At 57.3% G+C, this 56,246-nt stretch carries 51 protein-coding genes, 4 tRNA genes and 2 rRNA genes (2 of these 57 running past the window's edge); 24 read left to right on the forward strand and 33 right to left on the reverse strand.

Annotated elements, in window-relative coordinates:
• From MWU39_RS11540 to MWU39_RS11555, 4 genes are all read right to left on the reverse strand, one after another.
• Positions 1-739: ribosomal RNA gene (locus MWU39_RS11540) — 23S ribosomal RNA — on the reverse strand; it reaches 2,052 nt to the left of the window's first position.
• Positions 740-1,021: 282 nt separating this feature from the next.
• Positions 1,022-1,097: transfer RNA gene (locus tag MWU39_RS11545), tRNA-Ala, on the reverse strand.
• A gap of 18 nt (positions 1,098-1,115) precedes the next feature.
• A tRNA-Ile gene (locus MWU39_RS11550) sits at positions 1,116-1,192 on the reverse strand.
• A gap of 188 nt (positions 1,193-1,380) precedes the next feature.
• A 16S ribosomal RNA gene (locus MWU39_RS11555) occupies positions 1,381-2,866 on the reverse strand.
• Together the 16S and 23S rRNA genes with 2 tRNA genes alongside form the textbook arrangement of a ribosomal RNA operon.
• Positions 2,867-3,563: 697 nt before the next feature.
• On the opposite strand from MWU39_RS11555, the gene MWU39_RS11560 reads away from it, so the two are divergent.
• The 3 genes from MWU39_RS11560 to MWU39_RS11570 all read left to right on the forward strand — a co-directional run bounded on the left by MWU39_RS11560 (position 3,564) and on the right by MWU39_RS11570 (position 8,066).
• Complete coding sequence (locus tag MWU39_RS11560) at positions 3,564-5,075, forward strand: lipopolysaccharide biosynthesis protein (protein WP_247160187.1); 1,512 nt, start codon at positions 3,564-3,566, stop codon at positions 5,073-5,075.
• Positions 5,076-5,160: 85 nt separating this feature from the next.
• Positions 5,161-6,171 carry an aspartyl protease family protein gene (locus tag MWU39_RS11565; protein ID WP_247160188.1) on the forward strand — a complete coding sequence of 337 codons (1,011 nt, stop codon included), beginning with the start codon at positions 5,161-5,163 and terminating at the stop codon, positions 6,169-6,171.
• 68 nt (positions 6,172-6,239) lie between these two features.
• Positions 6,240-8,066 (forward strand): ABC transporter ATP-binding protein/permease, encoded by a 1,827-nt coding sequence (locus tag MWU39_RS11570; protein ID WP_247160189.1) that lies wholly within the window; start codon positions 6,240-6,242, stop codon positions 8,064-8,066.
• A 21-nt stretch (positions 8,067-8,087) separates the two neighbouring features.
• Here the strand turns inward: MWU39_RS11570 and MWU39_RS11575 are convergent, their stop codons facing one another.
• The 5 genes from MWU39_RS11575 to bamE form a co-directional block, all read right to left on the reverse strand.
• The gene (locus tag MWU39_RS11575) at positions 8,088-10,952 is read right to left on the reverse strand and encodes a pitrilysin family protein (RefSeq protein WP_247160190.1); all 2,865 of its coding nucleotides are present in this window, start codon (positions 10,950-10,952) and stop codon (positions 8,088-8,090) included.
• A gap of 98 nt (positions 10,953-11,050) precedes the next feature.
• Positions 11,051-11,449 carry an ACT domain-containing protein gene (locus MWU39_RS11580; protein WP_247160191.1) on the reverse strand — a complete coding sequence of 133 codons (399 nt, stop codon included), beginning with the start codon at positions 11,447-11,449 and terminating at the stop codon, positions 11,051-11,053.
• Positions 11,449-12,750: an ATP-dependent protease ATPase subunit HslU gene (gene hslU, locus MWU39_RS11585; RefSeq protein ID WP_247160192.1), complete on the reverse strand. Its 1,302-nt coding sequence runs from the start codon at positions 12,748-12,750 to the stop codon at positions 11,449-11,451. Before hslU ends, MWU39_RS11580 begins: the two co-directional genes overlap by 1 nt.
• Before the next feature lie 39 nt (positions 12,751-12,789).
• On the reverse strand, positions 12,790-13,350 hold the full coding sequence (gene hslV, locus MWU39_RS11590; protein ID WP_247160193.1) for an ATP-dependent protease subunit HslV: 561 nt from the start codon (positions 13,348-13,350) through the stop codon (positions 12,790-12,792).
• Between the two features lie 64 nt (positions 13,351-13,414).
• Entirely contained in the window at positions 13,415-13,894 is a 480-nt protein-coding gene (gene bamE, locus MWU39_RS11595) for an outer membrane protein assembly factor BamE (protein WP_247160194.1), read from the reverse strand.
• A 225-nt stretch (positions 13,895-14,119) separates the two neighbouring features.
• On the opposite strand from bamE, the gene MWU39_RS11600 reads away from it, so the two are divergent.
• Positions 14,120-14,641: a ubiquinol-cytochrome C chaperone family protein gene (locus MWU39_RS11600; protein ID WP_247160195.1), complete on the forward strand. Its 522-nt coding sequence runs from the start codon at positions 14,120-14,122 to the stop codon at positions 14,639-14,641.
• Complete coding sequence (locus MWU39_RS11605; RefSeq protein WP_247160196.1) at positions 14,638-15,159, forward strand: DUF177 domain-containing protein; 522 nt, start codon at positions 14,638-14,640, stop codon at positions 15,157-15,159. The genes MWU39_RS11600 and MWU39_RS11605 overlap by 4 nt, the downstream gene beginning before the upstream one ends.
• A gap of 4 nt (positions 15,160-15,163) precedes the next feature.
• Here MWU39_RS11605 and MWU39_RS11610 read toward each other — a convergent pair whose 3' ends face one another.
• The 4 genes from MWU39_RS11610 to MWU39_RS11625 form a co-directional block, all read right to left on the reverse strand.
• On the reverse strand, positions 15,164-15,886 hold the full coding sequence (locus MWU39_RS11610; protein WP_247160197.1) for a hypothetical protein: 723 nt from the start codon (positions 15,884-15,886) through the stop codon (positions 15,164-15,166).
• A 24-nt stretch (positions 15,887-15,910) separates the two neighbouring features.
• Positions 15,911-16,441 (reverse strand): single-stranded DNA-binding protein, encoded by a 531-nt coding sequence (gene ssb / locus MWU39_RS11615; RefSeq protein ID WP_247160198.1) that lies wholly within the window; start codon positions 16,439-16,441, stop codon positions 15,911-15,913.
• Positions 16,442-16,564: 123 nt separating this feature from the next.
• Positions 16,565-17,236 (reverse strand): COQ9 family protein, encoded by a 672-nt coding sequence (locus tag MWU39_RS11620; protein ID WP_247160199.1) that lies wholly within the window; start codon positions 17,234-17,236, stop codon positions 16,565-16,567.
• 1 nt (position 17,237) lies between these two features.
• Complete coding sequence (locus MWU39_RS11625) at positions 17,238-17,831, reverse strand: ankyrin repeat domain-containing protein (protein WP_247160200.1); 594 nt, start codon at positions 17,829-17,831, stop codon at positions 17,238-17,240.
• A gap of 220 nt (positions 17,832-18,051) precedes the next feature.
• On the opposite strand from MWU39_RS11625, the gene MWU39_RS11630 reads away from it, so the two are divergent.
• From MWU39_RS11630 to MWU39_RS11655, 6 genes are read left to right on the forward strand one after another with little or no spacing between them, the layout of a single operon-like run.
• Positions 18,052-18,612, forward strand: a complete 561-nt coding sequence (locus MWU39_RS11630; RefSeq protein WP_348646388.1) for an SCO family protein — start codon at positions 18,052-18,054, stop codon at positions 18,610-18,612.
• A complete protein-coding gene (locus MWU39_RS11635) occupies positions 18,600-19,055 on the forward strand; it encodes a YcgN family cysteine cluster protein (RefSeq protein WP_247160202.1) in 456 nt (151 codons plus the stop codon). The genes MWU39_RS11630 and MWU39_RS11635 overlap by 13 nt, the downstream gene beginning before the upstream one ends.
• Positions 19,052-19,774: a SprT family zinc-dependent metalloprotease gene (locus tag MWU39_RS11640; protein ID WP_247160203.1), complete on the forward strand. Its 723-nt coding sequence runs from the start codon at positions 19,052-19,054 to the stop codon at positions 19,772-19,774. The genes MWU39_RS11635 and MWU39_RS11640 overlap by 4 nt, the downstream gene beginning before the upstream one ends.
• Positions 19,775-19,825: 51 nt before the next feature.
• A complete protein-coding gene (locus tag MWU39_RS11645) occupies positions 19,826-20,314 on the forward strand; it encodes a hypothetical protein (protein WP_247160204.1) in 489 nt (162 codons plus the stop codon).
• The gene (gene ribD / locus MWU39_RS11650; RefSeq protein ID WP_348646396.1) at positions 20,311-21,291 is read left to right on the forward strand and encodes a bifunctional diaminohydroxyphosphoribosylaminopyrimidine deaminase/5-amino-6-(5-phosphoribosylamino)uracil reductase RibD; all 981 of its coding nucleotides are present in this window, start codon (positions 20,311-20,313) and stop codon (positions 21,289-21,291) included. Before MWU39_RS11645 ends, ribD begins: the two co-directional genes overlap by 4 nt.
• Positions 21,292-21,306: 15 nt before the next feature.
• Complete coding sequence (locus MWU39_RS11655; protein ID WP_247160206.1) at positions 21,307-21,930, forward strand: riboflavin synthase; 624 nt, start codon at positions 21,307-21,309, stop codon at positions 21,928-21,930.
• Between the two features lie 148 nt (positions 21,931-22,078).
• Here MWU39_RS11655 and MWU39_RS11660 read toward each other — a convergent pair whose 3' ends face one another.
• Entirely contained in the window at positions 22,079-22,585 is a 507-nt protein-coding gene (locus tag MWU39_RS11660; protein WP_247160207.1) for a hypothetical protein, read from the reverse strand.
• A 79-nt stretch (positions 22,586-22,664) separates the two neighbouring features.
• On the opposite strand from MWU39_RS11660, the gene MWU39_RS11665 reads away from it, so the two are divergent.
• Positions 22,665-23,561, forward strand: coding sequence for a hypothetical protein (locus tag MWU39_RS11665; protein WP_247160208.1), 897 nt, complete (start codon positions 22,665-22,667; stop codon positions 23,559-23,561).
• Positions 23,562-23,831: 270 nt separating this feature from the next.
• Here the strand turns inward: MWU39_RS11665 and MWU39_RS11670 are convergent, their stop codons facing one another.
• From MWU39_RS11670 to MWU39_RS11680, 3 genes are all read right to left on the reverse strand, one after another.
• The gene (locus MWU39_RS11670; RefSeq protein WP_247160209.1) at positions 23,832-24,374 is read right to left on the reverse strand and encodes a GNAT family N-acetyltransferase; all 543 of its coding nucleotides are present in this window, start codon (positions 24,372-24,374) and stop codon (positions 23,832-23,834) included.
• On the reverse strand, positions 24,371-25,564 hold the full coding sequence (locus MWU39_RS11675) for an aromatic amino acid transaminase (RefSeq protein WP_247160370.1): 1,194 nt from the start codon (positions 25,562-25,564) through the stop codon (positions 24,371-24,373). The genes MWU39_RS11670 and MWU39_RS11675 overlap by 4 nt, the downstream gene beginning before the upstream one ends.
• Before the next feature lie 95 nt (positions 25,565-25,659).
• Complete coding sequence (locus MWU39_RS11680) at positions 25,660-26,523, reverse strand: DUF1134 domain-containing protein (RefSeq protein ID WP_247160371.1); 864 nt, start codon at positions 26,521-26,523, stop codon at positions 25,660-25,662.
• A gap of 348 nt (positions 26,524-26,871) precedes the next feature.
• On the opposite strand from MWU39_RS11680, the gene MWU39_RS11685 reads away from it, so the two are divergent.
• A tRNA-Ser gene (locus MWU39_RS11685) sits at positions 26,872-26,962 on the forward strand.
• 61 nt (positions 26,963-27,023) lie between these two features.
• Here the strand turns inward: MWU39_RS11685 and MWU39_RS11690 are convergent.
• From MWU39_RS11690 to MWU39_RS11705, 4 genes are all read right to left on the reverse strand, one after another.
• Positions 27,024-27,581 (reverse strand): VOC family protein, encoded by a 558-nt coding sequence (locus MWU39_RS11690; RefSeq protein ID WP_247160210.1) that lies wholly within the window; start codon positions 27,579-27,581, stop codon positions 27,024-27,026.
• The gene (gene hppD, locus MWU39_RS11695) at positions 27,581-28,699 is read right to left on the reverse strand and encodes a 4-hydroxyphenylpyruvate dioxygenase (RefSeq protein ID WP_247160211.1); all 1,119 of its coding nucleotides are present in this window, start codon (positions 28,697-28,699) and stop codon (positions 27,581-27,583) included. Before hppD ends, MWU39_RS11690 begins: the two co-directional genes overlap by 1 nt.
• A 117-nt stretch (positions 28,700-28,816) precedes the next feature.
• Entirely contained in the window at positions 28,817-30,340 is a 1,524-nt protein-coding gene (locus MWU39_RS11700) for an acetyl-CoA acetyltransferase (RefSeq protein ID WP_247160212.1), read from the reverse strand.
• 11 nt (positions 30,341-30,351) lie between these two features.
• Positions 30,352-31,620 (reverse strand): acetyl-CoA C-acetyltransferase, encoded by a 1,269-nt coding sequence (locus MWU39_RS11705; RefSeq protein ID WP_247160213.1) that lies wholly within the window; start codon positions 31,618-31,620, stop codon positions 30,352-30,354.
• Positions 31,621-31,736: 116 nt separating this feature from the next.
• Here MWU39_RS11705 and MWU39_RS11710 point away from each other — a divergent pair, with 116 nt between their 5' ends.
• Together MWU39_RS11710 and MWU39_RS11715 are read left to right on the forward strand one after the other, a co-directional pair.
• On the forward strand, positions 31,737-32,504 hold the full coding sequence (locus MWU39_RS11710; protein WP_247160214.1) for a crotonase/enoyl-CoA hydratase family protein: 768 nt from the start codon (positions 31,737-31,739) through the stop codon (positions 32,502-32,504).
• A 2-nt stretch (positions 32,505-32,506) separates the two neighbouring features.
• Positions 32,507-33,670 (forward strand): acyl-CoA dehydrogenase family protein, encoded by a 1,164-nt coding sequence (locus MWU39_RS11715; RefSeq protein ID WP_247160215.1) that lies wholly within the window; start codon positions 32,507-32,509, stop codon positions 33,668-33,670.
• A gap of 75 nt (positions 33,671-33,745) precedes the next feature.
• Here the strand turns inward: MWU39_RS11715 and MWU39_RS11720 are convergent, their stop codons facing one another.
• Both MWU39_RS11720 and MWU39_RS11725 read right to left on the reverse strand, forming a co-directional pair.
• Positions 33,746-36,280: a TonB-dependent receptor gene (locus MWU39_RS11720; protein ID WP_247160216.1), complete on the reverse strand. Its 2,535-nt coding sequence runs from the start codon at positions 36,278-36,280 to the stop codon at positions 33,746-33,748.
• Between the two features lie 220 nt (positions 36,281-36,500).
• Positions 36,501-38,525: a TonB-dependent receptor gene (locus tag MWU39_RS11725; protein ID WP_247160217.1), complete on the reverse strand. Its 2,025-nt coding sequence runs from the start codon at positions 38,523-38,525 to the stop codon at positions 36,501-36,503.
• A 115-nt stretch (positions 38,526-38,640) separates the two neighbouring features.
• Here MWU39_RS11725 and MWU39_RS11730 point away from each other — a divergent pair, with 115 nt between their 5' ends.
• The 3 genes from MWU39_RS11730 (at position 38,641) to MWU39_RS11740 (ending at position 43,997) form a co-directional block, all read left to right on the forward strand.
• Complete coding sequence (locus MWU39_RS11730; protein ID WP_247160372.1) at positions 38,641-40,149, forward strand: NAD(P)/FAD-dependent oxidoreductase; 1,509 nt, start codon at positions 38,641-38,643, stop codon at positions 40,147-40,149.
• 52 nt (positions 40,150-40,201) lie between these two features.
• Entirely contained in the window at positions 40,202-40,963 is a 762-nt protein-coding gene (locus MWU39_RS11735) for a molybdopterin-binding protein (protein ID WP_247160218.1), read from the forward strand.
• A 79-nt stretch (positions 40,964-41,042) separates the two neighbouring features.
• On the forward strand, positions 41,043-43,997 hold the full coding sequence (locus MWU39_RS11740) for a DUF2339 domain-containing protein (protein ID WP_247160219.1): 2,955 nt from the start codon (positions 41,043-41,045) through the stop codon (positions 43,995-43,997).
• Between the two features lie 195 nt (positions 43,998-44,192).
• On the opposite strand, the gene rplA is transcribed toward MWU39_RS11740, so the two are convergent.
• Positions 44,193-44,885 carry a 50S ribosomal protein L1 gene (gene rplA / locus MWU39_RS11745; RefSeq protein ID WP_247160220.1) on the reverse strand — a complete coding sequence of 231 codons (693 nt, stop codon included), beginning with the start codon at positions 44,883-44,885 and terminating at the stop codon, positions 44,193-44,195.
• 4 nt (positions 44,886-44,889) lie between these two features.
• Entirely contained in the window at positions 44,890-45,318 is a 429-nt protein-coding gene (rplK, locus tag MWU39_RS11750; RefSeq protein ID WP_247160221.1) for a 50S ribosomal protein L11, read from the reverse strand.
• A gap of 682 nt (positions 45,319-46,000) precedes the next feature.
• Between rplK and MWU39_RS11755 the strand changes: the two genes are divergently transcribed.
• The 3 genes from MWU39_RS11755 to MWU39_RS11765 all read left to right on the forward strand — a co-directional run bounded on the left by MWU39_RS11755 (position 46,001) and on the right by MWU39_RS11765 (position 48,053).
• The gene (locus MWU39_RS11755) at positions 46,001-46,675 is read left to right on the forward strand and encodes a PspA/IM30 family protein (protein ID WP_247160222.1); all 675 of its coding nucleotides are present in this window, start codon (positions 46,001-46,003) and stop codon (positions 46,673-46,675) included.
• 77 nt (positions 46,676-46,752) lie between these two features.
• On the forward strand, positions 46,753-47,226 hold the full coding sequence (locus MWU39_RS11760) for an ABA4-like family protein (RefSeq protein ID WP_247160223.1): 474 nt from the start codon (positions 46,753-46,755) through the stop codon (positions 47,224-47,226).
• Positions 47,223-48,053, forward strand: coding sequence for a hypothetical protein (locus tag MWU39_RS11765; protein WP_247160224.1), 831 nt, complete (start codon positions 47,223-47,225; stop codon positions 48,051-48,053). Before MWU39_RS11760 ends, MWU39_RS11765 begins: the two co-directional genes overlap by 4 nt.
• Here MWU39_RS11765 and MWU39_RS11770 read toward each other — a convergent pair.
• Genes MWU39_RS11770 through secE form a run of 3 tightly spaced genes read right to left on the reverse strand, consistent with a single transcriptional unit; the run spans position 48,032 to position 49,059 of the window.
• Positions 48,032-48,247 carry a hypothetical protein gene (locus tag MWU39_RS11770; RefSeq protein WP_247160225.1) on the reverse strand — a complete coding sequence of 72 codons (216 nt, stop codon included), beginning with the start codon at positions 48,245-48,247 and terminating at the stop codon, positions 48,032-48,034. The genes MWU39_RS11765 and MWU39_RS11770 overlap by 22 nt on opposite strands.
• Before the next feature lie 23 nt (positions 48,248-48,270).
• Positions 48,271-48,807, reverse strand: a complete 537-nt coding sequence (nusG, locus tag MWU39_RS11775) for a transcription termination/antitermination protein NusG (RefSeq protein ID WP_247160226.1) — start codon at positions 48,805-48,807, stop codon at positions 48,271-48,273.
• Positions 48,808-48,849: 42 nt separating this feature from the next.
• Positions 48,850-49,059: a preprotein translocase subunit SecE gene (gene secE, locus MWU39_RS11780; RefSeq protein ID WP_218404284.1), complete on the reverse strand. Its 210-nt coding sequence runs from the start codon at positions 49,057-49,059 to the stop codon at positions 48,850-48,852.
• 541 nt (positions 49,060-49,600) lie between these two features.
• Between secE and MWU39_RS11785 the strand changes: the two genes are divergently transcribed.
• Complete coding sequence (locus MWU39_RS11785) at positions 49,601-51,139, forward strand: alanine/glycine:cation symporter family protein (RefSeq protein WP_247160227.1); 1,539 nt, start codon at positions 49,601-49,603, stop codon at positions 51,137-51,139.
• Positions 51,140-51,319: 180 nt separating this feature from the next.
• Here the strand turns inward: MWU39_RS11785 and MWU39_RS11790 are convergent.
• Positions 51,320-51,395: transfer RNA gene (locus MWU39_RS11790), tRNA-Trp, on the reverse strand.
• 151 nt (positions 51,396-51,546) lie between these two features.
• Here MWU39_RS11790 and aat point away from each other — a divergent pair.
• Positions 51,547-52,260, forward strand: a complete 714-nt coding sequence (aat, locus tag MWU39_RS11795; protein WP_247160228.1) for a leucyl/phenylalanyl-tRNA--protein transferase — start codon at positions 51,547-51,549, stop codon at positions 52,258-52,260.
• Here aat and MWU39_RS11800 read toward each other — a convergent pair.
• The 4 genes from MWU39_RS11800 to MWU39_RS11815 are packed head-to-tail and all read right to left on the reverse strand — an operon-like array spanning position 52,212 to position 54,394.
• Entirely contained in the window at positions 52,212-52,724 is a 513-nt protein-coding gene (locus tag MWU39_RS11800) for a DUF2155 domain-containing protein (RefSeq protein WP_247160229.1), read from the reverse strand. The two genes, aat and MWU39_RS11800, sit on opposite strands and share 49 nt — an antisense overlap.
• Positions 52,706-53,125, reverse strand: a complete 420-nt coding sequence (locus MWU39_RS11805; RefSeq protein WP_247160230.1) for an NADH:ubiquinone oxidoreductase subunit NDUFA12 — start codon at positions 53,123-53,125, stop codon at positions 52,706-52,708. The genes MWU39_RS11800 and MWU39_RS11805 overlap by 19 nt, the downstream gene beginning before the upstream one ends.
• 38 nt (positions 53,126-53,163) lie before the next feature.
• Positions 53,164-53,712, reverse strand: coding sequence for a DUF192 domain-containing protein (locus tag MWU39_RS11810; protein ID WP_247160231.1), 549 nt, complete (start codon positions 53,710-53,712; stop codon positions 53,164-53,166).
• Positions 53,699-54,394 carry a RecX family transcriptional regulator gene (locus MWU39_RS11815; protein ID WP_247160232.1) on the reverse strand — a complete coding sequence of 232 codons (696 nt, stop codon included), beginning with the start codon at positions 54,392-54,394 and terminating at the stop codon, positions 53,699-53,701. The genes MWU39_RS11810 and MWU39_RS11815 overlap by 14 nt, the downstream gene beginning before the upstream one ends.
• Before the next feature lie 140 nt (positions 54,395-54,534).
• Here MWU39_RS11815 and MWU39_RS11820 point away from each other — a divergent pair, with 140 nt between their 5' ends.
• Positions 54,535-56,246, forward strand: the 5' portion of a protein-coding gene (locus MWU39_RS11820; protein WP_247160233.1) for a fatty acyl-AMP ligase. It continues 40 nt past the right edge of the window; only the first 1,712 of its 1,752 coding nucleotides appear in the window; it begins with the start codon at positions 54,535-54,537; the stop codon falls past the right edge of the window.

Genomic DNA, 56,246 nt, shown 5'->3' on the forward strand with positions numbered 1-56,246 from the left:
CACCTTCAACCTGCTCATGCCTAGATCGCCGGGGTTCGGGTCTAATCCAACATACTCAGTCGCCCTATTCAGACTCGCTTTCGCTTCGCCTACACCTAACGGCTTAAGCTTGCATGCTAGATTAAGTCACTGACCCATTATGCAAGAGGTACGCTGTCACCCCCTATGGGGCTCCAACTGCTTGTAAGCATCCGGTTTCAGGTACTGTTTCACTCCCCTAATCGGGGTGCTTTTCACCTTTCCCTCACGGTACTGTGTTCGCTATCGGTCATGTACGAGTATTTAGGCTTGGAGGGTGGTCCCCCCATGTTCAGACAGAATTTCACGTGTTCCGCCCTACTCAAGTCCTTTTCTAGTCTTTTCGCATACGGGACTATCACCCACTATGGTCTCACTTTCCAGAGAGTTTTGCTAATAATAGAAAAGGCACTGGCCTGGTCCGCGTTCGCTCGCCACTACTAACGGAATCTCGGTTGATGTCTTTTCCTCCGGGTACTGAGATGTTTCAGTTCCCCGGGTTTGCTTCACCAAAGCTATATATTCACTAAGGTGATACCTTATCCACCTCTCTCGTTACCCCCGAAGGAATAATGAAAGAAATGGTGAAGGTGGGTTTCCCCATTCGGAAATCGCCGGATCAAAGATTGCTCACATCTCCCCGACGCTTATCGCAGCGTGCCACGTCCTTCTTCGCCTGTACATGCCAAGGCATCCACCAAATGCTCTTACCTCACGCTTGAGAATCCACACCATCAACGACAGGTCTGCATAAAGTCCTGCGCGTCTTAACGATGATGAGGAGAAATTATCTCAGCTAGATAATTTATTTGATTGATTTTGTAGTGATATCAGTCGCGTACGGATCTCTAACCCTAAGGTCAGAACCCTGCGACGATACCGCCACGGCATCGATTTAAAAACCCATTCACAATGTCAAACGTTCGGCGACCAATGCCGCCTACTCGGCCCAAGTAAACTCGGGCGAGATCTCTTTCTTTTCATCCTGGAGTATCAAGTTGTCTGGTGGAGCCTATCGGGATCGAACCGATGACCCCCTGCTTGCAAAGCAGGTGCTCTCCCAGCTGAGCTAAGGCCCCTAAAGACCAGACAATAACTGGTAGGTCCGAGTGGATTTGAACCACCGACCTCACCCTTATCAGGGGTGCGCTCTAACCAACTGAGCTACGGACCTACACTCCTCGAGCGGCCGTTAGACCGCGAGGGGCGTGAGCCAGCTCAGGTGTTTACCGCACGCACAGCTTTACAGCTGCCCGTGGGCAATCTCCAGTGATGAAAGGACATGAGGACGACGGCAATGTTCTTTGGAACTTGCGAAGCACTTCCGAACGCTAGGTTCGGCGCTTTCGCTTGTATCCTTAGAAAGGAGGTGATCCAGCCGCAGGTTCCCCTACGGCTACCTTGTTACGACTTCACCCCAGTCGCTGATCCCACCGTGGCTAGCTGCCTCCTAAAAGGTTAGCGCACTATCTTCGGGTGAAACCAACTCCCATGGTGTGACGGGCGGTGTGTACAAGGCCTGGGAACGTATTCACCGCGGCATGCTGATCCGCGATTACTAGCGATTCCGCCTTCATGCTCTCGAGTTGCAGAGAACAATCCGAACTGAGATATCTTTTGGAGATTAGCTAACCCTCGCGGGATCGCTGCTCACTGTAGATACCATTGTAGCACGTGTGTAGCCCAGCCTGTAAGGGCCATGAGGACTTGACGTCATCCCCACCTTCCTCCGGCTTATCACCGGCAGTTTCCTTAAAGTGCCCAACTAAATGATGGCAACTAAGGATGAGGGTTGCGCTCGTTGCGGGACTTAACCCAACATCTCACGACACGAGCTGACGACAGCCATGCAGCACCTGTCACTAGGTCCCCGAAGGGAAGGAATCTGTCTCCAGAAACCGTCCTAGGATGTCAAAGGCTGGTAAGGTTCTGCGCGTTGCTTCGAATTAAACCACATGCTCCACCGCTTGTGCAGGCCCCCGTCAATTCCTTTGAGTTTTAATCTTGCGACCGTACTCCCCAGGCGGATAACTTAATGCGTTAGCTGCGCCACCCAAGCTCTATGAGCCCGGACAGCTAGTTATCATCGTTTACGGCGTGGACTACCAGGGTATCTAATCCTGTTTGCTCCCCACGCTTTCGCACCTCAGCGTCAATAATTGTCCAGTGAGTCGCCTTCGCCACTGGTGTTCTTCCGAATATCTACGAATTTCACCTCTACACTCGGAATTCCACTCACCTCTCCAATATTCTAGCTATCTAGTTTCAAAGGCAGTTCCGGGGTTGAGCCCCGGGATTTCACCTCTGACTTGAATAGCCGCCTACGCGCGCTTTACGCCCAGTAATTCCGAACAACGCTAGCTCCCTCCGTATTACCGCGGCTGCTGGCACGGAGTTAGCCGGAGCTTATTCTCTAGGTACTGTCATTATCATCCCTAGTAAAAGAGCTTTACAACCCTAAGGCCTTCATCACTCACGCGGCATTGCTGGATCACGGTTTCCCGCATTGTCCAATATTCCCCACTGCTGCCTCCCGTAGGAGTCTGGGCCGTGTCTCAGTCCCAGTGTGGCTGATCATCCTCTCAGACCAGCTATAGATCGTCGACTTGGTAGGCCATTACCCCACCAACTATCTAATCTAACGCGGGCCCATCTAAAGGCGATAAATCTTTGGTCCGAAGACATTATCCGGTATTAGCTCAAATTTCTCTGAGTTATTCCGAACCTAAAGGCAGGTTCCCACGCGTTACGCACCCGTGCGCCACTAACCCCGAAGGGTTCGTTCGACTTGCATGTGTTAGGCATGCCGCCAGCGTTCGTTCTGAGCCAGGATCAAACTCTCAAGTTTGTGTCACATACTAAACAAGCACGGGGAAAACCCCGCTGACCTGCTTGGCATGAGCTTCAAGGAGCCGATAACCTGCTGTCAAACGTAATGGATACGAATGAACATGCATCATCAAAGCCAGGCGTGGTGCCCGACTAGGATGTGGCAATCGGCATAAGTTAACCGGTATCCGAGGCCTTAAAACCCTCGGACCGGGCGCCGTCGCCCACATGTCCCTTCATCAAAAACTAACAATGTCAAAGAGCCAACCAACATAAAGAAGCGGACAGCAATAGTTTCCCCGATTTACACCGGGGGACCGGCTATCCGAATATATTGGCGACCAACTCAGTGAAGCGGTTAGAAACCGTCTGCGCCGCGTTGGTGGAGCTCATCTAGGCGGGGTCGGAGATTCGGTCAACGCCTTTTTGAACTTTTATTTCAAAGAAACGCATTTTTCGCAGAATTCCGCGGTTTCCCGCCCTTCAGAACACGTTGGAAATGGGGTTTAAGGCCCACATTACAAGGGGTCATTAACGATTGAGGCCCGCTTTCACCGCTGATTCCAGCATGAATCGATGATTCAAACCGACCAAATATTCACCTTTTCCGTCTAACCCGCCCATTAATGAGTGCGCAGACGCCTGATTCTGATTCTTTCGCCCCTTTAAAGGCCGGTGAAAGCGCCACCTCCCGTGATTCGGGAGAGGCTGAGGCTATGCGCCCAGACAGCGACAATGGATTCGCATCTCGTGTGCGCTCAGCCGTCGCGTGGCGGTGGGGTACACAGGTCGCCGCGCAGATCATTACGTGGACTTCGACGATTCTTGTCGTCCGCTTGCTCGACCCAACCGATTATGGCCTGTTCGCCATGAGCCAGGTTGTGATCACAGCCCTCGCCTTTTTGAACGGTCAAAGTTTTGCGACATCTATTGTCCAGACAGACCGTATTGATGAGCGTCGCGTGGCGCAGGTGTTTGGCATGCTTCTTATTGCCAATGGTACGCTGGCGATCATCCAGTTCCTTTCCGCTCCCTATGCGGCCGCCTATTTCGGTGAACCCATGGTCGCGAACCTACTGCGCGTTCAGGCGGTCATCTTTCTGACGATCCCCTTCATCGCCCTCCCCACAGAATGGCTCGCGCGGCAATTGCAGTTCCGCAAACAGGGTCAGGTCAACATCACCTCCGCGATTGTCGGCGCGGTGCTGGCGCTTGTATTGGCGTGGCTTGGATACGGAGTGTGGGCGCTGGTCTATGCGCCGATCGCTATGTTCGTGACGAAGGCGATCGGGCTGACCATCGCCTCTGGCCTGCGCATCAAACCAATCTTCAACCCTAGCGGCGCGTGGGACATGGTGACGTTTGGCGGCACTCTTACCCTGTGTCAGCTGTTCTGGATCATCCAGAGCCAGAGCGACATCGTGATCGCGGGCCGATTGCTCTCGACCTATGATCTTGGCCTCTATTCAGAGGCGCTCTTCCTGACGTTGATCGTGACTGGCCGGTTTATCCCGCCAATCAACGAAGTCGCGCTGGCCGCCTATTCAGAGCTTCACCGCGCGAAGAAGCCTCTCGGACCTTACTTCCTAAAGACCGCCCGTATGGTGATGACGGTGAGCGCGCCGATATATGTCGGCCTCGCGCTTACAAGCGAACCTGCAATCCTGACCTTGTTCGGTGAAAAGTGGGCGGGCATGATTCCGATCGTCGGCGGCCTCGCATTGGTGATGCCGGCATTTGCGATGCAGTTGATCTGTTCGCCCGTAACAAACGCGATGGGCCGACCGCGCGTTTACCTGTTCACCTCTATCTGCGGCGCGATCATCATGCCGACTGCATATATATGGGGCGTCAATGGCGGCTTCTTTGACGGGGAAACCGGCGCTTTGGGCCTCGTCCACGCATGGTGGGTGGCAGCACCAGCGCTTCTTATAGTGACGCTAACAATGACTTTACCCCGCATTGGCGTCTCCCCATGGGCATTACTACGCGAACTCGCACCGATTGCCTTGGCATGCGGAGCGATGGCTGCCGCTGTCCTGACGGTACAGCGTTTTGCGCCGATAGAGATGCCGATTCTCGACCTCGCAGTTAGTGGCGCCGTTGGCGCGTCTGTATACGCAGCAACATTCTGGTTCGGCTTCCGTCCATTGGTGCGTGAAACATGGGCTATGTTGCGTCAGCGCGAAACAGTTGCCAGCGCACCCGCAATCCATAGCCCGACATAGGGCTTTTGCAGAAAATGCGCCCTCGCAATTTGGGCGTTGTTCTTTCCTCTGTTACTCTCTGGGTCCACCGGAGAGGAAATACGATATGCGCAACACCCTGGCTTTCGCGGCAGCACCGCTGGTTTTGCTCGCCACAGCGGCAAGCGCCAATTCGAGCGCAAGCGCGGTCGAGCCTCCCGCTACCATCAAAGCAGTGACGCAAGGCCCGATTGGTCCTGACCTCGCCAATCCCAACACCGAAATTCTGGATCTCGAGGAGGAGCGCAATCGCCGTCTAACGATCCCGGTCACTATAGAAGGCGCCGGTCCATTCAACTTCCTGATCGACACGGGCAGTCAGGCAACCGCCGTCACGCACAGGATCAATGACAGTCTTTCGCTAACGCCGCTCGGCACAGCGACTCTTGTCGGAATGGCCAGCCGCCGCCCTGTCGATGTGGTCGAAGTAAACAATCTCGTTGTCGGCACGCACACCATTCATAATCTCACAGCGCCCGTATTGAACAGCAATCATGTAGGTGCAGACGGTATTATCGGTCTCGACAGTCTACAGGATTTTCGTGTCCTGATCGATTTCCGCGAAGAGACCATTGCGCTTCAGGATATGACCAAGAAGCAATCACGATCAGGTTTTGAGATTATCGTGAAGGCACGCCAGAAACTCGGGCAGCTATTGATCACCGATGCAGTGGTTGAAGGTGTGCGAGCAACCGTGATCATCGATACCGGCGCGCAATCTAGCCTAGCGAACAACGCGTTGCGTGACCGCATCAGAGCGCGGCGGTCACAGGAAGTGACAACGATGGATGTGAACGGCGTCACCATGATCGGCGATGTCGCCAATATCCGCTCGCTGAAGATACAGGGCCTAGCACTGACCAATGTCCCGCTCGCCTTTGCCGACGCCCCTGCATTTGAAGCGCTGGGCCTTAAGGATAAGCCGGTCCTTTCGCTCGGCATGCAACATCTGAAAATTTTTGACCGGGTCGCAATCGATTTTGCAAATAAGCGGATCATGTTCGATGTGCCGCGCGACATTGCCCGCGCACTTAGAAAGAGCAAACGCGAGGGCGCCCTTCGCCCGTTCAATCAGTAGAGCTTTTGGCGGCGATAGAAGTGCGCGCCTTGCCTAATTGACAAGCCGCGCCCACATGCAGCGGCGCAATGCCGCCTGATACCGCCAGTTCCGATAGACCGACCGCGCCAGATGCCGAAGGTTGGGCAACGCTTAAGCGCTTCCTTCCCTATCTCTGGCCTGCCGGAAACTGGTCGCTGCGCCGCCGCATCATCTTTGCGATGGTGTTTGTGTTGGGGGCCAAGGGAGTCACGCTTGCCCTGCCTTTCGCTTATAAAGGAGCAGCCGATGCGATGGCGGGACCGGTTGGCGACGGGCTGACAGTCGCGCTCGCACTGGTCACGGCTTACGGGCTGGGCCGCTTCACATCTTTGCTGTTCGACAATTTGCGCAACATCGCTTTTGAGCGGGTTGGCCAGGCAGCCACATTGGCTCTGGCCCAGGACGTGTTCCATCGGCTGCACCGGCTGAGCCTGCGCTTCCATCTCAACCGGCGCACGGGAGAGGTCACCAAGATTATCGAACGCGGCACGAAGAGCATCGATTCGATGCTCTACTTCCTGCTGTTCAACATCGCGCCGACCTTTATCGAGCTGATCGCGGTCGGCGTTATCTTCTATATCAATTTCGGGTGGGAGCTGGTCGCGGCGACCGGCCTGACCGTGGTGGCTTATATTGCGGTCACGCGCTGGATCACCGAATGGCGCACCAAGCTGCGGCGCGAAATGAACGATCTCGACGGTCAGGCACTTCACCGCGCAGTGGATTCGCTGCTCAACTTTGAAACGGTGAAGTACTTCAACGCAGAAAGCCGCGAGGAAGAGCGCTATTCTGGCGCGGCGAAGGCCTATGCCGAGGCGGCGATTAAATCCGAAAACTCGCTTGGCCTGCTAAACATTACCCAATCGCTGATCACCAATGCCCTGATGGCGGGTGCGATGGCCTACACCGTCTGGGGTTGGAGCAAGGGCGATCTGACAGTTGGCGATCTGGTGTTCGTGAACACTTACCTGATGCAGCTGTTCCGCCCGCTTGATCTGCTCGGCTGGGTGTATCGGACCATCCGTCAGGGGCTGGTCGACATGGCCGAGATGTTCAAGCTGATGGATACCGATGTCGAAGTGCGTGATGCGCCGGATGCCAAGCCGCTCACAGTAGAAGAACCGCATGTCGCATTCGACAATGTAACGTTCGAATACGAAGATGGCCGCACGATCCTGAATGGCCTCAGTTTTGAAGTGCCCGCTGGTTCCTCGCTGGCAATTGTTGGCCCATCAGGCGCGGGCAAGAGCACCATCGGACGGCTGCTGTTTCGCTTTTACGATCCACAAGGCGGGCGCATTCTGATCGATGGTCAGGATATCGCGAGCGTGCAGCAAGACAGCGTTCGCGCCGCAATTGGCATAGTTCCGCAGGACAGCGTGTTGTTCAATGACACGCTGCGGTACAACATTGCCTATGGCGCAGAAGATGCAGACGAAAGCGACGTCGTAACCGCAGCCAAAGATGCTGCATTGATGCCTTTGATCGAACGGCTGCCCGATGGCTTTGATACCACTGTCGGCGAGCGCGGGCTCAAGCTGTCCGGCGGAGAGAAGCAGCGTGTCGCGATCGCGCGGACGCTGGTGAAGAATCCGCCAATCCTCTTACTCGATGAGGCCACAAGCGCGCTGGACACGCGAACCGAGCGCGAAATCCTCGGCACGCTCAAGCGGCTTGAAGAAGGTCGCACGACTATCGCGATTGCACATAGGCTTTCGACCGTGGCCGATGCCGACCGTATTCTGGTGCTTGATGGCGGAAAACTTGCAGAAAGCGGCACGCATGGCGAGCTGCTCACAAAGAATGGACTCTACGCCGAAATGTGGGCGCAGCAGGCCGCCGAACAGAATGAAGAAGGCGAGACGGCAGAGTAACCGCCCCGCCCTGCATCATTTTTATGGCGCGGGGTCGGACGCCGCTTCCGCCTTCATCAAGTCTGCGCTTTCAAGGTAGAGAGAGTCTGCGGGTATCACTTCGACATTGTCGCGCAGCGCCCGCAGGTCATCGATAAATTGCTTTGCATCGCCAACGATCACTAGAGTCGCTTTGGCCGGGTCAACATATGTGCGCGCCGCCGCGCTTGCGGCATCGGCATCGACGCTTTCCAACCGCTCCGCGAACTTCACCGCTTCCGAAGGCTCTAACCCTTGCTGAAGCAGCGTGGAAACGGTTCCGTTGAAGCCGCCGCTGGTTTCCAAGCGGCGGGCATTGGCACCCGACATGAAAAGTCGCCGTTTGGCGAGCAGATCATCGGAAAGCGGTTCGCTCCCAAGGCGGGCAAATTCATCAAGGAATATCTTCGCCACTTCGTCAGCGGTTTCATTCTTTGTCTGGGCGCTCGCCTGAAGGATCGATTCGTCGATGCGATCGGCAAAGCCCGAATAGGCGCCATAGCTCAGCGAGCGTTTGGTGCGGACTTCCTCAAACAAGCGCCCGCTTGATCCGCCACCCATCACGCTGTTCGCAAGTTCGAGCGCGTAGAAATCCTCGCCGGTGCGCGACGGCGCACGGACAGCTGCGATCACGGCGGCTTGCCCGGCATCGGGCATGTCGACAACGATGGTGCGAACTGGCTGCGGATCGCCAGCGGCCTCTGCTGGCACATCAGCTGCAGGCGTATCGACAGCCCAGTCGCCAAACATCGCCTCGGCAGTTTCCATCGCCAATTCAGGAGAAATCCCGCCGCTGACAACGATCTGCATCGCGTCCGGATGAAAATAGGCTTCGCGGTGCGCGACCAAATCATCGCGCGTGATCGCCGCCAAACTTTCCGAAGTTCCGCCCGGTTGAGTGCCATAGGGCGCATCGCCATACATCACGACGCGCGTGATAAAGCGTGAAAGACCGCCCGGTTCTTTCATCGATACACGCAGCCCATTGACGGCGCGATCACGCTCGCGGTTAAATTCTTCCTGCGGGTAGGTCGCATAGCGCACAATGCGCGCGGCCATGTCTCCCGCTTCCCCCAAATTGGCAACCGGCGCGGTCAAGCTGAAACTGGTCCCATCGCTGCCTGCACCGCCGCCGAATGACGCACCCAAGCTTTCAAACTTGGCAGCGATGCTTTGCGCATCAGCCCCAAGCACGCCTTTATCGGCCAGCCCTGCGGCCATTTGAGCGATGCCAGCTTTGGCGCGCTGATCGGTTTTGCTTCCGCCGGGGAACAACATGGAGATGGTCGCGATAGGCACTTCGCCGGTTTGGACAGCAACAACTTTGATGCCGTTGGACAATGTGCCCTCAACGATTTCAGGCGCGGCCACATCTGGGGTTGCCCCCGGTCCGGGAGGAGCCATGCGCTCGCCTTCTGGTTTGACCTCGCGGATTTCGCCTGTTGCAGGCGGCAGGGTGCGGAACTCCGGCATCGGAGTGGGATTGGCATAGGAGAACGCGTCATCCTCACCCGAAGTGTAAGTGATGGCCACACGTTTTTGCGGATCAAGATATTTCGCGGCGACACGCATAACGTCTTCTGCAGTCACCGAAGTAATTTCGCCAAGGCGTTTGTCAGCAAATTCAGGGTCACCGGAAGACACCAATGCCTCGCCCAGCTCAAATGCCCGGCCTCGCGCCGTTTCGCGGCGACGCAGAGTGCTGGCAACGATTTCGCTTTTCGCTTCAGCGAGCTCGGCAGCGGTCACAGCCTCGGAGCGGATACGCTCGATTTCGCTATCGAGCGTTGAGGTTGCCTGCTCCATTTTGTCTTCGCCAGATACCACCGCGTATGTAGCGATTTGACCGGCCTCGCGGAACATAAGAACGCTTGCGGCGGCTTGAACCGCCTGTCCGCTGCGCACCAGTGCATTGTCGAGGCGGCTGTTTTCGCCGCGTACCAGAATGGCCTCCATCACTTCCAGAGCAGCAGCATCGGGATCGGTCACTGGCGGTGCTTTCCACACCGCGCCCACAACGGGCAACGGCACATTGGGAGCCGTCGCATTCACTTCGCGCGGCTGGGTGATTTCCGGCTCGCGCTCGGCAATCGCAAGATCAACAGGATTGGAGCGCGGCGCGATGTCAGCGAAATATTCGTCAACGAGGCCGCGCAGATTGCCCATCTCGAAATTGCCTGCGACGATCAATGTCGCGGTGTCAGGGCCGTAATACGCTTCGTAAAATGCGCGCGCATCATCCAATGTCGCGCTGTCGAGATCTTCGATTGAACCGATACCGGGGCGGCGATGCGGCATCGTGTCGTAAACGTTTTCAGGGATCACAAAGCGTTGAAGCCGACCATAGGGAGGCGCGAGCACACGCTGGCGCAGCTCCTCTTTCACCACGCCGCGTTCGGTTTCGAACACTTCAGTATCGACAACAACATTCGCCATCCGCTCACGATGCGTCCACAGCATCGTTTCGAGATAGGCGGCGGGCACTTGTTCGAAGTAATTCGTGCGGTCGACCCAGTTAGAGGCATTGCGCGTGCCGCCAATATCCGCGGTCAGACCGTAAATCATATTGTAAGGCATATTCTCGGTCTTGCGGCTGAGAATATGTTCGAACAGATGGGCAAAGCCGCTGCGCCCCTCGGGGTCCAGCTTTGATCCGATATCGTACCAGAGCGAAGTTGTGACCGTGCTGGTCGTATCGTCTGGGATCGCGATGACGCGCAATCCATTATCCAGCGTCCACATCGTGTATTCGATCTTTGGCGCTGTCAGCTCGGTCGTATCCCCGCTCGCATGGTCATCTGCCAATGCAGGTGTGCTTGCGATCAAGGCAGTGGCGGCCGCGCCCGCCAGCATCCAAGTCGTTTTCATGATGTCAGTCCCCGTTGGTATTTTGCAGGCTCGGTTAAAGCCTGTGCGCACGCCTCACTCAAGAGGGAACGGGGATTCCGACTGCAAAGCGCCGAATCTTATCGACGCGCGTCTTGGGAAAGCTGTTTCAGGATCGTCATCGCTTCCTCGCGCCGATCCCATGGAACGAAGAGATGATCGTGGTGAAACGCTGCAATGACATTACAGGCGATGCCCGCTTTTGCGAGCCCGTTTGCCACCGCTGCGGTGAGGCCTACACCTTCGAGGTCAGAATGCACCTGAAGCGTGATACCCGCAAAGTGCGGTGCGGGGTGATCCTCTTTCGCGCGTATCACGAGGGTCGCGCCTTCTTCCTCACGGATAAAGGCAAACATTGTCCCGATCAGATCAATAAAGTCGTTTTCGGGCCCATGCTGGACAAACCGGTAAGGCCGTTCGTGAAGCTGCGGCTCCATGCCCGCCAGCATTCCTTCAAGATCGCTGACCGGCTTGCTCATTACAGGATGTATTTCGAAAGATCGGTGTTGCCCGCGAGGCCTTCCAAGCGCTCACGCACATAGGCAGCGTCGATCGTGATCGTCTCGCCGACATGATCTTCGGCTTCAAAACTGATCTCTTCCAGGAGCTTTTCCATCACCGTCTGCAAACGCCGGGCGCCGATATTCTCGACGTTTTCGTTCACAGTCGCCGCAATCTTGGCGACTTCCTGCACAGCGTCATCACGAAAATCGAGCTCGACTTTTTCCGTACCGATCAGCGCCTTGTATTGCACAACCAGATTGGCGCGGGTTTCGGAAAGAATGCGAACGAAGTCCTCTTCGGTGAGCGCGCGCAGCTCGACACGGATCGGCAATCGGCCCTGCAATTCCGGTAGCATGTCCGATGGCTTGGCGAGGTGAAACGCACCGCTGGCGATGAACAGCACATGGTCCGTTTTCATCGGACCATATTTGGTGCTGACCGTGGTGCCTTCGATCAGCGGCAACAGATCGCGCTGCACACCTTCCCGGCTGACCGATCCTCCACGCACATCGCTGACTGCGATCTTGTCGATCTCATCGAGGAAAACGATGCCGTTGGTCTCTGCATTTTCCAGAGCGACACGGGCGACATCATCCTGATCCATCCGCTTTTCGGCTTCTTCCTCGACCAGCTTGTCCCACGCATCGGGTACGCGCAGCTTACGCTTTTTGGTCGGGGCTTTGCCCATCGCCTTGCCCAGCATATCGGACAGGTCGATCATGCCCATATTGCCACCAGCACCGCCCATATCGAACGGCATTAATGGCGCTTCAGTCACGTCGATTTCAACCTCGGTTTCATTCATCGAATTGTCGACGATCCGTTGACGGAAACTTTCGCGGGTGGCTTCGCTGGCATTTTGACCGACGAGAGCATCCAGCAAACGCTCCATTGCGGCTTCGCTGGCGGCCTCGCGCACAGCATCACGGCGGCGATCTTTTTCCAGCCGGATCGCTTCTTCGACCAAATCGCGCGCAATCTGTTCTACGTCGCGGCCAACATAGCCGACTTCGGTAAACTTGGTCGCTTCGATCTTCACAAACGGCGCTTCGGCCAGCTTGGCCAGACGGCGGCTGATTTCGGTTTTACCGCAGCCCGTCGGGCCGATCATCAGGATGTTCTTGGGCGTGACTTCATCGCGCAGATCACTGCCTAGCCGCTGGCGACGCCAACGATTGCGCAGCGCCACGGCGACAGCACGCTTGGCATCTTTCTGGCCGATAATGTGATCATCGAGAGCGGCCACAATGGCCTTTGGAGTGAGGTTGTCTGTCATTGGTCCTGAATATCCGGTGCGCGAGCGTAAGGGGCCGCGTTAAACTGTTTCGAGTGTCACATTGCCATTGGTGAAGACGCAGATATCGGCGGCAACCGCCATCGCTTTGCGCGCAATCTGTTCGGCATCGTCTTCGTATTCGGCGAGCGCGCGGGCTGCGGCGAGCGCATAATTGCCGCCAGATCCGATCGCAGCGATGCCGCCTTCGGGCTCCAGCACATCGCCATTGCCGGTGAGCACCAGCAGGCTTTCATCGTCCGCAACGATCATCAATGCTTCGAGATTGCGGAGGTATTTGTCCGTCCGCCAATCCTTGGCGAGTTCAACAGCGGCGCGCATCAGCTGGCCGGAATATTGCTCCAGCTTCGCCTCTAACCGTTCAAACAGAGTGAAAGCGTCTGCCGTTGCGCCTGCGAAACCGGCGACGACTTTGCCGCCCTCGCCGATCCGGCGAACTTTGCGCGCGTTCGGCTTCATAACGGTGTTGCCCATGGACACTTGCCCGTCGCCCGCAATCACGGTTTTGTCCCCGCGCTTAATGCCGACAATGGTGGTCCCATGCCACTGGATCAGGCCGTGGCTCGCGTTTTCGTTGCTCATGGCCTGCGATATGGGATGTGAATATGCCGGATCAAGCAGGCACTATGCTGGCAGGGTGCTTCGCTTACGCGCCCGGCCCACCGGGACCGCCGCCCTGACCAACCTGACCGATATTGCCAAACAGGTCTTCGAGGAAGCCACGTTCCCGGCCGAGAGTTGGCGTCTTGTCGCCATCCGGCTGGAGATAGACGACATTTTCAACGCCGCTGCGATTGACCGAAGCGACATTGCCAGCCTCGTCAAACTTCACTTCAAGCACGGAGTGTGTGCGAATGCGCGGGCGTACAAACGGCTTACGGCCCGTTACGCTGGAAATGTAATACCAGGTCGGCTCACCATACTGGCTGGTAAAAGTCGGGCGTCCCAAAGTGCCTTCGACAGACCGCTGGTTATCAATGCCCGGCTGGATCGACTGGGTCAGGACCCGATCCACCACATAGCCGCGCGATTCGCGGATCGAGGAACACGCCCCGAGCGCAAGCAGTGCGCCTGCCATAAGTGCCGCTTTGCCAGCGATACCGAAAACTCGTGTTGGTTGGCTCATGGTGCCCGTCTATTCCCGTCTGATCTTTCGTTGCCGCTTTAAGGCGGCATACTATATGTGTTTGATACGGCCTTAAGGCGAAGCCAGCGGCCTTGCAATGTCGCTGCGCCCACGAATTGGGGTGAACCGGTTGAATTGCGCATGAATGCGGCGCATTTGAGCCGGAACGCCAGAGGTGATTGCGGGTTATACCGGGCAAGACCTGTCAGAAAGAACGAAACACGCATGTCATTCCTTTCCAAGCTTTTGGGCACTGCTCCCGATCCACGCGAAGGCGTACGCCCGCTGTGGCACCGCGTGATCGAGTTGGCGCGTGAACCATCATTCTATTCGGAATGCGGTGTCGCGGATTCGGTGAATGGCCGGTTCGATCTGATTACCGCGATCCTGTGTACCGTAATGGTGCGGATTGAAGCGACCGATATGCGCAGCGAAAGTGCGTTGCTGGCCGAATTGTTTGTCGAGGATATGGACGCGCAACTGCGCGAATTTGGCATCAATGATGTTGTCGTTGGCAAACATGTCGGGAAACTGATGAGCGTGCTCGGCGGCAGGCTTGGTGCCTATCGCAGCGCTTTGACCGAAAAAGACCGTGCAAAGCTGACAGCCGCAATCACCCGCAATGTGAATTTCGCAGATGAGGAAAACCCGAATGCGGGCTGCGTTGCGGACAAGCTGCTAGCACTCGCTGAGCGACTGGCCGGTTACAGCGATGAAGACATGTTGGATGCGAGCGGCGTCCGGTGACCGAAGTCGAGCTTAGCCGCCCTACCAAAACGCGCCCCATCCCCGGCGGCACAATCACCGTAGAAGCCGACGAGACAGAACGCCGCCGCCTCGCCGGACGGTTTGGCCTGACATCCATCGAGCTTCTTCGCGCAGAGATTGAGTTGGAAGACAAAGGCAAAGCCATCCGCGCCACCGGCACCGTCGAGGCGCGATTCATTCAACGATGCGCGGTCTCGTTTGAAGATTTCCCCGTCACCTTGTCAGAGCCGCTCGATTTGCGTTTCGTACCCGAAGGGACGCTGGCGGAAAGCCATGACGAGGAAATCGAACTCGAAGCAGACGATTGCGACGAGATCGAATATTCGGGCGACACATTCGACCTGGGCGAAGCGGTCGCGCAGACGCTCGGCCTCGCGATTGATCCCTACGCCGAGGGGCCCAATGCCGATGAAGCCCGCAAGACCGCCGGCATCGTCGAAGAAGGCGAGCAAGGCGGAGCATTGGCCGACGCGCTGGCTGCGCTCAAGAAGGGTTGAACGCCTATGCCTTGGGTGGACGCGGGTCGCGAAACCCTTTCCACTTCGCATCATAGAACCAGTCGCATTCAAGACCGGGCAAGGCACGTTCTAACGCTTTGAACTGCGATCTGGGCGCGTTAAGAGCCGTGTTGAGCAGCCTTAGGCTCACCATAGAATGCAGCGGTGCCAGGTCCTGATCCTCGATCCGGGTGGATCGCAGCAATAAAGCCTCAAGTTGGAAGCCTCTCAAAGGTTCAAGGCTTTGAATCCTTTGATCGGTGTGCCTACTGCCTTCGATTCCAAAAACCCTAAGACGCGGCGCAAGCGGTTTGAGCCAGTCGAGTGTGGTCATAGCCTTGGCGTTTTCGATCAAGAGCGCCTCCAACTTGGGAAGCTCCAACAGAGGTGTGAAGTCATCAATATTGCGCGGGCTGTCGATCCTGAGGAACCGCAGTTCGCGCAGCTTTTTGAGAGGAGACAGATCCTTCGCTGTCGTGGGCCAGTCCAGATCGAGATATTGCAGACCTGCGAGTTCGCACAGCTCGTCAAGGTAAGCCTGATCGGTGCCTTCAGCGAGCAACGCCTTTAGGGCCGTCTTACCACCTATGCCGCAGTGGGATTTCTTCTCGCGCTTGAGCTGAGCCGCCGCAGCCCCATCAGGAACCGCGGAAGCGTCCAAGTAGCGGCCCGCATCGGGCCAATGCCGCGTTATATGTGCGGCGTACAAGGCACGCGTATCTGTCATGAACAGCTTGGCTTGGGTCCGGGCCTAGAACGGGATGTCATCATCCAGATCATCGTAACCGCCGCCCGATGCGCCACCTGAGCCGCCACCGCTTCCGCCGCCGCCTTGGTTCCAGCCGCCACCAGAGCCTCCGCCCTGATCGCCGCCGCCTTGGCCTCCGCCGTAACCGCCGCCGGAGCGAGCGCCGCCACCGCCGCCGCCTTGAGCGCCGTCGAGCATGGTGAGCGAGCCGTTGAGTCCGCGGATTACAACTTCGGTTGAGTAGCGATCATTGCCGCTTTGATCTTGCCATTTGCGGGTTTGCAGCTGGCCTTCGATGTAGACCTTTGAGCCTTTTTTCAGGAAGCGTTCGACCACGCCGACCAGCCCTTCGGAGAAGATCGCGACCGTGTGCCATTCGGTGCGTTCCTGACGCTCTCCGGTGTTGCGGTCTTTCCACGTTTCGCTGGTCGCGATGCGCAGGTTGGCGACCTTGCCGCCGTTTTGGAAGCTGCGGATTTCGGGATCAGCCCCGAGATTGCCGATCAGCATGACCTTGTTAAGCGAACCCGCCATCGAGATACCCCTTCAAATGCAATTACGTGTGCGACTCCAATGGTCGCGATTCTCGACGACCATAGGCAAGCATCTCTCGCGGCGCGAGACGTGCACCGGCTTTTCCACCTGAAATGGAGGTTTTTATCGGCTGGGGTAGCGCAGACGACCAAGGAAGCGCGTTAGACTGGGCATTTCGCGGTCCGAATTCAGGAACTGCGCCTTCGCCTTTTCAAACTTCATAACGCCATCAATCCGGCGGTCGAGAAATTCGTAGGTCTTGGCTTTGCCTTCGCTGTCATCATTGACGAACACCGCCAGCGTCGCCGTGTAAATCCCGCCAAGGATAGTGCGCTTTGTATAATGATTGTAATCGGTCGCGGTATCTCCGGCGAGCCGCCACATAATATCCGCCGAACGCCAGCCAAGCTTGAGCGAGCGGCGCGCATTTTGCGGCATTGCCATAATCGCCATCGCGCGCCGGACAGCTTCATCGATGTCGGCCACAGCTTCCAGTCGAAAGGCAACCAGAGTGCGAATACGCTCACGGATTTTCAATTCGGCAAGGCGTTCCTGCGGCCATTCGGCTTCCATCGCCTGATCGACGCTGGTCACCCATGCCTCAATCATTTCCATCGCCCCGCCTTTAAAAGCCAGCTTGGCGATATCGACATCCGCGCCCGCCATTTCTGCCGCCGCGACCAACGCCGTTTCGTTCCAACCATCAAAGATAGCGGAAGCCGCAATATCGGGAGCCAGCGCAACGCGCAGCTCGTCCAAAGTCATGTCGGCGAAATCGGGCGTTGATTGGTTCATATCAGAAAGAAGGCCCGTATTGCTCTTGGGTTCCCTTTTCGCCGCGTTCTTTATCGGCTTTTTCAAACTCAAGCTTGAGCAGCGTGTTCTGGCTCATCAGTTCCATATAATCGCGCGCAGAGCGGCCGGAATTGTCGTTCCGATCTGGATTTGCACCCTGCACAAGCAGCCTGCGGACCAGTTGCGGATTGCGTTGATGCACAGCCGAGATCAGCGGAGTTTCGCCCTGACTATCGGCAACATCCACCTGGGCACCGCCCTTGATAAGCTGCTCGACGCCTTCGAGCATGCCCAATCGGGTGGCGATCTGGATTGGCGCCACGCCTTTTTTGTTGCGGATATTCGGATCGGCTCCGCGTTGGATCAGAAATTTGATCCAAAGTGTATCGCGGCGGTTCGTTGCAATGTGGAGGCCCGTATCACCGGTGGTGATATCGCGCGTGTTGACCAAAGTCTTTCCGACGCCGGGTTCGTTCAGCATGGCGGTCACCGTATCACCGTCCCGTTCATCCACCGCTTCTAGGAATTTGTATCCCGGCGAATAAAGCTGCGCTGCGACCGGCGCGAACGCCGTGATCGCAAGAATGCTTGCCATAATCGCACTGGCAATTGCCCGAGTGCGTCCTAATTTGCGCAAAACGTAAACCAACCCGCTTTGATCCTTTTGTATTGTCTGCCAAATGCATGACAGACATTATGTCTGGAGAGCCCCATTTCAATCGCCCTCTTGGGTGAAGCACAGTTAGCAGAGCATGAACCACCACGCCAAGCCTTCTCGAAATCGTATTTTTGCAAGCCTCGCTGCAGCAGGCGCATTGACCCTGTCAGCATGCGGCGGACCAGCCCCGGATGTGCCGGCAGAGGAGCCTCCGCTAGCAGGAGCCACTATTGGCGGCGAATTCGAGCTCACCGATAGCAAGGGCGAAACGGTGCGATGGGGCGATTTCGAAGGCAAATACCGGATCGTCTATTTCGGTTTTGCATATTGCCCGGATATCTGCCCGAACGACATGAGCCAGCTGGCGCGCGGTTTGAAAACTCTTGAGGCAAGCAACGCAGACAAAGTCGCGATGATCCAGCCGATGTTTATCACTGTCGATCCGGAACGTGACACGCCGGAAGTTGTCGGCGAATTTGTCTCGGCATTCTCGGACAAGTTTATCGGGCTGACCGGGTCGCAAGAACAGGTGAAGGCTGCCGCCGATACATTCCGGGTCTATTACGAACGCGGCGAGGATCTGGATAACGGCCAATACCTCATGAACCACTCGAATATCGCCTATCTCTTTGGCCCTTCGGGTGAGCCACTTGCGACATTGCCCACCGATCTGGGCGCCGATGCTGTCGCGGCAGAAATCGACAAATGGGTGAATTGAGGGATCAGTTTTGGGAACTTCCGCTGACCGATCTCAATCGGGCGGAATGGGAGGCACTCTGCGATGGCTGCGGCAGGTGCTGCCTGCACAAGATCGAAGACGCTGACACCAGCGAGATCGTCGATACCAATATCGCCTGCAAACTGCTCGATACGGGCACCGCGCAGTGCAGCGATTACCGCAACCGCAAAGCCTTCGTGCCCGATTGCCTGCGGCTGACATTGGCAATCGTGGAAGATGTGCCGTGGCTGCCCAAAACCTGCGCCTATCGGTTGCGCGCAGCGGATCGCCCGCTTCACAGCTGGCATTATCTGATCAGCGGCGACCGTGAAGCTGTGAAACACGCGGGCGTTTCTGTTGCCGGGCGCGTTATCAGTGAGACCGATGCCGGCCCGCTTGAACATCATATTGTTGATTGGGATGCGAGCGAGGAGCCCGCATGATCGATTGGCTCAAACGCACATCGAGCGAGCCGGAGATTGAGATTGGCGAGGCGACCTTGCCGATTGTCCTCAAACGGCACCGTACGGCAAAGCGATTGACCATGCGGCTTGCGCCCGATGGCAGCGAGGTTCGCATCACCTTGCCGCGCTGGGCCGACGCCAGCGAAGCCATCGCCTTTGCCCGCGGTCGAAAAGAGTGGCTGACCACACAGCTTGCGAAAGTCCCCGCCAGAACCGCGATTGAACCCGGCAGCGAACTGACTATTCGAGGCAATACCGTCACAGTCCAGTGGGATGCAGCCGCAGCCCGTCGCCCGAAACTGATCGGCGCTGAATTGCATGTTGGCGGACCGCTGGAAGGCCTCGAAACCCGCGTGCGCCGCTGGTTGGAACGTGAGGCGCTGAACCTGTTTGAGGAGGAAACACGGCACTATTGCAATGCCGCGAACCTCGCACCCGTGCCCGTCGGCCTATCCCGCGCGCAAAAAAGGTGGGGCTCATGCTCGGAGAAAAGCCGCATCCGGCTCAATTGGCGGTTGATCCAGGCTCCGGATTTCGTGCGCCGATCTGTTGTCGCGCATGAAGTGACGCATCTCGTCCATTTCGATCACAGCCCCGCTTTTCACGCGCTGCTTGGCAATCTTTACGAAGGCGATATTGGCAAAGCCGACCGATGGCTCAAAACCAACGGACGCAGCCTCTATTCCAGCTTCGGTTAAGCCACCCGCTAATATCTGGCGCGATCCACCTTCAGTCTCTATATTGCGCCCATGTCCTTCGTTTCACGATTCAATCCCAAGACCGGCATTGTCGATTTCTGGCATGAATTCCGTAAGCCCAATCCGCTGCGGGTGCCGATCCTGATCGCCTCGACTATGCCGCTGGTGCTGATGTATTACTGGGTAACGTCGGAAACCGTATATAAAACGCCTGACCGTCCGCAGGTCACCTATATCACCACCTACGATCCCGACCGCAGCGATGCAGAGATTATCGCCAGCAACGAGGAAAATCAGGAAGTGAAGGAACTGCGCGAGGCAAGGGAAGAAGAGATCGCACAGCGCAAGCGTGATCTTTACAAAGCTCTAGGTGCGGCAGCCGGTATGGATGTCGAGCAGATCGAAGCCGAAGCGGACGCGCGCCGCGCTGCCGAAGAGGCTGCAGAGGCAGAGCGCCGCGCGGAATTGTTTGGTCGCGGCGAGGATGATGGAGCCCCTTCAGATGATGCGGGCGCCCCGGCCGAGGATACAGGCTCATAAAGGCCGCGCCGACCACTGATCGCGACTGGATGGAGGCCGCCGCGCGGCTCGCCATGCGCGCTCGCCCTGTCAGCCGCCCCAATCCTGGTGTCGCCGCTCTGCTCGTCCGTGATGACCGCGTGATCGCGCGCGGTTGGACACAGGCCGGAGGCCGACCTCACGCCGAAGCCGATCTGTTGGACCGATTGGAAGGCAATGCCAAGGGCGCGACGCTCTATGTCACATTGGAACCGTGTGCTCACGAATCCGACCGAGGCCCCGCCTGCGCTGATGTCATCGCCGAAGCTCGACCTGCACGGGTTGTGATCGGTCAAGCGGACCCGGACCCTCGCACCGCCGGCAAAGGCATTGCGCGCCTAAAGCGCGCTGGCATCAAAACAGACCTGCTCAATGATCCCGCATCTGCCACATGCCTCTCAGGCTATCTGGCCAAGCAGCGGCTTGGGCGTCCTTATGTCACTCTCAAGCTGGCTGTGTCGCTCGATGGCTGCATCGCGCTGGCAGACGGCACAAGCCAGTGGATCACAGGGGAGACGTCTCGGTCGCACGTCCATGCACAGCGCGCGCGCAATGATGCAATTCTTGTCGGCGGCGGCACATGGCGGGCTGACAAACCGCGCCTCGATGTGCGCCTGCCTGGCCTTGAAGATCGCAGCCCGAAGCGGGTTCTGCTGACACGCGGTGTCTCGCCAGACGATGTTTCGGTTATCAACCGGCCCGAGCAAATCGCCGGCCTTGATGGCGTGCAATATCTCTATGTCGAAGGCGGCGGCGAAACCGCAGCGAGCTTCTTGCGCGAAGATCTGATCGACGAACTTCATATCTACCGCGCACCAATCGTAATCGGAAACGGCCTGCGCGGTATTGGCGATATTGGCCTTACCGATCTGGGCGGCGCCCATGATCGCTGGCAATGCACCCAGCGCCGCCAGCTTGGCAGTGATGAATTCACAGCCTATCTGCGAACCCGCAATTAGGAGCGGCCTTTAAAAATGTTCACCGGAATCGTCACCGCCATCGGCACCATCACCAAAGCGGAGCAGCGCGGCGATTTGCGCGCGCGGATCAATGCGCCGCTCGATCCCGCACGGATCGATATCGGAGCCTCAATCGCCTGTTCGGGCGTGTGCCTGACGGTGGTAGATCGCGGCGGCGAAGCGGGCGATGCGTGGTTCGATGTCGATATTTCCGGCGAGTCCGTCAAACGCACCGTTGCAGGCATGTGGACCGAAGGGCAGTCGCTGAACATCGAACCATCCCTGCGCGTGGGCGACGAGCTGGGCGGGCACATCGTCACCGGCCATGTCGATTCCATCGGCGAAGTGGTGCTCGCCGAAAAGACCGGCGACAGCTGGAAACTGGTGATCCGCGCCCGCGCGGAGATGTCACCCTTTATCGCAGAGAAAGGCTCAATCACCGTCAATGGAGTGTCGCTGACCGTCAACGATGTGCGAGACCGCACGGATAAAACCTGCGACTTCATGCTCAACATCATCCCGCACACCGCCGAGGTGACGACCCTAGGCGTGCTGGGCGTGGGCGATCAGGTCAATCTCGAGATCGACGTGCTGGCGCGGTATCTAAAGCGGATGCAGGGTCTGGCAGCGGCGGGGTGAGCTTGCCCAAATGGTGTAGACGACTCAATTTTCGAATGTGCTGTATGCCGGACACTTCCGAGGAAGTTTGAACACGCACAAAATGAAGCCGAAGAACTTCGAAGTGAAATGCCAGCAACACTCCGTTCTATAAAAACGAATTTTGGATTCAGCGACCTACAAACGTGATGCGCCATCCGTCATCATACTGTTCGGCGACCGCCAGAGACTGGTTTGTGACAGGATGGGAAGTCAAGCATTCGCCGAATGCCGTGCCAGTCGCATCTTGCAATTCAAGCTCGCCATCAAACTCAATGTGTTTGGTCGCGCCTGCATCTCCAATGCTCTTTACACCAGTTACTTCGACGTTGCGCCAATTGGCATCGTTGTAAAACTGAAGCTCCCATCCCCGATATCCCGGGAACGTCCTACTTACAAAAACCTCAGCGCCGTTTCTCGGCCCCTGGGGTATCCTTTTGGTTTGAAATTGCCCCTTTGCCTCCAAGCAGTCGATGAACTCCCGAGGCATGGTAAACTTTGTTCCTGCAACCAATGATTGCTCTTCGATCAGCTGCTGAGCATCTTCCCGGTCGAGGTCCGACGTACAAGCCCCTCCAGTCAATGCCATACCGGTCAGCAAGACGGCGCGAAACGCGCTAATTTTCTGATGGTTCATTGTTGCCCCTCCTAGTCCTTGACACTTCCTTCAATGGAGAAAACATGTCAATAATCGCCAAGACGACTGGGGGTTCGAATTGAAGTATCTCACAAGCTATATTGCAGCAGTGCTCGCGCTTACCTTGAGTGCGTGCGATAGTGTTGCTCAAAACTCTATCAGTCCAAATTCTGGTATGCCTGATGAATTTCAAAGCGTTACCGCCATTAATGGCGGGCGAAAGGCCCCGGTTACTTTTTGGCTTGGAAGACTGAACGGAACTCCGCCTGTGGAGGTCGCTGAGTCAAAGCGAGACGAGCTATGCAAAGAGGTTGCAGGCAACTGCAGCGTTCTACTCTTCAAACAGAATTCAAACATCGATCTGAGTGAGGCATCACAAGTTTTGGCGAGCGGAGACAGAAACTCCATTCTGTCAGTAATGCAGCCACAGCAGCTTGCTGGGAGTTTTACTTCATTTTCCTCCGGTGATCGGGTGATCGATATTGCTAGGCTAGACTGCACAAAATTTTTGGGTGCGATAGATCGACCAACAATCATCTGTGATACCCAGATGGGGAAGCTTGAGGGTCTCGAAATTCCTGAAAGCTTTGAAGGAATCGTGCGTTGGGATTTCATTCAAGAAGACGCAGCAAACATTGAAGGTAAGCAGCCCATTTTGTTAGCCGAACTTGCACCTGAGTCAGATATCGAGGTTGCAGTGGGGGAAGGCGTCGGTCTGTGTCGGCGACTATCAGCAAGAAGCTGTGTTGTGTACTTTTCCTCAAGCGAAAAATCGTTTCCGATCGAGCAAATGAAACGAGCAGTCAAAACCGAATCTTTTTATGATTTGAGACGTCAGTACCGTCAATCTCAGACGCTATTGGGGCAGATTAAGTACGCTCGAACGCGGGAAAAGACAGAAAAAATTGAAATGACATTTCTCTGCTCCATTCCTGTGTCAGTGAATTTTGATGTCGGTCCTTGTATTGAGACATAGCTTTTGAGTTTGGAGTGGATTGGCCCGTTTGTGTCGTGGCTGCTTACCACCGCGCAAAAACCACGCACTCGCACGCATTTCCTACACTACCGCAGACCGCTACCGTCTTCTCGGCTCTTTCACATTGTCGGTCGTCTGGCAGCATAGCCAGAGATGGTGCCCAAAGTTGGACAATTGTCACCTGTGTCCTACACGCCGCTTTTCTCAAAATATCAGAAGCTTAACTCTGTAGGACACGCATGACATGTTGGAGAATGTGTCACCCGTTTCCTACTTCGAGAGAGGCCCGTTTTCGAACCCTTCGCGGGTGATTTCGAATACCCGGTGCAGCAGCCGTGCGCCCTGATACCGTGCCAGCTCGGTGCGGCGGGTGCGCTCTGCTCCGATATTTTCGAGCGCGATTTGGGAGCGGTAATTCGTCTCGCCGACGCGGAAATCGACCCGCTCTACAAACTCGAAAGCATGCGCCAACATCAGGCGCTTCGCCTGGCGGTTGATCCCCTTGCCCCAGCATTTGGTCGCAAAGAAGGTCCAGCCGATCTCGACCGATCCACCATCTTCTGGATCGTGCGCCTGATACCGCGATGATCCGATGACCTCGTCTTTGGTTTTGTCGATAATCGCCAGCGCGCCGCCTTTGGCCATGGCGTCATCAAAGAAGGCGCGAAACACGTCTTCTCGCCAGCGATCATGCATGGGATGCTGTTCCCAGATCGCCGGATCGCTCGCGACAGCAAACAGCGCGTCCCAGTCGCTTTCCTCAAGCGGTCTTATCAGCAGCCGCTCGTTTTCGAGGACCGGCTGACGGTTCACTCGCCGTCTGTTTCCGGGCCTGTTACCTCGGCAATGGCGTCAATAAACTTGTCGATATTGCCCATCGTCAGACCGGCAATGTTGATGCGGCCAGAACCCGCCATGTAGATGCCGTGATCCTCACGCAGCTGCGCCACCTGCTCCTTGGAAACAGGGAGGACGGAGAACAGCCCCTTTTGCGACCCAAGCGGCGCCATATCGACGCTGCCTTGCATTCCCGCCTCGCCTAGCTTCGCACGAACCTGAGCCATACGCTCGCGCATATCCGTCAACTCGTCCTGCCAGACTTGCGTCAGCTCGGCATCGCGCAGGATCAGACGGACGGCTGCCGCACCGTGATCAGGCGGCATGGACCAGCTTGCCCGGGCTAGTGCGTTGGCGTTGGAAAATGCCGTGTCGAGCGTCTCTTGCCCGTTCGCCAGAATATAGAACGCGCCCACACGGTCGCGGTACATGCCGAAGTTCTTGTCGCAGCTATAGGCGATGAAGGCTTCCGGTACTTTCGCAAGCACGCTGCGCATTCCGGCGACGTCTTCGTCCAGCCCGTGGCCTAGCCCGTGATAGGCGGTGTCGATGATCGGGAAGATACCCGTTTCGACAATCGCATCGCCAATCGCCGCCCAATCCTCGTCCGAATAATCGACGCCGGTCGGGTTGTGGCAGCAGCCATGCAGAAGCACGCCTTCGTTCGGGCCTGCGCCGCGGATCGCCGCAAGCACTGCATCGACATTGGCGGTGCCATCGGCGTTCGCATGATCAAAAGGCACCATTTCCATCGCAATATCGTTGATGATTTGCGCATGGTTCGGCCAGCTTGGCGTGCCCATATGCAGCTTTGTCATGCCGGCCTTTTGCGCCAGCGCGAGCGCGAGGCGCACGGCGCCCGTTCCGCCGGGTGTTTGCATACCAGCAATACGCCCGCCCATCGTAGCGTCCTCGCCGAAGATATACGGCATCAGAGCGTTGACGAAGCCCATATCGCCTTCCGGCCCGAGGTAACTTTTGGATGTCTGTTCATCGACCAGCTGCTGCTCAGCGCGTTTGATCGCGTCAAACACAGGGGTATCGCCTTCATCGGTGCGATAGACACCAACACCGAGGTCAATTTTGTCGGAGCGATTGTCAGCAGCGTACAGCTTGATCAGAGCAAGCAGCGCGTCGGGCGATTGTTGGTCGAGTCGTTGAAGCATCATGAATGCCCGCATGCCGCGCCATTGCATGCGCCGCAACCGCCTTTTCACAATCATTCGTATTCGCCCGCATTTTTTGCGGGTCGCGATGCGACTTAGAAGGGCAGCCAGCGCTGCTTCTTGGAAAATTTCATGTAGCCAGCATTGATGCCAAGCCGGACACCTGCACCCAAGCGGATCGGAATAAGGACCACATCACCCCGGCGCATGTAACTCGCGTGCATTCCGCCGATCAAATACGCCTGCCCCTCGCCAGCTGGGTAGCGCTTGTAGAGATCTTCCGTGTCAAACAGATTGTAGACCAGCACGAAAGTTTTGGCGGCGTTGGCTCCGGCATCGAATCCGACAGACGGGCCGGTCCAATAAACTTTACGTTCGCCTTCGACCTTGTGGTGAAGCGTCCCTGATCCGTAGCGCGCGCCAATGATGAACGCGCCGCCCGCTTCGCGCCCAACGATGTAGCCGTTGGGCTCGCCTTGGTCTTTCAGCAAATCCTCGATCATCCGCGCGAGACCTTCAGCACCCTTGCCGAATACGCCTTCCGCGGCACCGATCAGATCGTCTTCACCGTAAGTTTGCGGGTCCACTGCGGCAGCGGCCACGTCGCCGTCTTCCGGCACCGCTCCGGTTTCAGCAGTCTCGGCAGCCTCGTCACCGTAAGTGGCGAACTCGTCGTCAAACACACTTGGCGCTGCCGCTTCGCCAACAGGCGCAGCAGAGTTATCTGTAAGCACAGGCTGCTGGCCCTCAATCGGCTGCGCTACACTTGGTGCGGTATCGATTTGGGGTTGAACCAGATCGGCATCAATCGTTCCGGCCTGCTGCGTAGCACTGTCGGTAGTATCCGAAGCGCTTTGCTGTGCGGTCTCAAACGCATCATCCGGATCAAACGTACCGACACCCTGAGCTTGAACCGGCGCAGCAATAAGCGCGGCAGCTCCGACGGCTAACGCCAGCATTTTGTTCCAGATCATGCTCTTTGTTGCGATGCCTTTGTTGTCCATTGTCTTTACCCGCTCAGCCTTGCTCAGCATCACAAATGCCGATGCGGCTACCAGAAGAGTCGCTCTCTTCGCCTCAGGCAAGCGTGTGCGCGGCGAAGCGAATCGAAAACGCGACAAGGCGAAATGGCTTCGCCTTACTGGCTTGGTAGGGGGACTAGACTGAACCTCTGCAGAACCTGCAATCCATGAAAATGTCCAGGAACCATGCGGACAGGCAATTTTTGTAGTTTCCGACCTTGCCGCTGCGCAGATGGCCCACTATAGCGCGCCTCTCGCACATGGCATTTGAATGCCGCGACGTGCGGAGACGTGGGTGAGTGGCTGAAACCAGTTCCCTGCTAAGGAACCATACCTACTACGGGTATCGAGGGTTCGAATCCCTCCGTCTCCGCCACCTTTTTACAAATTCGGTGCTTTCAAAGAAACGCTGCCGCAGCCCGGCCAAGCGATGCGCCTTAGGCCTTGCCGTGTTCGGCGCGTGCAATCTCGTGCAGCCAGTCTGCATGGCGCGGAGCCGTCTTGGTCTCGCTCCATTCGTCCAGCATCATCGGTGCGACGCGCTTCAGCTCGGCATATTGCTCGTCCGTGCCTATATCCGCGGCCAGTTCGACACGGTGACCGTTCGGATCGAAGAAATAGATCGATTTGAAAATGCCGTGGTGGGTCGGGCCAAGCACATCGATGCCCAGCCCTTCAATATGCGCTTTGGCGTTCAGCAATTCGTCTTCCGATGCGACCCGAAAAGCTAGGTGCTGAACCCAAGCAGGCGTGTTTTCATCGCGGCCCATATCGGGCTGGTTCGGGAGCTCAAAAAACGCCAGGATGTTGCCATTCCCGGCATCGAGAAAGACATGCATGTATGGGTCATAGTCACCAGTGGAGGGGACATGATCCTCAGCAAAGGCAGTGGTGTATTCCATGCCCAGCACGCCGCCATACCATTCGACCGTTTCTTTGGCGTCTTTGCAGCGATAGGCGACATGATGAACGCCCGATGGTTTTACCGCGCCCATTATTCAGCCGGCTCTTCTACATTGAGAACACCACGTGCGACCTGATCGCGCTCAATGCTTTCGAACAGTGCTTTGAAGTTACCCTCGCCAAAGCCGTCTTTGTAGTCGCCAACCCGCTGGATGAATTCAAAGAAAACAGGCCCAATGCGCGGCTCGGCGAAAATCTGGAGCAGCAAACGCGGGCTGCCACCTTCAGTCGTACCATCCAGAAGGATACCGCGCGTTTTAAGCGCAGCTTCGTCGCGGCCATGGCCCGGCAGGCGCTCGGACAGCATCTCGTAATAGGTTTCCGGCGGCGCGGTCATAAACGGCACGCCGTGCTTCTTAAGCCGGTCCCAGCACGCCACCAGATCATCGCAGATCAGCGCGATATGCTGAATACCCTCGCCGTTATATTCGCGCAGATATTCCTCAATCTGCCCCTTACCATTCTCGCCTTCTTCGTTCAGCGGAATGCGGATTTTACCATCTGGCGCGGTGAGCGCTTTTGAGGTCAGGCCGGTATATTCACCCTTGATATCAAAATAGCGAATTTCCTGAAAATTGAAGAGCTTCTCATAGAAGTCCGCCCAATATTTCATGCGTCCGCCATAGACGTTGTGGGTCAGGTGGTCGATCAGTTGGAAGCCGCAGCCTTCGGGATGGCGATCAACACCCGGCAAATATGCAAAGTCGATGTCGTAGATCGAGAGGCCTTCGCCGCTTTCATCAGCATAGCGATCCACCAGATAAAGGATCGCGCCACCGATGCCGCGGATCGCGGGGATACGCAGTTCCATCGGGCCCGGCTCATTTACAACCGGCTCTGCGCCCTGCGCGATGAGGTGATCGTAAGCGGCGGCGGCGTCGCGGACGCGGAAGGCCATGCCGCAAGCCGACGGGCCGTGTTCACGGGCGAAGTACCAAGCGGCACTGCGCGGTTCATAATTGGCGATGAGATTGATGCCGCCCTGACGCCAGAGGTCGACGTCCTTCGACCGGTGCTTTGCCACAAGCGTGAAGCCCATCGCTTCAAACACAGGCTCAAGCACGCCTTTTTCAGGTGCACAGAATTCCACAAATTCAAAGCCATCAAGGCCAGCCGGATTGTCGAACAAATCGCCGGGGTGCATCGTCATTGGGAAAACCTCAAAATGTCAATTTAGTTACGCTTGAAACTAAATACGCCAATGAAGCCACTTTGTCAAAACCACAAAGGTGCGCGCGAAAGCCCGAGTGGCAAAGAGAAATGAGCCCTAAGCGATCCGGCCTATGTTGCGGCCATTTTTCTGTCGTACCGTCAGCTTCGCGCCAAATGGCTCGCCGCCATCAAAGGCAGCGCGCGTTGGCTCGTCGCTCAGATCCGCATTGCCTGACACACGCTCGCCCGCTTCATTGCGCCCGAGCCAGACTGCGACGCTGCCCTTCTTAGCGTTGTTGATCGTGTAAGTTTCCACCGTCGCCCGCTCAAAATCACCTTTGCCAGCCGGCACGGCGTTGTCGGCCAAGGGCAGCTTCTCATAGCGATCATTGGCTGACCAATCAGCGGGCTCGGTCGAGTAAACTCCCGCCGCATATTTGCTCATCCAGCCGCCGTTGGCCCCAACCAACGCAAAGGATCCGCGATCACCGCGCGTAGACTGAACGGCCTCGCAAATCGCATGCGCAGAATAATTATTGCCTGCGCCGCCAAAGAACGGAAGGCCGCCTGTAAGCGTCAATCCCCGTGGGTCATCGACAGTCAGTCCGAAATGGTCAATCTGATTGAAGACAGGAATCGCGAAGCACGAATAGAAATCGATGTATTGCATGTCCGCAATACCTTTCCCTGCTCGTGCCAGCGCCGCATCAACACTGGCAAGCGATGCCGGGTTGGCAGACAGGTCGGGGCGCTCGGAGAGCTTCAATTCAGTCGCTGAAGTGACGGCGTGGATATGCACCCATTTGTCTTCAGGAATGCCGAGTTTGCGCGCGAGACCGGCGCTGGCAATTATCACCGCTGCCGCCTGATTCACCTGATCGCGGGCGACAGTCATCCGTGTGTAGGGTTCGGCCACGATCCGGTTGCGCTCTGTCACAGTCGCGAGCTCTTCGGCGCTGCGTTTCACCTGCGCAGCGGCGTGTGGATTGGCAGCGGCGACCTTGGTGAAGGGTTCAAACAGCTCGCCAATATCGCGGCGATATCCGTCGAGGCTTTTGCACAGCTTTGCGCGCCGTGCATTCTCAGCCAGCGCATAGAGCGGGATCGCGCCCGTTGCGCCATGCGCGAACAACGAAGGTTCCAGCAAGCCTTCGACGCCGAAGCCCTGATCTTCAAAGTCGCCTTCGACTTCCTCTGACCAATCCGGCTTTTCGCCTTTTGCTGATAGCGCCAGTACTGTTGAGATGGCCTCTGACCCTACGACTACCGCACACTGGCTTTCGCCCGCCGCGATATCGCGCGCAAACTCGCCAACGAGCTTTTGATTGGTCTGCCCGCCTGTCGTCGTCAGGATCGCCCGTTTCGGATTGGCACCGACACGACCAGCAATGGCACGCGGCACATTGTTCGCCGCGCCGAAAGGCGGCTTGCGATCTGGCCGAGACATCTCAAACGCTCGGATGGCGGCCAGCGTGTCGATCTCTGGGGAGACCGGCTCGCTGGCACTGCTATCCGCAATCGCCGCCGCCAGTGCCCGTCCGGCAAGGTCCATATAGGACAATGCTTCGTAGCCGGGCTCACCCACGCGTTCCGAATATTGCCCAACGCCGATGATGACGGGCGTGTTGTCCGCGACCATTCCTACCTCGCTTAGTCTACGAAGCCGCCAACACGCTCAACAATGATCGCAGGTGCCATTCCGCCCGCTGCGCACATCGTTACGAGGCCCGTTTTAAGGTCGCGGCGCTCCAGTTCATCAAGGACGGTGCCGATCAGGATTGATCCGGTCGCACCGATCGGGTGACCCAAGGCAATCGAGCCGCCGTTCACATTGACCTTGTCCCAATCGAGATCGAGGTCGCGCACGAATTTCGCCGCTACAACAGCAAAGGCTTCGTTGATTTCAAACAGATCGATGTCGTCGACCGTCATACCCGCACGCTCCAAGACCTTCCTGGCCGCAGGAACAGGTGCGTTCAGCATCAACGTCGGATCATCGCCCATATTCGCGGTCTGAACGATGCGAGCGCGGGGTTTCAGGCCATGCTTCTGCGCATATTCCTTGCTTACAACGAGCACGGCAGCGGCACCATCAACCACGCCAGATGAATTGCCCGCATGGTGAAAATGCTGAATGTCGAGGTCAGGATACTTCTGATTGATCAGCTTGCGGAATGTCGTGCCGTTTGCATCCAGCGGTACATCGGCAATCTTCGTAAAGGCAGGTTCCAGCTGACCCAAACCCTCGAGAGTTGTCTGCGGGCGCGGATACTCGTCTTTGTCTAGCAGAACGTTGCCGTCATCGTCGGTCACAGCGATGACGGACTTTTCAAAGCGTCCTTCGCTCAGCGCCTCGGCGGCGCGTTGCTGCGAACGGTATCCGACCTCATCGAGGTCCTCGCGGGTGAAGCCTTCCATTGTTGCAATAGCGTCACCGCATATGCCTTGGTGAGATTGCGGGTGAACCGCTTGGAGGCGCTCGTTATAGCTGCCCATCATCGGCGGCTTGATGCCCGCCTGCATCTTCTCTTTCGACATTGCCGCTGTCAGGCTCATCATTTCTGTGCCGCCCGCAACGATGCAGTCTTCCATGCCGCTCATGATCTGAGCCGCTGCAAGGTTCACTGAAGTGATCCCGCCACCGCAGAAACGATCAAGCGTTGTGCCTGATGAAGTCACAGCATAGCCAGCGTCCAGAGCAGCCATCCGGCCCAGATCACCCGCCTGCATGCCGTCCTGCGTCGAAACCGACCAGATCACGTCGTCGACGGTCGAGGTGTCAATACCATTGCGCTCAGCGATGGCTTTCAGGACTGTCGCCGCCAAATGCTGCGGATGCTCCGCCGCCAAAGAACCTTTACCTTGTTTGCCAATGCCGCGCGGAGTGCGCACCGCGTCGATAATATATGCCTCGCCCATCGGGAATCCTCTCTCACTTGCTCAAATTGCAGTTGACGTAACCGTAAACCGCCTGCACCACTTGCACAAGAATTCAGTTTCAAAACGAAATCACTATTGAGCTAGGGAGAGCACCAGTGTCCGACACACAAGAAGTCCTGACCGAAGTCGATAACGGCGTATTGATCGTCACAATCAACCGACCAGAAGCCAAGAACGCCATGACCAAGGCGGCTGCAGAAGGCATCGCAGCAGCGATGGACCGTCTTGACAGCGAAGATGATCTCCGCGTCGGCATCCTGACTGGCGCAGGCGGCACGTTCTGCTCGGGCATGGATTTGAAAGGCTTCCTGCGCGGCGAAACGCCTTCGGTTGAAGGTCGCGGCTTTGGCGGCGTGGTTCAGGCTCCGCCAGCCAAGCCCCTGATCGCTGCTGTAGAAGGCTATGCACTTGCCGGCGGTCTTGAGCTGATGATTGCGTGCGATCTCGTAGTCGCAAAGAAGGGCGCGAAATTCGGCGTTCCTGAAGTGAAGCGCGGCCTTGTCGCGGCAGCTGGCGGCGTGATGATGCTGCCTGATCAGATTCCTGAGCGGATCGCGATGGAGCTTGCCCTGACCGGTGACTTTATCGACGCGCCGCGCGCTTATGAGCTTGGCTTGATCAACGAAGTCACCGAAGGTTCGGCGCTTGATGGCGCGAAGGCTCTCGCAGCAAAAATCGCCGCAAACGGTCCGTTGGCCGTCAAAGTCTCGAAGCAGATCGTCAAAGACTCGCGTGGGTGGGCGATGGATGATCGCTACACCAATCAAGCCAAACTGATTGCGCCGGTGTTCGTATCGGAAGACGCCCGCGAAGGCGCGGCTGCTTTTGCAGAAAAGCGTGCACCAAACTGGAAGGGCAAATAAACATGCCAGTTCTCAATGTAGCCCAGCCGGAATTCATGGATGACGAGGAGATTTCGATCTTCGCGGACGCCGTAGGCAAATTCTATCAGCAACATGCGCCGGAAAAGCGCGTTCTGAAATGGCGCGAAGAGGGCCAAGTCGAACGCGAGTTCTGGAACGAAGCAGGAGGCGCCGGTCTGCTCGGCGTTTCCGTGCCCGAGGAGTATGGTGGCCACGGCGGCGATTTTCGGCACGATATGGTGGTGATCGACCAACAGTCGAAGCACAATGTCGAAGGCTTCGCAGCCAGCCTGCATAACACCGTGATCCTGCCCTACCTCGTGCGCCACGGCACCGAAGAGCAAAAGAAGAAGTACCTTCCCAAGCTCGTCACTGGCGAACTCGTCAGCGCGATTGCGATGACAGAGCCGGGCGTCGGATCCGACCTTCAGAGCATCACCACGACCGCTCTGAAGGAAGGCAACGGTTACAAGATCAACGGCGCGAAGACGTACATATCCAACGGTCAGACTGCCGATTTCATTATCGTTGTGGCCAAGACCGATCCGAAGGAACGGGCCAAGGGCATTTCGCTCATGCTGCTCGAGACGGAAGGTGCAGACGGCTTTCAGCGCGGCAAGAAGCTCGATAAGATCGGGCTGGATGCAGCCGATACATCAGAGTTGTTTTTCGATGATGTATTCGTCCCTGCCGAAAACGTACTCGGCGGTGTCGAGGGCAAGGGCTTCTATCAATTGATGGGCGAGCTGCCTCAGGAACGGTTGATCATCGCTATGGGTGCGATGACAGGGATTGAGAAAGCTCTCGAAACGACGATGGAGTTCGTCAAAGACCGCAAAGCATTTGGTCAGACCATCTGGGATTTCCAGAACACCCAGTTCGTGATGGCTGATCTGCTCGCACGCAGCACGGCAGCTCGTGTATTCGTGAACGACTGCATCGCAAAGCACCTTAAGGGCGAATTGGACGTCCAAACCGCTTGCATGGCCAAGTATTGGGTCACCGAACTTCAAGGCGAAGTCGTCGACAAATGCCTGCAATTCCATGGCGGCGCGGGCTTCATCAACGATTATCCGATTGCACGCATGTACCGCGACAGCCGCATCACGCGAATCTTTGGCGGTTCAAACGAAGTCATGAAAATGGTGATTGCACGCGGCATGTAATCTGCACGGCTCACCACAAACTAAAGGGGCGGCTCGCAAATGCGAACCGCCCCTTTTTTTATCTAATCGCTGGGATCAGAATTCGGTACGAAGTGTCACACCGTAAGTGGCCGGTTGCTGCGGGAATGCAGAGCGTGAACCACCGCGAAGCACCGTGTTGAAGGTAACGCCGCGCGTCACTTCGTCGGTGATGTTGTTGCCCCAGACTTCGAGCGTCCAGCTCTTATCTTGTGCGCCGATACCAGCACGAACGTTCACTTTGGTGTTGCTGTCCTGAATATCGAACGGAACGAGGGTGCGAGCCGCAAGATCGGCAGGATTAACCGCCTGTGTTGAAGTACGACGGTCATCCTCAATACGCGCCTGCGCCGTGATGAAGCCCGTCAGGTAATCGCTCAGGTCACGCTCGTAATTCGCGCCGAAGATGGCGACGATTTCCGGTGCGTTGGTAAGCGTATTGCCGCAGAGTGCCAACACGTTCGGCGATGTCAGACCGCCGTCGCAATCATCAGGATAGCGAGCATTGGTGTAAGACAGACCCGCGTTAAGCGTCAGGTTCTCATCCGGACGGATAACCGATTCCAGTTCAAAGCCTGACGATAGCGCACGGCCAACGTTGAAGGTTGTGAACTGTGCACCGGTGAATTCGAGGACTTGGAAGTCGGTGAATTCTTCGTGGAACACCGCGAGGTTCATTGTGACCGCATCATCCAGGAACTTGGCTTTCAGGCCAAGCTCATATGCGTCAACCAGTTCCGATCTAAAGGTCGGATCCGCACCGCCGGAATTGGCCGTGATGTCGAGGTTGATTCCGCCCGATTTGTAGCCGTGCGTAAAGCTTGCATAGACCGAGACCGGTGCTTCAAACTCATACGACACTTTACCGGTATAGATCAGCTCTTCATCACTGAAAGGCACGTTGAACGGACGAGGCAGCGGGAATGCGATCGCGTCCGAACCGATGGCAGGAGCTGTGAAAGCAAAGCAGCCGGTGCCCAATACGTTAGGAACCAGATCGGCGCCTACCGTCGCGGCAATGGTCGGCACACCTGAAAGCAATGTCAGACAGGTCGGATTGTTGTTCGCCAGCTGAGTAAAGCCACCAGTCTTTGATTCGTCCGAATACCGCAGACCAACAGTCAGTTTCAGGCCTTCTGCCACTTCAAGAGTGTTGTGTGTGAAGATCGAGAAGCTTTCACTTTCTTGCGAGTACTGGTTGGTCGCCGTTGTACCGTTCGGGCTGACGCCGTTACCCGGTGTGAGCGGATCGTTGATAAGGTCTGTCAGCAGAGTGAGCGGCGCAGGGCCAAGCAATCCGCCGAACAGGCCACCGATCAAAAGATCGTAATCCGAACCAAGCGAGAAGTCTGTGCTCGAGCTGATCTCCTCATCGGAGTAATAGCCACCGACCAGCCATTCTAGGCTGCCGCCGAACGCCTCGCCTTGGATGCGAAGCTCATGCGTCATGGTGGTAATTTCTGTATCGAGACGATCCACGTCGAACACTTCGAGAGCCGAGAAATCGGAATCGTAGTTTTCGCTTGAGCTGAAGTCGCGATACGAACCGATGTAAATCAGATCGGCACTGTCGCCGAGCGGGATGTTGATCTCGCCGGTGATACCCCACTGCTCGGTTTCCGCCAGCGGAAGCCGGTTTGCTGTGGCCGTCAAATTATCGAGAACTTGCTCAGCGCCTGGCTGGTCAAACGGGTTGAAGGTAACGGATGGCGCAGCCATGCCGCCGCGAGGAGGCGCGCCAAGAGCGCCAAGCGTCGCTTCAAGGCCAGCATCGCCAAGCAATTCCACTGCCGCACAGCACTGGTTTTCGCTTTCGCTGTAGTCACCGATCAAGCGAACGGTGATCCCGCTATCGCTTTCAAAGCCGAGCTGTGCACGAACCAAGAATTGATCAATCGTGTTGGACTCGCCGATTTTGGTGCCGGTTTCGTCCACCACATCCACAAAGCCATCACGGCTGCGATAGGCGCCGGTCAGGCGGACAGCCAGCGTGTCTTCGACGATCGGCGCGTTGATCGCGCCCTGAACATTGATCAGGTCGAAATTGCCATATGTCGCGTTAGCGAAGCCGCCGAATTCGGTCACATCAGGGCCGCGCGTCGTAATATTCAGAGCACCTGCCGACGTGTTGCGGCCGAACAGTGTGCCTTGCGGGCCGCGAAGAACCTCGACACGTTCAATGTCGACAAATTCGCTCAGCGCAACGCCAGGGCGCGATTGATATGCGCCATCGACAAAAATACCGACGGCACTTTCAAAACCGATATTGTTTGATGTCGTACCGACACCGCGAATACGCAAAACAACAGAGCCGGATGCTACCTGAGCGTTTGAAGTCGAGAAACTTGGGCTGACTTGCGTGATGTTCTGGACGTTTACGACGCCCTGCTTGTCCAGCTGTTCCGGCGAAACTGCGGTAACCGCAATTGGAATGTCTTGAACGTCTTGTGCACGGCGTGTCGCCGTCACGATAATGACGCTGTCATCCTGTTCCGGCGCTTCGACCTCATCGGCGTCTTGCGCAAAGGCGGGTGCGGTAAACGAACTGCAGGCCATCAGGCCAGCAGCGTAGGCTGCAAGCTTACGTGTCATAGATTTTCCTCTCCACATTGCCCAACGGCCTTTTGGCCTTATTGGTTAGGAGACCAGACTATCAGCGCGTTTGCCGCTGCCAAGAGTTCACGACGCTTCTTCGCAAACCGTAGCATAAATGCAACATATCGTGCTGCAGCGCAGCATCGCGTCAAAGATACGGCAATTCAGGTAATTAAGTTGCTGACCGATCGGGAAGAAACCCGCAGAAATGCTGGACTTAATAGCCGAAACGCAGCCCAATCCAAATGGTGCGCGGGGCGCCCAAATCTATCGCTCCACCCGAGTTTCGAGTGACGATTTCCTCATCAAACAAGTTTTCGCCGCGCACGATAACCGAGAATTCGTCGGTTATCGTAGCCTGCGCAAAGGCATCAATCGTCGTCGCTGCTGGCAGGGTCGCGGTTTCTTGATCGTCCTCAAACTGTCCGCTGACATGACGAAGCGTCGTTGACAGACGCCATCCATTGGCCGGTTGCCACGCCAAAGTGGCAGACGCAGCGAAGTCAGGCGTTTGCGGTGGGCGGTTACCGTCCAGCGCGAGTGAAGCGCCCTCTCCGTCGATAGTCGCATCTGTATATGCAAGCGATCCGTCAAAGCTGAAGCTGCCGAACTTCATTGCTAGATTTGCTTCGACACCCTGCGCGTCAATCGCTGGCAAGTTCTGCCGCTGGCGCAGATTGGACTGCAAAGTCACATTGGCAATCGCGTTCTCGACACGATTGTCGAATGCGGTCACCGAAACCACGACCGCATCAATCGGCTGCCATGTCGCGCCAATCTCAAACCCCTTCAGTCGCTCGTTTTCGAGCGCAGAGTTAGCTTGCGTCACTACGGGGAACACCACGAACGGGCGGTAAAGCTCATTCAAGGTTGGCAAGCGCAAGCCGGTATAAGCAGCCGCGCGAATATCCAGCTTACGGGTCGCATAGAACAGCGCCCCGGTGCGCCAGCTAACAGCCCAGTCGCTGCGATCCGGCGCGACCGTTTCGCTTACCAAAATGCCGCCAGCATCCTCGGCGCGGAAAAATCCGTCTTGGATATTTGTGTGATCAGCACGAAGACCGCCGGTCAGAAGGAGTGGCCCGATCTGCCAGTCATCCTCAATGAACAAGCCAAGGTTGCTATTCGTACCGCCAGCGCTGCGACGTTCGCGCAAATTGCCGGTGAAGGCGCTGAACGCTTCTTCCTGCAATTCCCCTTCGGATTTGCGATAGTCCACTCCGAGACGAACCGTATGTGCCTCATCGATCGGAGGGCGTACTTCAATCTTGCCCCCGAGCCCGGTTGAAGGGGTGTTCCGCTGATCGAGAACTCTTACGAAGCGCGTCGAACTGATGATGACGTTCGAGAAATTGCGCGCCTGAACATAAGCAAGTGCATCAAATTCCCAACTGCCGCGTCCCACGAAACGTAGGCTGGCATCCTGACCTTCGATCCGAGAATCAGCGCCCTCAAACCGGAGTGTTCTTGCATCTTCAAACAGGCTTCCGCGAGCCTGCAATTCAACGTCGTCGGTCAATGGTGCAACCGCCCTCAAACCGACCTGCCAGCTATCAAAAGCGGCGCGCGCCGTCGCGGGAACACGCTGGCCTTCGGGCGTGGTGAAAAAACCTTGCCCGCGATCCCAACGCCCGCTGATCACACCAAAGCCGGCGCCGAGTTTGCCGCTCAACGCGGCGCTTGCCTCCGTCTCCTCGCGGTCATTGACCAGCAGGCTTCCCGATACAGGGCCTAGCGTCCGAGCATCGGCGCTTTCCAATTCGATTGTTCCCGCCAAAGCACCTGCTCCGAACGGGCCAGCGCCGCCGCCGCGCGTTACGCGAATATTGCCAAGCGTTTCGGGAGCAACCGCGTTGAAAGGAATGTATCCAAAGAACGGATCGCTGATCGGCACGCCGTCCAGCAAAACCAGTGCCCGGCTTGTGGCGTTCCCGCCGAGCGCGCGCAATGTCGCGCCCTGAGCGCTGGGATTGGCGGATCTGCTGTCCGAGCGGCGGAATTGCTGAAAGCCCGCAACATTCTCCAGCACATCTTCGATCCGGCCTGAACCGCTCGAAACGATCGCCTCCCGGTCAATTTCCGTTACCGAATAGGCCCCGATGGATGGGGCCTGCTGCAGCCCTTCGCCGGTGACAACAATCTCGCTTTCACCCGTTTCGCCCTCCTCCGCACCCTGTGCTGAAAGAGGGACTGAAAAGGACAGAGCGAGGGCAGAAGCGGCCAATTGATAGCGATAGTTCATAGCCAAAGCGCCTAACGGAACCGCTCAGCAAAGTCAGTTTCATTTTGCTATCAAGACTCGCTTTTCGTCGGCGCATATGATTACATCTGCGAAAATAATGGAAGAGAGACACCCGATGCTTGCAACTGCCCCTGATTTTGACGTGCTGATCGTTGGCGCAGGCATCTCTGGTATTGGCATGGCTGCTCATATGGAAATGAAGTCGCCAAACCATTCCTATGCGATTGTCGAGCGGCGCGAAAATCTGGGCGGCACATGGGATTTGTTCCGTTATCCCGGCATCCGGTCGGATAGCGATATGCACACACTCGGTTTCGATTTTGAACCGTGGCGGCATGAGAAAACGATCGCCGATGCACCGTCCATCCTCGACTACCTTAACCAGATTGTCGATGAACGCGGCATCCGTCAGCACATCCGTTACGGTCACAAAGTCATCTCCGCCGATTTCCGTGACGATGAAGCGCGCTGGCATGTCGAGATGGAACTGGACGATGGATCGACCACGCGGCTGACCGCGAATTTTCTGTATCTCGGCTCCGGCTATTATGATTATGACGAGGCGTATGATCCCGGCTTTGATTTTGGCGATTTTGAAGGTCAGGTGATCCACCCGCAATTCTGGCCAGAAGACCTCGACTACACCGGCAAGAATGTTGTGGTGATCGGATCAGGCGCAACCGCAGTGACGATCGTACCCTCGATGGCAGACAAAGCCGCCAAAGTAACGATGCTGCAACGGACGCCGACATGGATGTTTGCACGCCCTGCCAAGGATTGGATCGCCAACACTCTGCGTGCCGTGCTGCCGGAAAAACTCGCCTACCGGATCACCCGGTGGAAGAATATCAAGATGCAGGATTTCAGCTTCAAAATGGCGCGTAACAAGCCGCAGAAGATGAAAGACACGCTGCACAAGAACATCGAAAAAGCGCTGGGCGATGACTTTGATCGGGCGACCTTCACCCCGCCCTATGATCCGTGGGACCAACGCGTCTGCCTCGTGCCGGACGATGACCTGTTCAAAGCGATGAAATCGGGCAAGGCCGAGGTCGTCACCGGACATATCGAGAAGTTCGAAAAAGGCGGCGTGCGCCTGAAGTCAGGCGATTTTCTCGACGCTGATATCGTTATTACCGCAACGGGCCTGAAGCTGGCCATCGCGGGTAAGATTGCCGTGAGCCACAATGGCGAGCCTGTGAAGTTCGAAGATCGCTTTTACTACAAAGGCTGCATGTTCTCGAACCTTCCGAACCTCGCCGTGGTGTTCGGTTATCTCAATGCCAGCTGGACGCTGCGCGCAGATATCAATTCCGACTATGTCTGCCGCTTGCTCAATCAGATGCGAGCGACTGGTACGGATATGGCTACGCCTATCCTTACTCCCGCCGATGAGGCAGCGATTGTCGAAGACGATATCTTCGATTTCTCCAGCGGGTATATTCAGCGCGGAAAGCACATCATGCCGCGCAATTCGATCGAATACCCATGGCGCCTCAATCAGGAATATGTGATCGATCGCAAGCGGATGGCGGACGATCCGGTCAATGATGGCCTGATGACCTTCACCCGCGCTGGCGCGAATGCGCAAGCCGCCGGAGAACAGCTTGAAGCGGCAGAGTAAATCACGCCGTTTCGCTGTAGTCATGAGCGCGGGCTTCCACTAAACCGCCTCTATGACCTCTTCCGATAAAATCTGGACCGCCGGCCTCGTCATCATCGGTGATGAGATCCTTTCTGGCCGCACGCATGACAAGAATATTGGCCAAATCGCCAGCTGGCTTCAGGTGCAAGGCATTCGGTTGGCGGAAGTCCGCGTTGTCGCGGATGAGGAAGACCGCATTATCGAAGCCGTAAACGCCCTACGCGCGGCGAACGATTACCTGTTTACGACCGGCGGGATCGGTCCGACGCATGATGACATTACGGTGGATGCAATTGCCAAGGCACTGGGTGTACCGGTCATCATCCACCCAGAGGCACGCGCATTGCTCAAACGGTACTACGCCGACAAAGGCGGCGTAAGCGAAGGCCGTTTGCGGATGGCCCGCACTCCGGAAGGAGCCGAGTTGATCCCGAACCGCAAATCGGGCGCACCCGGCATTCGTCACGGCAATATCTTTGTAATGGCGGGCGTGCCGCACATCACCGCAGGAATGCTCGATGCTTTGACGGGTGAACTGGAAGGCGGCGCGCCATTGATATGCGAAACCGTCGGAGGGTTCATTCCCGAAAGCGAAGTAGCTGAGTTGCTTCGAGAGGTCGAGCAAGCCCATGAAAACTGCCAAATTGGCTCCTATCCCTTCTTTCGTGAGGGCAAGGTTGGGTCGAATTTCGTCATTCGCTCGACAGATCGCGAAGCGCTGCAAAGCTGTTTCGATACGCTATGCGAGGGACTCGGTGAAAACGGTTGGGACTTTACGCCCGGCGGCATCTAATTCCGCGTCCCGAATAAATAAGCCTTTGCTTTTCCCGCGTCTTGCGGACAGTCTCTGATCTGTAGGGATCAGGGGTCGCATGGAAACTCTTTTTATCGCCGGGCTGGCCATTGCAGTCTTTCTGCTGTGGGATCGCGTTGGAAAGCTTCAGCGCCGCGTTGATGCGCAGGAAAACTGGCTCAGCGACCTGCAAACCAGACGCGCAAGCGCGGCAGTCGAAACAGAGCTCGAACCCGAAACCGATATACGGCCTGCTACGCCTATCCCGGCGGAGATAGAGCCTGAGCCTGAAATTGAGCCAGAACCTGCTGCAGCAAGCATGCCGCTTTCCGCAGACAGTCCCGTGGTTCGTTCCGAAATCGAGCCGCAGGAAGCTGAAGAAGAGGCCACCCCGCCCGTCAGCGCCGAGCCAGAAGCAGAGCCGGAGCCCAAAGACACGGGTCCGCGCTTTGACTTTGAAGATATCTTTGGCCGCCGCCTGCCAATCTGGGCTGGCGGAATTGCCTTGGCCGTCGGCGGAATTTTCCTCGTTCGATACGCCATCGAAGCCGGGCTTCTCGGGCCAACAGTGCGCGTTGCGATGAGCTTCCTGTTCGGTCTCGCGCTGATCGGCGGGGCCGAGGCGGCATTCAGATTTGAAGACAAAGTGCGCGATGAACGGGTTCGGCAAGCCCTCGCTGGAGCAGGAATCGCGACTTTGTTTGGCGCGTTCTATCTGGCCGGTTCGGGTTATGGCCTGATTGGTGCGGGCGCGGCCTTTATCGGCCTTGCGATCGTAACCGCGGGCGCGATTGCGATGTCTTTCCGCTTCGGTTTGCCCTGCGCCGTGCTGGGGTTAGTTGGCGGTTTCGCGGCGCCCGTTCTGGTCGATAGCGACAGCGCAAACGTGCCGCTGCTCGCTCTGTATCTCGCACTGGTGACCGGCGGCCTCGCATGGACTGGCGAAGCGCAAGGCCGCCGCTGGCTCGGCTACGCCGCGCTGGGTATCGGGCTTGGCTGGGGCTTGCTGATGCAGCTTGGCGGCATCGACAGCGGGAAAGACTTCGCCGCATTGGGCGGATATCTGATCGTCCTCGGCACCGTTCTGCCAGCCTTCCTGCAATCCAGAGGCGGCGCAAGTCCGTTCCAGATTGCGGCTGCAGGCGTAGCGACGCTACAAATGGCGGCCTTGGTCGACAATGCCGGATACGACCCGCTGACGCTTGGCCTGTACGGTTTGATCGCCGCCGCGCTCGCCGCGCTTGGTTGGCGTTTTCCGGCGTTGCGCGCCGGATCGGCGGTCGCCGCGTTTGTCGGCATATGGCTCCTGCTCCTTTGGCCGGTCCCGGCCGCACAGCACTTCGCCATCGCGGCCATCGTCTTGGCGCTGATTTCGGCAGGCGTGCCACTGATCCATCAGTTGCGTGGAAGAGCCGGGCTGGTTGATATCGCGCAACTTGGCGGATCGGTGATCGGCATCGGCCTCGCCGCCTATGTGCAATTCGGCTCTTGGGACAGTGCCCCGCGCGAAACCATTCTCGCCGTTAGCATGGCGGCGTTGGCGCTGTTCCCGATCGCGGCGTTCTGGTCGCACTGGCGCGCATCGGGGGAAGCGGACAACCGGGCCACCCTTATCCTGCTTGGCGCAGCGCATTCGCTTTCTTTCTCGTCCCTTTTGCTGGTTACGCTCGCTTGGGCAGCGCCGGTTGTGGCCGCTGCTGTCGCGCTGCCGATCCTTGCCTTGCTATGGAAGCGTGATGCGATCTCGCTGCTCATCGCAGGCTGGGCGGGTATTGTCGTCACAGTTTTCTCCCTGATGGTCACGCCGGCATTTGAAACCGAGGTGATGCGATTGAGCGACGGAAGCGATCTCGCATGGCGCGGTGCAGAAGTGCTGAGATGGGTCGCAAGCGCTGTCCCGCTTCTGGCTATGGCAGCGTTGCGCCCCGCCCCGGTTTCACGCCCGATTGCGGACGGACTGGCAGCGGCGATCATCTATGGAGCCGTCGCGCAAATCGTACCCGGCGAAACCCTCGCGTGGATTGCGGCATTGGCAGCGCTTGGGCTGTATCTATGGCAAGCCGACCGCTTCGCCGCTTGGGGTACATCTCTGGCCATAGCGGGTCTTTGGACCGTCGAGCCTTTGGCCGAATGGGTTTTCACGGGCATCGCGGCATTGGCTGGCATTCCGTTCCTGTCCGACAGCGCGTTGTCGTTGATCGAGATTGGACAGCAGATTGCGCCATTCCTGCTTGTCGCCGCGTTCCTTGTCTGGCGCGGAGGTGCTTTGCCCCGCGAAGTCAGACTGGGCTTCACGATTGTGTGCGGCTTGATCGGTTTGGTCGTGGTGCACAGCCTGTACAAACAGGCATGGGGCATTGATTCACTCCTTCGCTTCGAATGGCTCGGTATGGGTGAGCGATCGGTTTGGCAGGCTGCGCTTGTGCTGGCGGGCCTTGCAGTCATGCAATTGCCGCGCAGCACCCTGACCAGAGCCACAAGCGCCGCTGCCTTTACTGCTGCGATCATGCACTTCCTTCTGTTCACCCTGGTCCTGCACAATCCGCTCGCGAACGTTCAACATGTTGGGCCGACGCCAATCGCGAACTGGCTTCCGGTGGGTTACGGCGCTGCGATTGCCGCGCTCATCCTGCTCCGCGACGAAATCGAAGAGCTTATCAGCAGAGCCCGACACGGGGTTGATATTGCGGTCATGGCATTGGTCGCGCTGCTCGCCGTTTCGCTGCTGCGCCAGATTTACGCAGGCTCGGTTTTGACGGCGCCGCCGATTGGCCAAAGCGAAAGCTTGATGATTTCGCTGCTCGGGATCGCGCTGGCGCTTGGTTATCTGTGGTGGGGCTCCTTTAAATCGCTGCGCAGTTGGCGGATCGGCTCGCTCGTCCTGATGCTGGGCGCAGTGCTCAAAGTGTTCCTTATCGATGCCGCCGGGCTCGAAGGGTTGCTCCGCATCGCCAGCTTCCTTGCTCTGGGTTTCAGCCTGATCGGGATCGGCTGGGTCTATTCCCGCCAGCTATCGCGAAGAAACGCCGCTTAAGGCAGGCATAGAAAAAGGGCCGGAAGATCGCTCTTCCGGCCCTTTTTGTCTTTCACTTCCCAAGTAGGAAAGCCGAATTTTCTGCATCACCGAAGCCGAAGGCTTCGCAAGGGCGACCGCCCATCCGCAGCGATGCGGACTTTAAGCCGCGTGAGCGAGGAAGAGTGATCGCGGATGCGATCACTCACTCATAAATCACGCGCCCTCGATGCCCGAAATGTCGATCTTGAGGCCAGGGCCCATGGTCGAGGTCAGCGAGACCTTCTTCACATATTTGCCCTTGGCGCCCGATGGCTTCGCTTTGACGATAGCCTGAGTGATCGCTTCGAAGTTGGCTTTCAGGTCCGCATCCTTGAACGACATTTTGCCGATACCGGAGTGGATGATGCCCATTTTCTCAACGCGGAATTCAACCTGGCCGCCTTTGGCGTCCTTAACGGCTTGTTCCACGTTTGGAGTGACAGTGCCCAGTTTCGGGTTTGGCATCAGGCCTTTCGGACCGAGAACCTTACCGAGACGGCCGACGACGCCCATCATGTCCGGCGTGGCGATCACGCGGTCATAATCGAGGTTGCCTGCCTGCATGTCTTCCATGAGGTCTTCCGCGCCGACTTTATCGGCACCAGCGGCAGTCGCCTTGTCTGCGTTGTCGCCTTTGGCGAACACAGCAACTTTGACGTTCTTACCGGTGCCCGATGGCAGCGAGACCATGCCGCGGACCATCTGGTCTGCGTGGCGTGGGTCAACACCGAGGTTCATCGCGACTTCGACGGTTTCGTCGAATTTCGCTTTGTGCTCGCGCAGTGTCGCGATGGCTTCGTCGATCGAGTAGAGCTTTTCGTTGTCCAGCTCAGCGACAGCCTTTTGCTTTTTTGTCAGTTTCGCCATTGGTTCAGCCCTTCACTTCGAGGCCCATCGAACGCACGGAGCCTTCGATGATCTTCATGGCCTGATCGATGTCGTTTGCGTTGAGGTCCTTCATTTTGGCCTCAGCGATTTCCTTCACTTGCGCCTGTGTGACAGAACCAGCGACGACTTTGCCCGGTTCGCCCGAACCGGATTTCAGCTTCGCAGCTTTCTTGATCATGTAAGAGGCCGGTGGGCTCTTAAAGGTGAAAGTGAACGAACGGTCCGCGTAAACGGTGATCGTGGTCGGGATTGGAGCGTTCTTTTCAAGGTCCTGTGTTGCGGCGTTAAACGCCTTACAGAATTCCATGATGTTGACGCCGCGCTGACCCAGCGCCGGGCCGATTGGCGGCGATGGGTTGGCAGTGCCCGCAGGCACTTGCAGCTTGATATAGCCTTCGATCTTCTTGGCCATGAGGCCTTCCTTTCTCACTGTTCCTCATGCTCTTTCGAACCGAGGTCATGTTAAGCGGTCCAACGGCTTGCCGAATGGCCAGCCTCCCGCGCGGATTCCTATCCATATGGATAAGGAGCCGCGCACATAACGTTTTTGCTCGTGAAAGCAAGTTTGTTTTGCACGCGTTTTTGTTTGCGCACGCCATCCGGCTTTTATGTTTAGCGACCTCAAGCGCCGGGCGCGGACCATCCGGCCCGCTTGGCTTCGCCGCAGTGGCGGCGGCGCGCAGTCGCGCGCTGGCTCACCTCCGGCTCGCACCATTCCAAGCCATCGGTGTCGCTGCGGAGCTCGGCGCGCAGCGCCGCAAGGGCGACCGCCCGCCCGCAGGCCCGATAGGGCCGAGGAAATCGCACCGCGGATGCGGGTGCACGAAACAAAGACACATGACACATTCTCCAACATGTCACCCGGTGCCTACAGCCAAAAACCGCTGAATTCCGCCGTTCCCGCGATGTAGGACACGGGTGACAAGTATCCAACTTTCTCGGCTGTCTGCAATGGATCATCATGAACCTCTTCTTGCAGTTTGTGGCAAAGTAGGAAAATGTGATCCCCATTGGTCAAACGGTCTATCTTCATGGTTTTGCAAGATTTATAGGCAAAAGAGACAGTCTGAATTTTATTGAATTAGGGGGCATTCATGCTGCGCGTCGCAATCCAGGTTAAAGAACTCATCTCCAGCAACGTCACCAGCGCGCTGGATTCGATGTCCAGCTCGGCCAAGATGCTGCATCAGCTCCAGCGTGAGATCGAAGAAGCGATCATCGCTCTTGAAGGTGAGCGCACCAAGACCGAGCGGAACCTGAAACGGCTGAAAGCCTCGCTGGCGCAAAACGAGCTTCGCGAAGCCGATTGGGGCGACAAAGCCAAATCAGCGATGGATCACGACCGCGAAGATCTCGCGCGTCAGGCATTGCTGGCCCGTGAAGATTGCCGCGAAGCGATTGCCGCAGGCAAGGATGACATCGCCAAAGCCAAAGCCGATCTCAAAGAAATCGAAGATGCGGTCAAAGAGCTCGAGGCTAAGCGAGCGGAAACCCGCGAACAGGCCAAAGCGCAATCCGCCGCCGACGCCGACAAGAGCGGATGCGGTGATGTTGGCGTGAGCACCGCTGAGAAACGCCTAAACCGCGTATCCCAGATGGAAAAACGCACCGAGTTTGCGACCGAAGACACATCTGACGCGCGCAGCAATGCCAGCGTGGACCGTGAGATTGACGAACTGCGCCGCGCGAGCGCCGTGGATGCAGAGCTTGCCGCGATGAAAGGCGGAACGAAGAAAGCCCCAGCCAAGCGGGCACGCAAGAAGGCCTAAGACTCCTCACATTCGCAAGGTGTATTACCAAGGCTAGACACCTTGCCATACTGTCATTACTCCTGCGTCCTTAGACAGTGGGAGAAGCAGGCATGACGCCAGAGGGCATTTTCGGCGTGGCAGGACAGGCGGCCATGCTTGGCTGGGTGATCCTGATCTTTCTCCCGCGCCGGTGGCATGCCTTGCTCTGGCTGCCGCGCTTCATTATCCCTTTTGGGCTGTCGCTCCTCTATTCAGGCCTCGCGATGGCGCATATCCTGACCGTGGATGGCGGCGGCTTCGGCTCTCTGGCCGAAGTAAAAACGCTGCTGTCCAACGATTGGGCGCTGCTTGCGGGCTGGGTCCATTATCTCGCCTTTGATCTGTTTATCGGCGGCTGGATCGCGATCCAGGCGGACAAGGTCGGTATTTCGAGACTGATCCAAGCGCCCATCCTGCTCGCAACCTTTATGGCCGGCCCGCTCGGCCTTGCGCTCTTTATGGCCATGCGCGCCGGATATGTGCGAAGCACTGCGGACGAAGAGCCCGTCTTGCGGGAGGCCACAGCATGAGCGACCCGCAGACCAACCTACCTGCGTGGAAGCCAATCCTTCCCCAGCTTGATGATGACCCGCTAACGCGTCTTCTAATGACATTTGCGCTGTTTATGGCCGCGGCGTTCATTGTCTTCATCCCCGCATGGGTCATCGACACACGCGTTCTCGACAGCGCACCGATCTGGACGAAACCGCAGAAATTCAACGTCTCTTTCGTCGTTCACTTCATCACACTGGCTCTTATCGCGCAGCAGATACCTCGCGCGGTCCGTTCGGGAATGGGTTTGCGCATTTTCGCCTATCTCGCGGGCATCGGATTGGTGTTCGAGTTCATCTATCTCAACACTCAAGCCGCGCGCGGCGTCCGCTCCCACTTTAACAATGACGGCCCGTTCGAGCAGATCATGTACGCCTTCATGGGCCTTGGCGCGGTTTTGCTGATGACCATCGCGGTTGCGATTGCTGTGCAGGTCTGGCGCAAAGCCGACCGGTCCCGGCGCGGCCTATGGCTCGGGACAATCGTCGGGTGTATCGGCGCCTTCATCACCACGGTGGTCTTCGGCTTCTATATGTCAGGCGAAGGTCGATATGTCGGCGCGCCTTTAACCGGAGGGGGCGAAGTGATCCCGTTCTTTGGCTGGAGCCGCGAATATGGCGATCTGCGCCCTGCCCACTTCGTAAGCATGCATATGCTGCAAACGATCCCGTTTGTCGGATGGCTGGCGGATCGTCAGAACTGGAACGGAACCATCATCGTTCTTGTAGCGACCGCTCTCCAGATCGCGTTGGCGACATTCCTGTTCATGCAGGCGCTGTCAGGTCAGCCGTTCTGGCCCGCCTGATCAGCGTTTCGCGCGCGCTCGATTTCACGGCGCGGTATCTTCATGCCCTTCGTCCGGCTAGTCAGATGAAACTGGCGGCACAGCTCGCACGTATAGACGCGCAGCTTGAACGGAGCGGCGTCAGCCGCATCCTCCGCCGCTTCGCGCGTGGCATACCGTTTCTTGCGATTGCAGACGGCGGGACGCGTCTTCACGAGCCCGTCCCGCGCTTTCGGCCTTATTTGACCAGTTCGACCTGTTCGAACTCAAGCTCAACCGGCGTAGCGCGGCCAAAGATCGAGACCGAAACCTTGACCTTGGCTTTGTCGAAATCGAGTTCTTCGACAACACCGTTGAAGCTGGCGAAAGGACCGTCGAGCACTTTGACCTGATCGCCGATTTCGTAATCGACGCTGATGTCTTTTTTCGGAGCAGATTTTGCTTCCTCGACACCGCCAAAGTAACGTGCGGCTTCTTTTTCGCTGATCGCCTGCGGCTTGTTGCCCGAACCCAGAAAGCCGGTGACTTTCGGAGTGTTCTTGACGAGGTGATACACGTCATCGGTCATGTTGAGTTTTGCGAGGACATAGCCCGGCATAAACTTGCGCTCGACCTGAACTTTCTTGCCGCGTTTCACTTCGGTGATGGTTTCGGTCGGAACTTCGACTTCCTCGACACCTTCGGACAGGCCAAGGCGCTCTGCTTCAGACAGAATCGCCTCTTTCACCTTGTTTTCGAAACCGGAGTAAGCGTGGATGATGTACCAGCGGGCCATTGATTATCCTTGAAGTCGGGACGTTGCGTTGGCTGCGCGCTCTTAAGCGAGCGTCAGCAGGAATTTGACGACGGCGTTGAACAGGCTGTCGATGCCGAAGAAGAACAGCGACAGGATCACCATGAAGATGAAGACGAAGATCGACGTACGGATCGTCTCTTCGCGCGTCGGCCAGACAACCTTGCTCGTCTCGGTGCGAACCTGATTCACAAACTCGGCAGGCGAGGTTTTCTTCTTTTTCTCTTCGGCCATGGATTGAGCCTTGTCCTTCAAAATGTGTCGGTTCTTCCAACTGGTCGCTTTGAGGTAGGGTCCATCGCCCTCCGAGACAAGATCAACGGAAGAGCTTTGAATTTTGCGATGTCGGAAAGACACAAAGGCCAATAGGCGGCGGGTCCGTCAAAAGCAAGCGCAAGAATCTTGGTTCGGGCTTTGATTTACGCACGCCATCCGGCGCGCGATATCCTCGCGCCTATCGGCGCTGCGGGCGCCCGGTCGGGCTTGCGGTCGCTGCGCGACCGAGCTCTGAGACCAAGCCACCGAATTTGTACCCGGCCTCTTGGTGCCAACGAGCTAGGTAGCGATGAGAGCGTCGCGAGTAGGGACGCCAGCGCGCGACCGCGCGCCGCCGCTTATGCGGCGAAGCCAAGCAGCGCGGATGCGCTGCGCCCGGCGTTTGAGGGCGCACAACAAAAAACTAGCTAATGGCGCAACGCGCCGTTAGCGTGCATCGCTTGGAATTGGCCCGCACGGGCCGGTTGTTCTTCGGGGACAAGCAAAGGGGATAGCCGCAATGGCTGCAACACCTTCGGGCGCGGAAGCATGGATCGCGCCGATTACCAATCTTTCGGATTTCATCTGGGGCGGCACATGGAATGGCGAAGCCCTTCCGTGGCTTTCCATCGGCGGACAGCCTATTCCGCCAATGACGCTGATCCTGCTGGGCATCGGCATGTACATCATGTTCGGCCTGCGATTCTATCCCATCGTCAAATTGGGCAGCGCTTTCAAAGGACTGTTTTCCAGCCGCAAAAGCGAAGGTTCTGGCGAGATTTCGCCGTTCGCCGCGCTTTCAACGGCGCTTTCGGGACAGGTCGGCACGGGTAACCTTGCCGGTGTCGCGACAGCTATCGCGCTCGGCGGACCGGGCGCAATTTTCTGGATGTGGATCACCGCCCTTGTCGGCATGGCTCTGGCCTTTGCCGAGGGTTCGCTGGCCATTCGTTACCGCGAAAAGACCTCTGACGGCGTCTATCGCGGCGGCCCGATGACTTACATCATGATGGGCCTTGGCAAGAAGTGGACATGGCTCGCTATTGTCTTCTGCCTCGGCACGCTGTTCTCCGCGCTCGTCACGGGCAACTCGATTCAGGCGAACGCTATTGCAGACGGTATGAACGAGCTGTTCGGCATTGAGGAATATATTGGCGGGGCAATCACTGCGATCCTCGTCTTTATCGTGATCATCGGCGGTATCAAATCCATCGGTAGCGTGGCGGAGAAAATCATTCCGTTTATGGCTGGCGCTTACATCATCATGGCGGTTCTGGCGTTGATCCTGAACTTTGGCGATCTGCCTGCGACCTTCGCTCTCATCTTTGATGGCGCGTTTAATCCGCAAGCTGCCACTGGCGGTTTTGCGGGCGCGGCGATTATGCTGGCGATCCGTGCCGGTGTGGCGCGCGGCCTGTTCTCGAACGAGGCGGGTCAGGGTTCCACTCCCATCGCTCACGCTGTGGCGCAGACCAACGATCCGCAGCAACAAGGCCGCATGGCGATGCTGGGCACGTTCATCGACACCATCGTGATCTGCACCATGACGGCGCTGGTTATGCTGACGGTTCAAGGCGACTTCACCGCGGGCGGAGAAGCTGTGAAACATGCGTGGAATTCCGACCTTGAAGGGTTTGCGATGACCAGCGGCGCTTTCGCAGCGGCGTTCCCGTTTGAAGTGATCGGTGTACCAATCGGTACGCTGATCGCGTCGATTGCGCTTATCCTGTTCGTGTTCACGACGCTTTTGACGTGGAGCTATTATGGCGAGCGGGCGATCACCTTCATCTATGACCGCGTACCGGGTTCGACCCGCGGCGGTGAGAAGATCCTGCATATGGTGTGGCGCGTCCTGTGGTGCGTTGTGATCTATCTCGGATCGACGCTCGATCTGACGCTCGTGTGGCGCATGGGCGATATCGCCAACGCTGCCATGGCGCTGCCAAACTTGCTGGCGCTGTTGCTGCTGTCAGGCGTCGTGTTCAAACTGGCTCAGGGCAAGAAGGACGCAGGTCCGACGCACACCGCCGAAACACCGGAAGAGCCGAACGAATATTAATCGGCTTCACCTGAACAAACAAAAGGCCGGCTTGCACAACGCAAGTCGGCCTTTTTTGTTGGGCACATCATAGTGGAAACAAACCCAATCGGTCTCGCAGAGACCGCAAGTGCGACCGCCCGTCCGCAGGCCCGACGAGATCGCGAACCCGGATGGGCTTGCACCAGAAAATAAGAGAAATGGCAGGGGCACAGAGACTCGAACTCTGGACCTTCGGTTTTGGAGACCGACGCTCTACCAACTGAGCTACGCCCCTGCAGGCGTCGGGCGCAATAGCGGGGGTGCGCGCTATAGGCAATACAAGATCGCGCGCAATTGCATCGCTCTTCCTATCGGAGACCCAAATCCCACGGTCTGTCGCGTAAGACCTAGCGCCCTGCCCGACATCGCTGCTAAGCGGCGCTGATATGCATTCGCCCCTGCGCAACACTATCCCGGTTGAAACCCTTTTGCTGGCCTATCGCAGCGGGATTTTCCCGATGGCCGACACTCGCGAGGATCAGGATGTTTTCTGGGTAGAGCCACGTGACCGCGCGATCATTCCGCTGGATGGGCTAAAAGTGTCGAAATCACTGCGCAAGGTCCTGCGCAGTGGGCGTTACACAATCACTTTGGACGCAGCCTTTGAAGAAGTAATCCGCGCTTGCGCTGCACCCCGCCCCGGCCACCCGGAAAGCTGGATCAGCGACCGTATCGTCCGCAGCTATGTCGATTTACATCACGCTGGCCACGCGCATTCAATAGAGTGCTGGCAAGAGAGCAAGACCGAAGAACCAGTTCTAGTTGGCGGTCTTTACGGCGTTTCATTCGATTCGGTGTTTTGCGGAGAAAGCATGTTCAGCCGGGCCGACAATTCAAGCAAAGTGGCCCTGTGCTGGCTCGTCGCCCTGCTTCGTATTGCGGGATTCAAGCTGCTCGATTGTCAGTTTATGACCGACCACCTCGCCTCGATGGGCGCGGCCGAGATGCCTCAGGCTGACTATTTGCAACTGGTGTTGAATGCGCGCGGGAAGCCGAACATGACGCTTGATGAAGCGTTCGACGATGTGGTCCTAAATGCGAAAGCGTTTGATTATTCGCCTGGCCAGCTCATTTCGCAATTTTTGACCCAGACATCGTAAATCGGGTGCTCGACCACGTTGAGGCTTGGCGATTCCTTGTAAAGCCAACCTGAAAATACACGGGTGTGATCGCTTTGACCGCGATCCAGAATATCGACCTGGACAAAAGCGCCGGTTTCCTGCGGCATTTCCCAGGCGGCCGTGCGCTCACAGCTCGCCAAAGTAATGATAACTGGGCCGATTTCGCGGGTCTCGCCCGGCGACATCTCGATATCTTCGCTGATATTATTGCGCTTGTTCAGCAAGCCGAGCGTTGCGACGCGTTCCTCATTCGGAGTGACACCGTCGGTTTCGATCGGAACATCGGCGCCATCGTTTTCATCTGCCGGCGTTGCTTCGCCTAACGGCACTTCGACTGTTTGCGGTGCATCAGGTTCGGCCCCGCAGGCGGCAACAGTCAATCCGACCAACAAAACGGGATAAAGACGCTGCATCGCGAATTCGGTCAGCCTTCCGGCGACCAAGCCTCATAATCGCCATCGGCAGCCGCGCGTTTGCCGCCGCGTTCCAGCGCGCCCTGTGGGCGGTATGCCTGCGCCGTACCGGTTGCGTTGGGGGTGTAGTCGACCTCCCAAATCTTAGCCGGTGGCAGATGGCTTTCCGGCACATCATCAAACGCGCCGTGCAGCCAGCCGTGCCATTCGGATGGCACGCGGCTGGAATCATTCGCGCCGTTATAGATGACCCAGCGTTTTTCCATCTGGGTGTATGATCCCGTCGAGGGACCGTCTTTGGCGGCCTTGCGGTAGTATTTGTTGCCTTCCGCATCGGTGCCAACATGCTCGCCGCCGGTGCGGATCGCCCACCAGTGAGTGCCTAGCGTAGCGCCGTCCCACCAAGTGAAGATTTTTCCAAAGATTCCCATGCGCCGCCGATTAGCGGAATTGACCCGTCAGGCCAAGATCATTCGGCTGGAATTTCCGGCAATTGATATTCAACCGCATCGCCGGGCTCGATCCCGAGCTCTTCCGTCAGGCCGCCGCGCACTTCGAACACGGCCGATGCCAACCCCTCGGAAGGGAGAGATTCGAGCGAATACGGCTCTGTACGCTCCGCAATGTTCGATATCTTACCGTCTGTTCCGACGAAGATAATGTCGAGCGAGATCGGAGTGTTGCGCATCCAGAAACTACGCGTTTGCGGCACGTAGGACGGGAACAGCATCGCTTCATCATCGGCGAGCTCGGTCCGGAACATGAGCCCACGCGTCTGCGCCTCCGCGCTGGCCGCGAGTTCCGTTTTGAACACGTGCCGCGTCTCTCCGCTCACAATGGCAACGTCGATTATCTCAAGGCCTGAGATCGGATGCTTGGCGCTGTCTTCCTGCGCATTCTGTGTCGCTGGCGGATCTTCCGCCGCGCCCACCGGTGTGCATGCAGTCGCCAGCAAAGCAACCGGTGCAAGCCGCAGCAGCAGCCCTGGTTTGAAAGGCAGGTGATCAATCATTGTCATAGCCTTGTTCCTCTAACGCCTCTTGTATCCATTGCTCAACATCCGCGACAGCAGATGCATCCATAATGAACCGGACATGGTCCATCTTGTGACCGGCGCGGAGCATAGCAGCAACCTGTTTTTCGCGAAGTTTGTGGGAATTTACATCCTGTAAACCACCCTCGTATTCACCCTCTTCATCAGCGCGCAATTTGTCAGAATACACGCCAAAACGCCGCTTTTTGGCGAGCAAGGCTGCGGCTTCGCGGGCAGTCGCTTCGGTGGGTGCATGATCCTCGCGCACACCTTCATCGACACCCGCTGCCCATAGAGCCTGTTCAACGCGCCGCGCGCCATATCCTCGCGCGGTTAAATCGCGGGACTTCGCACGGGCATAAGCATCATCATTGACATAGCCGAGCTCAATCAGGCGGGCGACCAAGGTAGGCACATCAAGATCGAGCGTGCGGCCATCGGAATCCTCCGCCGTGCCGCGCTCGCGTATCTTGCGTGCCAGATAGCTCTCTAATTTCGCACCAGTCGTCGCAAAGCGCGCAGCGTAGGAAAGCGCCAGGTCCCGCAGCGCAGTTTGATCCAACGGTTTCCGCTTACGAACACGCTTTTGCGCACCGTCACGGCGTTCCTTTCGACCGCTGTCAGAGCCCGGTTTCCCGCGATTGTTTGATGACGAAAACGTGTTCAATGCAATTTTTTTGCCTTATTCGTGCCACAGTCCTTATCAAATGGAGGAATTTGGACCGTTTTAGGCATGGGAGCCTGATACGTGAGGGATATAATAGGGCGCTCTTTGCTGCGCTGCAAATTACGGGTATCGCTATAAAAATGACCGACGCCGCATTGAAGCCGACGCCGAATGATTGCGATTTGCCGCGCCTCCGCGCCGAATTTGCAACCTTCAACGAAGCCATAGATTACGCCGCGAGAAGCGAAAAAGGCCTCAATTTTCACGATATGCGTGGACAATTGGAACGGGTTTATCCGTTTTCCGAAATGCGGGACGATGCGCTCGTCATGGCGCGCCGCCTGATTGCTTCAGGGATTAAGCCGAAAGACCGCGTCGCATTGATTGCGGAGACCGGGCCTGAATTTGCCGCATTGTTCTGCGCCTGCATCTATATGGGTGCCTGGCCGGTGCCATTGCCGCTGCCGACAACTTTTGGCGGCAAGGATAACTACATCGATTCACTGGCTGTCCAACTGAACAGTTCGGACCCGGTCATCCTGATCTATCCGCCGGAAATTGCCGAAATGGCAGCAGCGGCGGCGGACCGTCAGGGTTGCGCCAGCGAAAGCTGGGATGATTTTGCGCTGCGCGACGCGCCTGAATGTGATCTTCCCAAAGCTGATCCCGAGGATATTTGCTATCTGCAATACTCCTCCGGCTCCACACGCTTCCCGACCGGTGTAGCGGTTACGCACAAGGCCTTGCTGCACAATCTCTATGGCCATTCGACCAGCATGAATTTGGGCGAGAACGATCGCTGTGTCAGCTGGCTGCCGTGGTATCACGATATGGGTCTGGTCGGATGTTTCCTGTCGCTGATCGCCAATCAGGTTTCGGCCGATTATCTGAAACCTGATGCCTTTGCCCGCCGGCCGCTCGCATGGCTCGATATGGTCAGCCGCAACCCCGGTAACACGCTCTCTTATTCGCCAACCTTCGGCTATGATATTTGCGCACGCCGTATTTCGAGCCAGTCGAATGTCGCCGAACGGTTTGACCTGTCGCGTTGGCGCATCGCGGGCAACGGCGCGGATATGATCCGCCCTGACGTTATGCAAAGCTTCGTCAACGCATTTTCCGATGCCGGTTTTAAAGCCGCCGCCTTCACGCCTTCCTATGGCCTCGCCGAGGCGGTTCTGGGCGTTACAGTCATGCCGCCGGGCGAAGGCATCCGCGTTGAGCTGGTCGAGGAAGAACGCCTATCGGGCACGCCGCGCGATCTGACGCGCCCTGCCCGATACCGCGCGATTGTGAATTGCGGCAAAGCTCTGCCGGATATGACGGTTGAAATTCGCGGCGAGAACGGCGAAGCGCGCGGTGATCATCAGATTGGCAAAGTCTGGTGCCACGGCCCCAGCGTGATGCATTCCTATTTCCGCAACGAAGAAGCCACGGCGGACTGCCTTGTTCCGGACAAGGACGGAAACGGGGATTGGCTCGACACGGGCGATATGGGCTATCTCGCAGATGGCTACCTGTTCATTGTCGGCCGTGCGAAAGACATGATCATCATCAATGGCAAGAACCATTGGCCGCAAGATATCGAATGGGCAGTGGAGCAACTGCCCGGGTTCAACCACGGCGATATCGCGGCGTTTTCGGTCGAAACCGAAGGCGGTGAAGAAGCGCCCGCAGTCTTGGTCCATTGCCGCGTTTCTGATCCCGAAGAGCGGGTTAAGCTGCGTGAACAGATCGCGGACAAGGTTCGGTCGGTCACCGGCATGAGCTGTGTCGTCGAGCTCGTGCCGCCGCGGACATTACCGCGCACAAGCTCCGGCAAACTCAGCCGCGCGAAAGCGAAGAAGCTGTA

It is taken from the genome of Erythrobacter sp. F6033, from assembly GCF_023016005.1.
Taxonomy (GTDB): Bacteria; Pseudomonadota; Alphaproteobacteria; order Sphingomonadales; family Sphingomonadaceae; genus Erythrobacter.

What these genes read in the sequence shown, in the direction of transcription:
- MWU39_RS11560 (WP_247160187.1), top strand. Translation starts at nt 3,564, where the DNA reads ATGCGCCCAGACAGCGACAATGGATTCGCATCTCGTGTGCGCTCAGCC.
- MWU39_RS11565 (WP_247160188.1), top strand. Translation starts at nt 5,161, where the DNA reads ATGCGCAACACCCTGGCTTTCGCGGCAGCACCGCTGGTTTTGCTCGCC.
- MWU39_RS11570 (WP_247160189.1), top strand. Translation starts at nt 6,240, where the DNA reads ATGCCGCCTGATACCGCCAGTTCCGATAGACCGACCGCGCCAGATGCC.
- MWU39_RS11575 (WP_247160190.1), bottom strand. Translation starts at nt 10,952, where the DNA reads ATGAAAACGACTTGGATGCTGGCGGGCGCGGCCGCCACTGCCTTGATC.
- MWU39_RS11580 (WP_247160191.1), bottom strand. Translation starts at nt 11,449, where the DNA reads ATGAGCAAGCCGGTCAGCGATCTTGAAGGAATGCTGGCGGGCATGGAG.
- hslU (WP_247160192.1), bottom strand. Translation starts at nt 12,750, where the DNA reads ATGACAGACAACCTCACTCCAAAGGCCATTGTGGCCGCTCTCGATGAT.
- hslV (WP_247160193.1), bottom strand. Translation starts at nt 13,350, where the DNA reads ATGAGCAACGAAAACGCGAGCCACGGCCTGATCCAGTGGCATGGGACC.
- bamE (WP_247160194.1), bottom strand. Translation starts at nt 13,894, where the DNA reads ATGAGCCAACCAACACGAGTTTTCGGTATCGCTGGCAAAGCGGCACTT.
- MWU39_RS11600 (WP_247160195.1), top strand. Translation starts at nt 14,120, where the DNA reads ATGTCATTCCTTTCCAAGCTTTTGGGCACTGCTCCCGATCCACGCGAA.
- MWU39_RS11610 (WP_247160197.1), bottom strand. Translation starts at nt 15,886, where the DNA reads ATGACAGATACGCGTGCCTTGTACGCCGCACATATAACGCGGCATTGG.
- ssb (WP_247160198.1), bottom strand. Translation starts at nt 16,441, where the DNA reads ATGGCGGGTTCGCTTAACAAGGTCATGCTGATCGGCAATCTCGGGGCT.
- MWU39_RS11620 (WP_247160199.1), bottom strand. Translation starts at nt 17,236, where the DNA reads ATGAACCAATCAACGCCCGATTTCGCCGACATGACTTTGGACGAGCTG.
- MWU39_RS11625 (WP_247160200.1), bottom strand. Translation starts at nt 17,831, where the DNA reads ATGGCAAGCATTCTTGCGATCACGGCGTTCGCGCCGGTCGCAGCGCAG.
- MWU39_RS11635 (WP_247160202.1), top strand. Translation starts at nt 18,600, where the DNA reads ATGGGTGAATTGAGGGATCAGTTTTGGGAACTTCCGCTGACCGATCTC.
- MWU39_RS11640 (WP_247160203.1), top strand. Translation starts at nt 19,052, where the DNA reads ATGATCGATTGGCTCAAACGCACATCGAGCGAGCCGGAGATTGAGATT.
- MWU39_RS11645 (WP_247160204.1), top strand. Translation starts at nt 19,826, where the DNA reads ATGTCCTTCGTTTCACGATTCAATCCCAAGACCGGCATTGTCGATTTC.
- MWU39_RS11655 (WP_247160206.1), top strand. Translation starts at nt 21,307, where the DNA reads ATGTTCACCGGAATCGTCACCGCCATCGGCACCATCACCAAAGCGGAG.
- MWU39_RS11660 (WP_247160207.1), bottom strand. Translation starts at nt 22,585, where the DNA reads ATGAACCATCAGAAAATTAGCGCGTTTCGCGCCGTCTTGCTGACCGGT.
- MWU39_RS11675 (WP_247160370.1), bottom strand. Translation starts at nt 25,564, where the DNA reads ATGCTTCAACGACTCGACCAACAATCGCCCGACGCGCTGCTTGCTCTG.
- MWU39_RS11680 (WP_247160371.1), bottom strand. Translation starts at nt 26,523, where the DNA reads ATGCTGGCGTTAGCCGTCGGAGCTGCCGCGCTTATTGCTGCGCCGGTT.
- MWU39_RS11690 (WP_247160210.1), bottom strand. Translation starts at nt 27,581, where the DNA reads ATGGGCGCGGTAAAACCATCGGGCGTTCATCATGTCGCCTATCGCTGC.
- hppD (WP_247160211.1), bottom strand. Translation starts at nt 28,699, where the DNA reads ATGACGATGCACCCCGGCGATTTGTTCGACAATCCGGCTGGCCTTGAT.
- MWU39_RS11700 (WP_247160212.1), bottom strand. Translation starts at nt 30,340, where the DNA reads ATGGTCGCGGACAACACGCCCGTCATCATCGGCGTTGGGCAATATTCG.
- MWU39_RS11705 (WP_247160213.1), bottom strand. Translation starts at nt 31,620, where the DNA reads ATGGGCGAGGCATATATTATCGACGCGGTGCGCACTCCGCGCGGCATT.
- MWU39_RS11715 (WP_247160215.1), top strand. Translation starts at nt 32,507, where the DNA reads ATGCCAGTTCTCAATGTAGCCCAGCCGGAATTCATGGATGACGAGGAG.
- MWU39_RS11720 (WP_247160216.1), bottom strand. Translation starts at nt 36,280, where the DNA reads ATGACACGTAAGCTTGCAGCCTACGCTGCTGGCCTGATGGCCTGCAGT.
- MWU39_RS11725 (WP_247160217.1), bottom strand. Translation starts at nt 38,525, where the DNA reads ATGAACTATCGCTATCAATTGGCCGCTTCTGCCCTCGCTCTGTCCTTT.
- MWU39_RS11730 (WP_247160372.1), top strand. Translation starts at nt 38,641, where the DNA reads ATGCTTGCAACTGCCCCTGATTTTGACGTGCTGATCGTTGGCGCAGGC.
- MWU39_RS11735 (WP_247160218.1), top strand. Translation starts at nt 40,202, where the DNA reads ATGACCTCTTCCGATAAAATCTGGACCGCCGGCCTCGTCATCATCGGT.
- MWU39_RS11740 (WP_247160219.1), top strand. Translation starts at nt 41,043, where the DNA reads ATGGAAACTCTTTTTATCGCCGGGCTGGCCATTGCAGTCTTTCTGCTG.
- rplA (WP_247160220.1), bottom strand. Translation starts at nt 44,885, where the DNA reads ATGGCGAAACTGACAAAAAAGCAAAAGGCTGTCGCTGAGCTGGACAAC.
- rplK (WP_247160221.1), bottom strand. Translation starts at nt 45,318, where the DNA reads ATGGCCAAGAAGATCGAAGGCTATATCAAGCTGCAAGTGCCTGCGGGC.
- MWU39_RS11755 (WP_247160222.1), top strand. Translation starts at nt 46,001, where the DNA reads ATGCTGCGCGTCGCAATCCAGGTTAAAGAACTCATCTCCAGCAACGTC.
- MWU39_RS11765 (WP_247160224.1), top strand. Translation starts at nt 47,223, where the DNA reads ATGAGCGACCCGCAGACCAACCTACCTGCGTGGAAGCCAATCCTTCCC.
- nusG (WP_247160226.1), bottom strand. Translation starts at nt 48,807, where the DNA reads ATGGCCCGCTGGTACATCATCCACGCTTACTCCGGTTTCGAAAACAAG.
- secE (WP_218404284.1), bottom strand. Translation starts at nt 49,059, where the DNA reads ATGGCCGAAGAGAAAAAGAAGAAAACCTCGCCTGCCGAGTTTGTGAAT.
- MWU39_RS11785 (WP_247160227.1), top strand. Translation starts at nt 49,601, where the DNA reads ATGGCTGCAACACCTTCGGGCGCGGAAGCATGGATCGCGCCGATTACC.
- aat (WP_247160228.1), top strand. Translation starts at nt 51,547, where the DNA reads ATGCATTCGCCCCTGCGCAACACTATCCCGGTTGAAACCCTTTTGCTG.
- MWU39_RS11805 (WP_247160230.1), bottom strand. Translation starts at nt 53,125, where the DNA reads ATGGGAATCTTTGGAAAAATCTTCACTTGGTGGGACGGCGCTACGCTA.
- MWU39_RS11810 (WP_247160231.1), bottom strand. Translation starts at nt 53,712, where the DNA reads ATGACAATGATTGATCACCTGCCTTTCAAACCAGGGCTGCTGCTGCGG.